Origin of the sequence: Actinoplanes sp. NPDC026670 (assembly GCF_040638175.1) — a bacterium.
Lineage (GTDB): Bacteria > Actinomycetota > Actinomycetes > Mycobacteriales > Micromonosporaceae > Actinoplanes.
On the sequence record NZ_JBEZXU010000001.1, the window covers coordinates 142,931 to 200,601 of the forward strand.

46 protein-coding genes are annotated in these 57,671 nt (G+C 70.6%); 17 read left to right on the forward strand and 29 right to left on the reverse strand.

Features of this window, described 5'->3' with window-relative positions; all coding sequences use genetic code 11:
- Positions 1 to 187: 187 nt before the first annotated feature.
- On the reverse strand, positions 188 to 1,156 hold the full coding sequence (gene rfbD, locus AB0E94_RS00615) for a dTDP-4-dehydrorhamnose reductase (RefSeq protein ID WP_360320223.1): 969 nt from the start codon (positions 1,154 to 1,156) through the stop codon (positions 188 to 190).
- The gene (gene rfbB / locus AB0E94_RS00620) at positions 1,156 to 2,133 is read right to left on the reverse strand and encodes a dTDP-glucose 4,6-dehydratase (RefSeq protein WP_360320226.1); all 978 of its coding nucleotides are present in this window, start codon (positions 2,131 to 2,133) and stop codon (positions 1,156 to 1,158) included. The genes rfbD and rfbB overlap by 1 nt, the downstream gene beginning before the upstream one ends.
- 45 nt (positions 2,134 to 2,178) lie before the next feature.
- Here rfbB and rfbA point away from each other — a divergent pair, with 45 nt between their 5' ends.
- From rfbA to AB0E94_RS00635, 3 genes are all read left to right on the forward strand, one after another.
- Positions 2,179 to 3,051: a glucose-1-phosphate thymidylyltransferase RfbA gene (gene rfbA / locus AB0E94_RS00625; RefSeq protein ID WP_360320229.1), complete on the forward strand. Its 873-nt coding sequence runs from the start codon at positions 2,179 to 2,181 to the stop codon at positions 3,049 to 3,051.
- Entirely contained in the window at positions 3,048 to 3,659 is a 612-nt protein-coding gene (rfbC, locus tag AB0E94_RS00630) for a dTDP-4-dehydrorhamnose 3,5-epimerase (protein ID WP_360320232.1), read from the forward strand. Before rfbA ends, rfbC begins: the two co-directional genes overlap by 4 nt.
- 252 nt (positions 3,660 to 3,911) lie before the next feature.
- Positions 3,912 to 5,390, forward strand: coding sequence for a sugar transferase (locus AB0E94_RS00635; protein ID WP_360320235.1), 1,479 nt, complete (start codon positions 3,912 to 3,914; stop codon positions 5,388 to 5,390).
- 333 nt (positions 5,391 to 5,723) lie between these two features.
- On the opposite strand, the gene AB0E94_RS00640 is transcribed toward AB0E94_RS00635, so the two are convergent.
- Both AB0E94_RS00640 and AB0E94_RS00645 read right to left on the reverse strand, forming a co-directional pair.
- Positions 5,724 to 10,160 carry a DUF4082 domain-containing protein gene (locus AB0E94_RS00640; RefSeq protein ID WP_360320238.1) on the reverse strand — a complete coding sequence of 1,479 codons (4,437 nt, stop codon included), beginning with the start codon at positions 10,158 to 10,160 and terminating at the stop codon, positions 5,724 to 5,726.
- A gap of 9 nt (positions 10,161 to 10,169) precedes the next feature.
- Positions 10,170 to 13,352 carry a DUF4082 domain-containing protein gene (locus AB0E94_RS00645; protein WP_360320241.1) on the reverse strand — a complete coding sequence of 1,061 codons (3,183 nt, stop codon included), beginning with the start codon at positions 13,350 to 13,352 and terminating at the stop codon, positions 10,170 to 10,172.
- Positions 13,353 to 13,705: 353 nt separating this feature from the next.
- Here AB0E94_RS00645 and AB0E94_RS00650 point away from each other — a divergent pair, with 353 nt between their 5' ends.
- Entirely contained in the window at positions 13,706 to 14,647 is a 942-nt protein-coding gene (locus tag AB0E94_RS00650) for a glycosyltransferase family 2 protein (protein ID WP_360320244.1), read from the forward strand.
- A gap of 70 nt (positions 14,648 to 14,717) precedes the next feature.
- Here the strand turns inward: AB0E94_RS00650 and AB0E94_RS00655 are convergent, their stop codons facing one another.
- The 3 genes from AB0E94_RS00655 to AB0E94_RS00665 are packed head-to-tail and all read right to left on the reverse strand — an operon-like array spanning position 14,718 to position 17,530.
- Positions 14,718 to 15,380 carry a polysaccharide deacetylase family protein gene (locus tag AB0E94_RS00655; RefSeq protein WP_360320247.1) on the reverse strand — a complete coding sequence of 221 codons (663 nt, stop codon included), beginning with the start codon at positions 15,378 to 15,380 and terminating at the stop codon, positions 14,718 to 14,720.
- Between the two features lie 6 nt (positions 15,381 to 15,386).
- Positions 15,387 to 16,253, reverse strand: coding sequence for a glycosyltransferase (locus tag AB0E94_RS00660; RefSeq protein WP_360320250.1), 867 nt, complete (start codon positions 16,251 to 16,253; stop codon positions 15,387 to 15,389).
- Positions 16,250 to 17,530, reverse strand: coding sequence for a glycosyltransferase family 4 protein (locus tag AB0E94_RS00665; protein WP_360320253.1), 1,281 nt, complete (start codon positions 17,528 to 17,530; stop codon positions 16,250 to 16,252). The genes AB0E94_RS00660 and AB0E94_RS00665 overlap by 4 nt, the downstream gene beginning before the upstream one ends.
- 395 nt (positions 17,531 to 17,925) lie before the next feature.
- Here AB0E94_RS00665 and AB0E94_RS00670 point away from each other — a divergent pair, with 395 nt between their 5' ends.
- From AB0E94_RS00670 to AB0E94_RS00715, 10 genes are all read left to right on the forward strand, one after another.
- Positions 17,926 to 18,840 (forward strand): hypothetical protein, encoded by a 915-nt coding sequence (locus AB0E94_RS00670; RefSeq protein ID WP_360320256.1) that lies wholly within the window; start codon positions 17,926 to 17,928, stop codon positions 18,838 to 18,840.
- Positions 18,837 to 20,228: an O-antigen ligase family protein gene (locus tag AB0E94_RS00675; protein ID WP_360320259.1), complete on the forward strand. Its 1,392-nt coding sequence runs from the start codon at positions 18,837 to 18,839 to the stop codon at positions 20,226 to 20,228. Before AB0E94_RS00670 ends, AB0E94_RS00675 begins: the two co-directional genes overlap by 4 nt.
- A 141-nt stretch (positions 20,229 to 20,369) precedes the next feature.
- Complete coding sequence (locus AB0E94_RS00680; protein WP_360320262.1) at positions 20,370 to 21,212, forward strand: hypothetical protein; 843 nt, start codon at positions 20,370 to 20,372, stop codon at positions 21,210 to 21,212.
- Positions 21,213 to 21,245: 33 nt separating this feature from the next.
- Entirely contained in the window at positions 21,246 to 22,796 is a 1,551-nt protein-coding gene (locus AB0E94_RS00685; RefSeq protein WP_360320265.1) for an acyl-CoA ligase (AMP-forming), exosortase A system-associated, read from the forward strand.
- Complete coding sequence (locus AB0E94_RS00690) at positions 22,793 to 24,004, forward strand: pyridoxal-dependent decarboxylase, exosortase A system-associated (RefSeq protein WP_360320268.1); 1,212 nt, start codon at positions 22,793 to 22,795, stop codon at positions 24,002 to 24,004. Before AB0E94_RS00685 ends, AB0E94_RS00690 begins: the two co-directional genes overlap by 4 nt.
- A 25-nt stretch (positions 24,005 to 24,029) precedes the next feature.
- Positions 24,030 to 24,290, forward strand: coding sequence for an acyl carrier protein (locus AB0E94_RS00695; RefSeq protein WP_360320271.1), 261 nt, complete (start codon positions 24,030 to 24,032; stop codon positions 24,288 to 24,290).
- A 12-nt stretch (positions 24,291 to 24,302) separates the two neighbouring features.
- Positions 24,303 to 26,075 carry a hypothetical protein gene (locus tag AB0E94_RS00700; RefSeq protein ID WP_360320274.1) on the forward strand — a complete coding sequence of 591 codons (1,773 nt, stop codon included), beginning with the start codon at positions 24,303 to 24,305 and terminating at the stop codon, positions 26,073 to 26,075.
- The gene (locus AB0E94_RS00705; RefSeq protein WP_360320277.1) at positions 26,072 to 27,145 is read left to right on the forward strand and encodes a glycosyltransferase; all 1,074 of its coding nucleotides are present in this window, start codon (positions 26,072 to 26,074) and stop codon (positions 27,143 to 27,145) included. Before AB0E94_RS00700 ends, AB0E94_RS00705 begins: the two co-directional genes overlap by 4 nt.
- The gene (locus AB0E94_RS00710) at positions 27,142 to 28,644 is read left to right on the forward strand and encodes an oligosaccharide flippase family protein (protein WP_360320280.1); all 1,503 of its coding nucleotides are present in this window, start codon (positions 27,142 to 27,144) and stop codon (positions 28,642 to 28,644) included. The genes AB0E94_RS00705 and AB0E94_RS00710 overlap by 4 nt, the downstream gene beginning before the upstream one ends.
- Positions 28,641 to 29,753: a glycosyltransferase family 2 protein gene (locus AB0E94_RS00715; RefSeq protein WP_360320283.1), complete on the forward strand. Its 1,113-nt coding sequence runs from the start codon at positions 28,641 to 28,643 to the stop codon at positions 29,751 to 29,753. Before AB0E94_RS00710 ends, AB0E94_RS00715 begins: the two co-directional genes overlap by 4 nt.
- 58 nt (positions 29,754 to 29,811) lie before the next feature.
- Here the strand turns inward: AB0E94_RS00715 and AB0E94_RS00720 are convergent, their stop codons facing one another.
- The 10 genes from AB0E94_RS00720 to AB0E94_RS00765 all read right to left on the reverse strand — a co-directional run bounded on the left by AB0E94_RS00720 (position 29,812) and on the right by AB0E94_RS00765 (position 43,306).
- Complete coding sequence (locus AB0E94_RS00720) at positions 29,812 to 31,014, reverse strand: hypothetical protein (RefSeq protein ID WP_360320286.1); 1,203 nt, start codon at positions 31,012 to 31,014, stop codon at positions 29,812 to 29,814.
- 19 nt (positions 31,015 to 31,033) lie between these two features.
- Positions 31,034 to 32,089 carry a hypothetical protein gene (locus tag AB0E94_RS00725; protein ID WP_360320289.1) on the reverse strand — a complete coding sequence of 352 codons (1,056 nt, stop codon included), beginning with the start codon at positions 32,087 to 32,089 and terminating at the stop codon, positions 31,034 to 31,036.
- A 99-nt stretch (positions 32,090 to 32,188) separates the two neighbouring features.
- Positions 32,189 to 33,205, reverse strand: coding sequence for a hypothetical protein (locus tag AB0E94_RS00730; protein ID WP_360320292.1), 1,017 nt, complete (start codon positions 33,203 to 33,205; stop codon positions 32,189 to 32,191).
- Positions 33,202 to 34,440: an MFS transporter gene (locus AB0E94_RS00735; RefSeq protein WP_360320295.1), complete on the reverse strand. Its 1,239-nt coding sequence runs from the start codon at positions 34,438 to 34,440 to the stop codon at positions 33,202 to 33,204. Before AB0E94_RS00735 ends, AB0E94_RS00730 begins: the two co-directional genes overlap by 4 nt.
- Positions 34,441 to 34,456: 16 nt before the next feature.
- Positions 34,457 to 38,149 carry a DUF4082 domain-containing protein gene (locus AB0E94_RS00740; RefSeq protein WP_360320298.1) on the reverse strand — a complete coding sequence of 1,231 codons (3,693 nt, stop codon included), beginning with the start codon at positions 38,147 to 38,149 and terminating at the stop codon, positions 34,457 to 34,459.
- A gap of 262 nt (positions 38,150 to 38,411) precedes the next feature.
- Positions 38,412 to 39,506, reverse strand: coding sequence for a DegT/DnrJ/EryC1/StrS family aminotransferase (locus AB0E94_RS00745; protein ID WP_360320301.1), 1,095 nt, complete (start codon positions 39,504 to 39,506; stop codon positions 38,412 to 38,414).
- Positions 39,503 to 40,159 (reverse strand): acetyltransferase, encoded by a 657-nt coding sequence (locus tag AB0E94_RS00750; RefSeq protein WP_360320304.1) that lies wholly within the window; start codon positions 40,157 to 40,159, stop codon positions 39,503 to 39,505. The genes AB0E94_RS00745 and AB0E94_RS00750 overlap by 4 nt, the downstream gene beginning before the upstream one ends.
- Positions 40,156 to 41,295 carry a DegT/DnrJ/EryC1/StrS family aminotransferase gene (locus AB0E94_RS00755; protein WP_360320307.1) on the reverse strand — a complete coding sequence of 380 codons (1,140 nt, stop codon included), beginning with the start codon at positions 41,293 to 41,295 and terminating at the stop codon, positions 40,156 to 40,158. Before AB0E94_RS00755 ends, AB0E94_RS00750 begins: the two co-directional genes overlap by 4 nt.
- On the reverse strand, positions 41,277 to 42,245 hold the full coding sequence (locus tag AB0E94_RS00760; RefSeq protein ID WP_360320310.1) for an NAD-dependent epimerase/dehydratase family protein: 969 nt from the start codon (positions 42,243 to 42,245) through the stop codon (positions 41,277 to 41,279). Before AB0E94_RS00760 ends, AB0E94_RS00755 begins: the two co-directional genes overlap by 19 nt.
- Positions 42,242 to 43,306 (reverse strand): Gfo/Idh/MocA family oxidoreductase, encoded by a 1,065-nt coding sequence (locus AB0E94_RS00765; RefSeq protein ID WP_360320313.1) that lies wholly within the window; start codon positions 43,304 to 43,306, stop codon positions 42,242 to 42,244. Before AB0E94_RS00765 ends, AB0E94_RS00760 begins: the two co-directional genes overlap by 4 nt.
- 299 nt (positions 43,307 to 43,605) lie before the next feature.
- Here AB0E94_RS00765 and AB0E94_RS00770 point away from each other — a divergent pair, with 299 nt between their 5' ends.
- Positions 43,606 to 44,196, forward strand: coding sequence for an acyltransferase (locus tag AB0E94_RS00770; RefSeq protein WP_360320316.1), 591 nt, complete (start codon positions 43,606 to 43,608; stop codon positions 44,194 to 44,196).
- Positions 44,197 to 44,306: 110 nt separating this feature from the next.
- Here the strand turns inward: AB0E94_RS00770 and AB0E94_RS00775 are convergent, their stop codons facing one another.
- From AB0E94_RS00775 to AB0E94_RS00795, 5 genes are all read right to left on the reverse strand, one after another.
- A complete protein-coding gene (locus tag AB0E94_RS00775) occupies positions 44,307 to 44,870 on the reverse strand; it encodes an ATP/GTP-binding protein (RefSeq protein WP_360320818.1) in 564 nt (187 codons plus the stop codon).
- 4 nt (positions 44,871 to 44,874) lie between these two features.
- Positions 44,875 to 45,213, reverse strand: coding sequence for a DUF742 domain-containing protein (locus AB0E94_RS00780; RefSeq protein WP_360320821.1), 339 nt, complete (start codon positions 45,211 to 45,213; stop codon positions 44,875 to 44,877).
- On the reverse strand, positions 45,213 to 45,638 hold the full coding sequence (locus AB0E94_RS00785; RefSeq protein WP_109592918.1) for a roadblock/LC7 domain-containing protein: 426 nt from the start codon (positions 45,636 to 45,638) through the stop codon (positions 45,213 to 45,215). Before AB0E94_RS00785 ends, AB0E94_RS00780 begins: the two co-directional genes overlap by 1 nt.
- The gene (locus AB0E94_RS00790) at positions 45,635 to 48,022 is read right to left on the reverse strand and encodes a nitrate- and nitrite sensing domain-containing protein (protein WP_360320320.1); all 2,388 of its coding nucleotides are present in this window, start codon (positions 48,020 to 48,022) and stop codon (positions 45,635 to 45,637) included. The genes AB0E94_RS00785 and AB0E94_RS00790 overlap by 4 nt, the downstream gene beginning before the upstream one ends.
- Positions 48,023 to 48,191: 169 nt before the next feature.
- Positions 48,192 to 48,635: a MarR family transcriptional regulator gene (locus tag AB0E94_RS00795; protein WP_360320323.1), complete on the reverse strand. Its 444-nt coding sequence runs from the start codon at positions 48,633 to 48,635 to the stop codon at positions 48,192 to 48,194.
- Positions 48,636 to 48,698: 63 nt separating this feature from the next.
- Between AB0E94_RS00795 and AB0E94_RS00800 the strand changes: the two genes are divergently transcribed.
- Positions 48,699 to 49,088 (forward strand): PPOX class F420-dependent oxidoreductase, encoded by a 390-nt coding sequence (locus tag AB0E94_RS00800; RefSeq protein WP_360320326.1) that lies wholly within the window; start codon positions 48,699 to 48,701, stop codon positions 49,086 to 49,088.
- A gap of 196 nt (positions 49,089 to 49,284) precedes the next feature.
- Positions 49,285 to 50,649: a M28 family peptidase gene (locus AB0E94_RS00805; protein ID WP_360320329.1), complete on the forward strand. Its 1,365-nt coding sequence runs from the start codon at positions 49,285 to 49,287 to the stop codon at positions 50,647 to 50,649.
- An 18-nt stretch (positions 50,650 to 50,667) separates the two neighbouring features.
- Here AB0E94_RS00805 and AB0E94_RS00810 read toward each other — a convergent pair whose 3' ends face one another.
- The 7 genes from AB0E94_RS00810 to AB0E94_RS00840 all read right to left on the reverse strand — a co-directional run bounded on the left by AB0E94_RS00810 (position 50,668) and on the right by AB0E94_RS00840 (position 57,501).
- Entirely contained in the window at positions 50,668 to 51,531 is an 864-nt protein-coding gene (locus AB0E94_RS00810; RefSeq protein ID WP_360320332.1) for an anchored repeat-type ABC transporter permease subunit, read from the reverse strand.
- Between the two features lies 1 nt (position 51,532).
- Positions 51,533 to 52,228 (reverse strand): anchored repeat-type ABC transporter ATP-binding subunit, encoded by a 696-nt coding sequence (locus AB0E94_RS00815; RefSeq protein WP_360320824.1) that lies wholly within the window; start codon positions 52,226 to 52,228, stop codon positions 51,533 to 51,535.
- Positions 52,229 to 52,245: 17 nt separating this feature from the next.
- Entirely contained in the window at positions 52,246 to 53,079 is an 834-nt protein-coding gene (locus tag AB0E94_RS00820) for a choice-of-anchor M domain-containing protein (RefSeq protein ID WP_360320335.1), read from the reverse strand.
- A gap of 14 nt (positions 53,080 to 53,093) precedes the next feature.
- The gene (locus AB0E94_RS00825; RefSeq protein ID WP_360320338.1) at positions 53,094 to 54,569 is read right to left on the reverse strand and encodes an anchored repeat ABC transporter, substrate-binding protein; all 1,476 of its coding nucleotides are present in this window, start codon (positions 54,567 to 54,569) and stop codon (positions 53,094 to 53,096) included.
- 72 nt (positions 54,570 to 54,641) lie between these two features.
- The gene (locus AB0E94_RS00830; protein WP_360320341.1) at positions 54,642 to 55,241 is read right to left on the reverse strand and encodes a choice-of-anchor M domain-containing protein; all 600 of its coding nucleotides are present in this window, start codon (positions 55,239 to 55,241) and stop codon (positions 54,642 to 54,644) included.
- The gene (locus tag AB0E94_RS00835; RefSeq protein WP_360320344.1) at positions 55,238 to 55,879 is read right to left on the reverse strand and encodes a choice-of-anchor M domain-containing protein; all 642 of its coding nucleotides are present in this window, start codon (positions 55,877 to 55,879) and stop codon (positions 55,238 to 55,240) included. The genes AB0E94_RS00830 and AB0E94_RS00835 overlap by 4 nt, the downstream gene beginning before the upstream one ends.
- A gap of 74 nt (positions 55,880 to 55,953) precedes the next feature.
- Positions 55,954 to 57,501, reverse strand: a complete 1,548-nt coding sequence (locus AB0E94_RS00840; RefSeq protein ID WP_360320347.1) for a TIGR03773 family transporter-associated surface protein — start codon at positions 57,499 to 57,501, stop codon at positions 55,954 to 55,956.
- Positions 57,502 to 57,671: the final 170 nt, after the last annotated feature.

Here is a 57,671-nt window from a genome sequence, read left to right on the forward strand (position 1 = left end):
CGGGCGGTTCCACCGCGTGGCGGGAGCCGGGTGTGGGGGCGGGCGGTTCCACCGCGTGGCGGGAGCCGGGTGTGGGGGCGGGCGGTTCCACCGCGTGGCGGGAGCCGGGTGTGGGGGCGGGCGGTTCCACCGCGTGGCGGGAGCCGGGTGTGGGGGCGGGCGGTTCCACCGCGCGGCGGGAGCCGGGTTACGGCAGGAAGAGGGGCATCGCCTTGGTGAGCATGCCGCGCCACTCCGGCAGCGGTGCTACTCCGGTGCCGGCCCAGCGGTCATGGCCCAGGACGCTGTAGGCGGGTCGCCGGGCCGGCCGCGGGAAACGGTCGCTGGTGGTGGGGCGGACCCGGTCCGGGTCGAGACCGGCCTCCAGGAAGACGGCCCGGGCCAGGCCGAACCAGCTGGTCGAACCGGCCGCGGTGCCGTGATAGGCGCCCGGCTCGGCCCGGCCGGCCACCGCGGCGTGCGACAGGTCGACCAGGAGCTGGGCCAGGGCGTACGACCAGGTGGGCGGCCCGACCTGGTCGTCGACCACGTCCAGCGTGTCCCGATCCTCGGCCAGCCGCAGCATGGTCCGGACGAAGTTGGGGCCGTGCTCGCCGTACAGCCAAGCGGTCCTGACGATGTAACCGCCAGTGGCCAGAACCGCGGCCTCGCCGACCGCCTTGCCCCGGCCGTAGGCGTTGAGCGGCGCGTGCGGGGTGTCCTCCGGATACGGCGTGGTGGCGTTCCCGTCGAAGACGTAGTCGGTCGAGACGTGCACCAGGCGGCGGCCGGCTTCGGCGGCGAGGACGCTGACGCCGTGCCCGTTGATCGCGGTGGCCGCCTCCTCGTCGGTCTCCGCGCCGTCGACGTTCGTCCAGGCGGCCGCGTTGAGCACGATGTCGGCGCCGGCGACCGCGTCCCGGACCTGCGACGGTGAGGTGATGTCGAGATCACTGCGGGTGGCGGCGATCACGTTCGTCTCGCCGTGCTCGGCGAGGACCTTCCGCAGGTCCCGGCCGAGCATGCCGCCGGCCCCGGTGACGAGCCAGCGAAGATTCCCGGAGCCCGGCGCGACGCCGACCGGCGAAGCGGAGCCCCGCGAAACGGTGGCTGGTGAGAAAGCCGCCGCCGAAGCGGAGCCCCGCGAGGCGGCGGCCGGCGACGTGGGTTCGGCCATCAGAGGCCCGCCCGGGACTTCAGCGGCTCCCACCAGGCGCGGTTGTCGCGGTACCAGGCGACGGTCGAGGCGAGTCCCTCGTCGATGGTGACCTGCGGGGCGTACCCGAGCTCCTCGCTGATCTTGGTGATGTCGAGCGAGTAGCGGCGATCGTGGCCCTTGCGGTCAGCGACCGGCCGCACCATGTCCCAGCCGGCTCCGCACGCTTCGAGGAGGCGCTCGGTCAGGGTCCGGTTGGTGAGCTCGGTCCCGCCGCCGATGTTGTAGACCTCGCCGGCCCGGCCCTTCTCCAGGACCGCCTGGATGCCGCGGCAGTGATCGGACACGTGCAGCCAGTCGCGGATGTTGCCGCCGTCGCCGTAGAGCGGGATCTGCTTGCCGTCCATCAGGTTGGTCACGAAGAGTGGGATGACCTTCTCCGGGAACTGGTACTCACCGTAGTTGTTGGAGCACCGTGTGACGACGACGTCCATGCCGTGGGTGCGGTGCGCGGCGAGCGCCATCAGGTCGGAGCCGGCCTTGGACGCGGCGTACGGCGAGTTGGGCGAGAGCGGCCACGTCTCGGTCCACGAGCCCTCGTCGATGGAGCCGTACACCTCGTCGGTGGAGACGTGCACGAACCGCCCGACACCGGCGGCCCGGGATGCGTCGAGGAGCGTCTGGGTGCCCAGCACATTCGTTGTGACGAACGGCATAGCGCCCGAAATCGACCGGTCCACGTGTGATTCGGCCGCGAAATGCACTACCACATCGTGTCCGGGAAGTAGTTCCCGCAACAGGTCGGAATCGGAAATGTCGCCCTGCACGAATCGGAGTCGGGGATCGGACACCGGCAGGTTGTCACGATTTCCCGAATAGGACAACAGATCCAGAACGGTCACCGAGGCACCCGCCGCACCTGCGTACTCGTCCTGCAAGAGGGCCCTGACGTAGGCCGATCCGATGAAGCCGGCACCACCGGTTACGAAAATCTGCACGGGTGGCGAGTGTAGACGTAGGCGGCGACTGTTTAGGGTCAGCCGGTGCGCGGAATTCTTCTCGCCGGTGGTACCGGTTCCCGGCTCTGGCCGATCACCATGGCCATGTCCAAACAGCTCATGCCTATCTTCGACAAGCCGATGGTCTACTACCCGTTGACCACGCTGGTGTCGGCCGGGATCAGGGAGATCCTGGTGATCACCACCCCGGAGGACCAGCCTCACTTCGAGCGACTGCTCGGTGACGGAAGCCGGTTCGGGCTCGACCTCCAGTACGCGGTGCAGCCGAAGCCGGACGGGATCGCCCAGGCGTTCCGGATCGGCGCCGACTTCATCGGGGACGAGCCGGTCGCCCTGATCCTGGGGGACAACATCTTCCACGGGGTGGGCCTGGGCCGGCAGCTCGCGCGGTTCGGTGACGTGGACGGCGGGCGGGTGTTCGCGTACCCGGTGGCCGATCCCGAGCGGTACGGCGTCGTCGAGTTCGACGAATCGGGCAAAGTGCTCTCGATCGAGGAGAAGCCGGAGCGCCCGAAGTCGACCTACGTGGTCCCCGGCCTGTACTTCTATGACGCCGACGTGGTGAAGATCGCGGAGAATCTGGAGCCCAGCGCCCGCGGCGAACTGGAGATCACCGCCGTGAACGAGGAGTATCGGCGGCAGGGGCGGCTCGAGGTCACGGTCCTCGACAGGGGAACCGTCTGGCTGGACACCGGCACGTTCCAGTCCATGGTGCAGGCCTCGGAGTACGTCCGGGTGATCGAGGAGCGGCAGGGTTTGAAGATCGGTTGTGTGGAGGAAGCGGCCTGGCGGCTCGGCTTCATCTCCGACGACGAGCTGCGTGCGGTCGCGCAGCCGTTGCTGAAGAGTGGTTACGGTCAGTATCTGCTGCGGCTACTGGACGGTGGTCTGCGGTGAAGATCCGTCCGCTCGGCATCGAGGGCGCCTTCGAGGTGACCCCGGTGCAGCACGGTGACAGCCGGGGCCGGTTCCTGGAGTGGTACCGGTTCGACGCGCTGGCGGAGGCGGTCGGGCACCGGCTCGACCTGGCGCAGGCGAACCTCTCGACGTCGGCCAAGGGCGTGGTGCGCGGCATTCATTTCGCCGATGTTCCGCCCGGGCAGGCCAAGTACGTGACATGTGTGTCGGGCGCGGTGCTCGACGTGATCGTGGACATCCGGGTCGGCTCGCCCACGTTCGGCACGTGGGAGGCGGTGCGCCTGGACGACGAGGACCGTAAGGCCGTCTACCTGGGCGAGGGTCTGGGGCACGGATTCTGTGCTCTGACCGAGGGTGCGACCGTCGCCTACCTGTGTTCCTCGACCTACCGCCCCGGTCATGAACACGGAGTGCATCCGCTTGACCCCGAACTCGGGATTGCATGGCCGGTATCAGACCCCGTACTGTCCGGCAAGGATGCCGAGGCTCCGAGCCTCGCCGACGCCGGCGTGAAAGGTTTGCTGCCGCGTTACGACGCTGTTCACAGCTTTGTCGAATCGTTGCGTCAGATTGACGACAGTCGATAGGGCGGATGCTCCGGCGGTCCTACTTGGACACTCTTGCAATCCTGGTTCCGACATCATCCGAATCGCCATGGCTGTCGAACGGAAAGATGTAGCGCGATCGGGGTCGTATTGACAGTCTGTCTTCTGTGTCTCGGTGGTTTCCGGCATGGGGCGTTCGTGGTCGGGTGTGTCCGAGCACACCATAGATCTGGATCATCATGAGTCGGTCGCAGCCGATGTTGTTGGGGGCGTGGCGTGCAGACAATTGAATCCGTGGAGACCGTTGACCTGGCGGCGACGGCCGCGCAGCTCAAGGCGCGCTCCCGGGCGACGAAGGCGCGAGCGGGCTGGCAGAGCCGCTATGCGCTGACGCTCTATCTCCTAGACTTCCTGGTCGCCCTCAGTGCCGCTTCGTGGGCGCTGCTGATCCGCTTCGGCAGCGAGGGCATCGCGCCGTATCAGCGTGACTACCTTCTGCTCACTCTGCTTTTGCCGGTGGCCTGGATCGCGTGCCTCGCGTTCAACCGAGCGTATGAGCCTCGTCACCTCTTCGTAGGCACCGAGGAGTATGCGCGGGTCTTTCGGGCGGGATTGGCGCTGACCGCTGCCATCGCCATTGTTTCGTTCGCATTCGACCTGCGTTTGGCTCGCGGTTATGTGAGCATCGCGATGCCGCTGGCGATCGCCGTCGACCTGGGCGCCCGCTTCTTCTACCGGCAGCGCCTGCACCGGGCCTGGGCCCGCGGTCAGCGCCTGCACCGGGTGGTCCTGGTCGGTCACGAGCGGGCCGTCCTCGACATGACCCGCCGGCTCAGCCGTGAGCGCTATCACGGCCTCGGCGTCATCGGCGCGTGCCTGCCGCCGGGCATGGTCCGCAGCCACGCGGTCACCGGCATGCCACCGATCTACGGCACCTTCGACGACGTGGCCACCGCGGTCGCCAGGTCCGATGCCGACACCGTGATCGTGCTGTCCTGCCCGGAGATCGACGGCCCGGCCGTCCGCCGCCTGGCCTGGCAGCTGGAACGCGACGACATCGACCTGATCGTGGCCAGCACCCTGGTCGACGTGGCAGGCGACCGCACCACCATCCGCCCGGTCGACGGCCTGCCGATGCTGCACGTCGAGCACCCACGCCTCAAGGGCAGCGCCCGGGTGGTCAAGGAGATCTTCGACCGGGTCGGCGCGATCCTGCTGATCATGCTGGCCTCGCCGGCGCTGGCGGTGGTCGCGTTGCTGGTCAAGTTCGGCAAGGGCGGCCGCGGTCCGGCGATCTTCACGCAGGAGCGGGTGGGCCGCGACGGCAAGCCGTTCACGCTCTACAAGTTCCGGACGATGACCGTCGACGCCGAGGCCCGCCTGTTCGAGCTCGGCAACCTCAACGAGACCGACGGCGCGCTGTTCAAGATGCGCTCCGACCCGCGGATCACCCCGGTCGGCAAGTGGCTGCGCCGGCTGAGCATCGACGAGCTGCCCCAGTTGATCAACGTGGTCAAGGGGGACATGTCGCTGGTCGGCCCGCGTCCGCCGCTGGCCAAGGAGGTCGCCGACTACCCGGCCGACATGCTGCGCCGCCTGGTCGTCAAGCCCGGCCTGACCGGCCTGTGGCAGGTCTCCGGCCGTTCCGACCTGTCCTGGGAGGAGTCGATCCGCCTCGACCTCACCTACGTCGAGAACTGGTCGCTCGCCATGGACCTGGCCATCCTCTTCCGCACGGTCAGCGCCGTCGTCCGCAGCTCGGGCGCCTACTGATCGGTCCGTTTCACCGGTGACCCAGGGACGTCTCCCTGGGTCACCGTTCGTTGTCCACTTCCTCTCCGGACCATTCTTCGGTACGGCCACTCCTTCCCTGTTCGACCGGAAGCGGGCCGGCAGCCCCAGTACTCGCCAAAGCCCCACAGCTCGCCCGTTCGACCGCCACCATCGGCGCCCAGCCGGCGTCCTGAAGGTTTTGCCGTCGAGAAAATTCCGCGTGGTGACGTGCGGCGCGGATCGGACCGCCGGTGGCCACGCGGGGTGGGGGAACGAGAACCGCCCCGGCACCCGCGGGGAGCGGGGGCCGGGGCGGCGAGGGGGACGGTGCGTCTACTTCTCGGTCGGGTGGTGCAGGGAACGGCCGTCCGACGTGATGCCCACGCCCTGCAGGACCGGGCCGGCGCCGCCCGCCGCACGGGTCAGTTCGGCCCGGTACTGGACGTAGCGGGAACCGCCGGTGACCTTGCCGTTCTGGGTGACCGCGGTCCAGCCGGTCCACGTGCCGTCCGGGGTGGCGGTGCTGCCGGTCCGGACGTAGACCTTGAGGGTCGCGCCCGACGGCACACTGCCCTGGTAGGTGAGCCGGTCCCAGCGGACCATCTGCTGGGCGTCCATCACCCGGGAGACCAGGCTGCCGCTACGGGCGGAACCGGCGAGCCGGACCCCGTCGTCGGCGACCGTGACCCCGGACTCCACACCGGTCCGCTGCTGCGGGGCGGTGTAGTCGGCGACACCGACCGCGGACGACACGAACGTCGCCGCCGGCTTGTTCAGCGCCGGCCACGTCGAGACGTTCCCTGCCGCGTCGACACTGCGCACCCGGTAGTGGTAGGTGGTCCGCGGCTCCAGGCCCGTCACGACGGCGCTGAGCCGGGTTCCGTCCTGGGTTCCGGGCCACTTCGCCAGCGAGTTCGCCGAGGTTCCGACGAGCAGGGTGGCGTCCGCGGTCTCGCCGGCCTGCCACGTCACCTGGGCGGTGCCGTCGGGCCGGGCGGTGACCTTGACCCCCGAGGTGGCGGGTCCGGTGCGGTCCAGCGCGCGGGTGGTGACCTTCTGCAGCGGGCCGGTGGTGGTCCGGCCGTTCGGGCTGGTCACCTTCGCGCGGTACCAGTACGTGGTGCCGGGAGTGAGTCCGGCGAGCTGGACGGTCCGCTTGCTGGACTGGGTGCCGTCCACCGCCTTCCGGGTCAACTCGGCCGGCTGTGTCCCGTACTCGATGACGGTTTTTGCGGCGCTGCTCGTCGCGACCGTGACCGATGCGCTGGTCCCGCCGGCCTCGGCCGCGGCCGAAGCGGTGAGCGTCGCGGTGGCCGCGGCCGCGTAACCGGCCGTGTACGCGCCGGACGCGGCGGTGAAGAACGCGTACTCGACGCCCTTGATCGTGGTCCTGGTGAACGGGACCGCGACCCCGGCCCGGGTCAGGGTGGACAGCGTCCGCCCGCCCGGCCCGGCGGTCGGCACCATGCCGGTGAGGCCGTTGGCGCCGGTGCCGACGTTGACCGAGAACGTCAGGTCGTTTCCGGTCCAGGCGATGTTCGAGTACGACGAGGCGTTGCGCCCGTCCAGCCAGGTGAGCAGCTGGTGCCCGCTGATGACCGGCACGTTGTGCCGCTGCGCGGACGCCAGCACCTGGTCGCTGTCGTAGGTGGTGGCCTGGTCGGTGTGCATGTTGGCGGTGAACGCCCCGTAGTAACCGAGCGTGCCGAGAGCCGCGTTGAGCAGCGTGTCCGGCGTGTACGGGTAGCTCTGCCCGGACTCGTCGGTCATCTGGGTGGCGGCCTGGTAGATGTCGATGAGCCCGCCGTTGGTGTCGGTGAACCGCATCGGCATGCCGGAGCCGGTCATGAAGCCCGGCCGGTCGGCGACCCAGACGTCGGGCCAGTAGTAGTAGTTGGTGTCGAGCCGGATCCCGTTGGCGGTCTGCAGGCTGGCCTGCGTCGACCAGTCGGACCAGACGATGCAGTGGGTCCGGTTGGTGTCCGGGGCCCGCACCGAGGAGTACTTGGCCCGGAACGCCGCGAGCTGGTCGGTCAGGTTGGCCCCGAGCGACGTCGGCGTCCAGTCGGCACACCCGGTGTTCAGGTGCAGCCCGACCTCGAACCCACGGCCCTGGTAGGTGCTGGCCTGGCTGTTGGTGAGCGGCGTGTTCGGGAAGATGTACGAGGTGAACCGCGGGCACTGCCAGTCGTCGACCACACAGCCGGTCGGGCTGTTGGCCAGGTACTGGTCGAACCGCCCGGCGGTGCCGCCGGTGGCGTGGTCGTCACCTGTCGCGACGACGACCGCCTTGAGGCTGCGCGGGAAGTACCAGAACCGCGGCAGCGGCTTGCGGTCCGCGTTCATCGTCCCGATCAGGTTGGCGAGCAGGCGCTGCTGCTCGTCGGCCTGCGGCACGGCGACCTTGGTGAGGTCGACCCAGTCGGTGGCGCTGCCGCCGAAGTACAGGTCGTCGGACCGGATCGGCGCGCGGCCGTCACGGTCCTGCTTCTCCCAGGCCGGGTTGCCCTGGCGGGTGTAGACCAGCGACCGCGGCAGGTCGAAGGTGAACGCCGCGGCTTGCCCGCCGGAGGTTCCGACGTCGGTCAGCGACACCGCCGGGTTGACCGTGGCGGTGGTGCCGTTGGAGTACAGCGTCGCCACCGAACGGGCCCCGGACAGGGTGTAGCGGTCGGCGGTGCTGTGGTACTGGATGGTCTGCCCGGTGATGCCGGCGCCCGGCGACGTCGACGTGTCGACCCGCAGGTAGCCCTCGGACAGCGTGCCGGTGGTGGAGGTCAGGCCGAGCAGGCTCGCGAGCTGCTTGTCCGGCCGGAACGCGATCAGGTTGCCGCCGCCGGTGACCCAGGTGGTGAACGTGCTGACCTGGGCCGCGGTGAGCGGGGTGGAGCCGAGCAGGACCACGTCGTACTGGGCGAGCAGCGCCGGGGTGACCGCGGACAGGTCGACCGTGGCGAACTCGTTGAGGCCTTCGGCGCGCAGCACCTCGGCGGCGAACGACGTGAACCCGCTGGCGCCGGAGACCGCCGACTTGACTACCAGGACCGGGCCGCCGGGGCCCTGGTCCGGCGGCGGCGGAGGCGGCGCCGACGTGGTGAACGACCAGGTGACCGTGGCCATCACGTTGCCCGCGGCGTCCCGGGCCCCGCTGACCGTCGCGGTGTACGAGGTCGAGTAGGCCAGTTGCGTGGACGGGGTGAGGATCGCCGTGGCGGTGGTCGCGTCGTAGGTGGTGGAGCCGGGCACCGTACCGGACGGGCCGGTCAGGACGATCGACGCCGCGGTGACCGGTTCGGTGAACGCCGCGGTGACCGCGGTGGTGGCGGCCACGCCGGAGGCCCCGGCGGACGGGGCGCGACTGGCCAGAGCGGGCGCCTGGGTGTCCGCCGCGGTGGTGTCGAAGACGACGTCCACCCAGTAGTTGGTGGCCTGGTAGGTGCTGTTGGGGAAGCCGCTGGCGCCGTACCGGTAGACGCCGTTGCCGCCCTCGGTGCCGTTGGCCAGAGCGGTCAGCGGGCCGCGGGTGGTCGCCGAGGAGAACCCGTTGCTGGTGACCGAGTAGTAGCCGATGTCGGTGTGGTACGACGCCACGTACGTGGTGTTCGCGGTGACCGCGACCGGCGCCGGGAGCGTGACGGTCTGCCAGCCGAAGGCGGATTCGCTGGTGAACGTCACGTTCGCCAGCCGGGTGCCGGTGCTCGACCAGAGCGAGCCGGAGTGCGTGCCGGTGTTCTGGCTGCCCTTGTAGAACTTCAGCCCGGTGATGTAGCCGGCCGTCGTGCTCCGGAACTTCACGCCCAGCTCGACCGCCGAGTTGTCGTTGACCGTGCCGGTGGCCGGCGCGGCCGTGGACGGCCAGATCGAGCAGGGACAGCCGGACCCGCCGGCCGCCGCCGTGGTGAACGACCACGAGACCGGGCTCATCAGGTTGCCGGCGGTGTCCCGGGCGCCGGAGACGGTGGCGGTGTAGCTCGTCGAGGCGGCCAGCGACCCGGGCGTGAACGTCACCGTCCGGGTGGACGCGTTGTAGCTGGTCGTGCCGGTGACCCCGGCGACCGTGAGGGCCGGGGTGCCGGTCTGCACCGCCTCGCTGAAGACCGCGCTGACCGTGCTGGTGGTGGCCACCCCGGTCGCTCCGGCGGCCGGGCTGGTGCTGGTCACCGTGGGCGGCGTGGTGTCGGTGACGTTCGTGGTGAACACGACGTCGACCCAGTAGTTGGCGCCCTGCCAGGTGCTGTTCGGGAAGCCGCCGCCGGTGCCGTACCGGTAGACGCCGTTGCCGCCGTCCTCGCCGTCACGCAGCGCGTGCAGCGGCGCGTTGTCCACGCCGGCCGACGACAGCGCGCCGCTGTCCCCGGCGTACCTGCCGTTGGGGGCGTAGTACGAGGCGATGTACGTGGTGTTCGCGGCGATCGTGATCGGGCTGGCGAACGTGGCGGTCTGCCAGCCGGACGACGTCTCGTTGGTGAACGTGACGGTGCCCAGGTTGCCGCCGGCCGCGTTCCACAGGTTGCCGACGTGGGTGCCGGTGTTCGCGGTGCCCTTGTAGAAGCGGACGCCGGTGATCTGCCCGGCGACGTCGGACCGGAACTTCACGCCGACCTCGACCGCGTTGGGGTCGGAGTCGGAAGGGCTGCCGGGGGTCGCCGTCGCGGCGAAGATGGAGCACGGACAGGTCGCGGCCGCGGCCGGAGCCGCGGGCGCGACGATGAGCACGGTCGCCGCCAGTGCCAGGCACAGGAGGAACGACCGCAGTTTCGGTAAGGTCAAAACGCGCTCCTAGCTTGCCGGGGTGAACACGACGTCCACCCAGTAGTTGCTCGACTGCCAGCTGTCGGTGGGGAAGACTCCGCCGGTCCCGTACCGGTAGACGCCGTTGAGCCCGTCCACGCCGTCACGCAGCGCGTGCAGCGGGCCGTTGTCGACGCCGGCCGACGCGAAGAACCCGCCGTCGAAGGCGTACCGGCCGTTCGGCGCGTGGTACGACACGACGTACGTGGTGCCCGCGCTGACCGTGACCGGGGTGGCCAGCGTGGCCTGCTGCCAGCCGGTCGCGGTCTCGCCGCTGAAGGTCACGCTGCCCAGCAGGGTTCCGGCCGACGACCAGAGCCGTCCGACGTGCGTGCCGCTGTTGCCGCTGCCCTTGTAGAACCGGATCGCGGTGATCTGGCCGGCGACGTCGGAGCGGAACTTCATGCCGAGCTCGACCGCGGCCGTCTCGGTGTCGGCGGGGGTGCCGGGGGTCGCCGAGGCGGCCCACACCGAGCAGGGACAGTTCGGCCCGGTCGGTACGGCGGCCGTGGTGAACGTCCACGACGTGCTGGTCATCGTGTTGCCGGCGGCGTCGCGCGCCCCGCTGACGGTGGCCGTGTACGTGGTGGACGCGGCCAGCGCGGCCGATGGCGTGAACGTGACGGTGTTGGTGCCGGCCGTGGTGCTGCCGGCCACCGCGCCGGACGGGCCGGTCAGGGTGATCGCGGCCGCCGAGACGGCCTCGCTGAACGTCGCCGACACGGTGCTCGCGGCGGCCACCCCGGTCGCCCCGGCGGCGGGGGAGCGGGTGGTGACCGTCGGCGCGGTGGTGTCCGGGCCGGTGGCGTCCGGGGTGAACACCACGTCCACCCAGTAGTTCGCGGACTCCCAGGACAGCGTCGGGAAGCCGGCCCCGAAGCGGTACACGCCGTTGGCGCCCTCGACGCCGTCGCGCAGCGCGTGCAGCGGCCCGCTGTCCACGCCGGTCTCCGCGAAGTAGCCGACGTCCCCGGCGTAGCGGCCGTTCGGGGCGTAGTAGGAGGCGATGTAGGTGGCGCCGGCGGTCAGCGACACCGGGGTGGCGAAGGTCGCGGTCTGCCAGCCGGTGCTGCTCTCGCCGGTGAACGTGACCGAGGCGAGCTGGGTGCCGGCGGAGTTCCAGAGTTTGCCGACGTGCGTGCCGGTGTTGCCGGCGCCCTTGTAGAAGCGGATGGCGCTGACCTTGCCGGCCACGTCGGCGCGGAACTTGACGCCGATCTCGGTGGCGCTGCCGTCCGGGTCGCTGGGCGTGGCCGGCACGTCGTCGAGGGTCCACAGGCTGCACGGGCAGACCCGCTGGCCGACGGTGATCGACCGGCTCACCGCGGCGCCGATCCGGCCGCTGTCGTCGATCGCGCGGGCCCGGATGTCGACGGTGCCCGAGCCGGTGGTGGTGAACGCGTACGTCCAGGTGCCCCGCCCGGTCGCCGGCTTCCAGCTGGCGCCGCCGTCGGTGGAGACCTCGACGCCGCCGACCACGCCGCCGGTGTCGGTGGCGGTGCCGGAGACGGTGACCCGGGTGCCGGCCGAGACCGTGGTGCCCGCGGCGGGCGCGGTGATGACCGCGGCCGGCGCGACGGTGTCGGTGGAGGCGGTGGCCGCGGTCAGGCCGGACTGGATGGTGGCCGGCTGCGCGCCCATGTCGGCGAACAGGTTGACGGTGGCCTGCTTCATCGGGGTGCTGGCCGCGCCGGAGCCCCGGTCGTGGTTGCTGTCCAGGCCCCACGACCACTGCACGGTGCCGGCGCCGAAGACCAGCGCGCCACTGGCCGCCCGGTACATCGTCAGGTTGTGGGTGGCGGTCCCGGAAGTGTAGGAGGAGCCCTGGTCGGTGAGGATCTCGACGCCACTCGCGGTGGTGCTGGAGAGCCGGATCAGGCCCTGCGGGCGGGCCGCGTTGACCAGGTCCTCGTCCCACTCGTACCCGACCGTGCCGGTGCCCAGGGTGGCGGTCGCGCCGGCGGCCTGGGTGGCCACGGTGGTGCCGCGCCACAGGCGCATCTTGCCGTCGGCCGCCGGGACCTGGAGGTTCACCGTGCCCGAGTTGACCTCGAAGGAGGTGCCGGTGAGGCCGTTCTCCGGCCGGCCGCCGTTCTTCGGCGGGCTGAACCGCGGGTCACGCCAGGTGCCGGTCCACTCGGTGGTCGGGTCGATGGCCGCGTTGGCGTGCGTCTCCTTGTAACAGACCAGGGTCCGGTACGGCGTGCCCGAGCCGTCCACGCTGGTCTCCCAGCGGGTCTTCCAGAACACCTCGTTGCCGCTGAAGAACGCCAGGTGCAGCCCGGCGTCGCGGGCCGACTCGATGTTGGCGCGCTGCTGCCCGGACCAGTACTCGTCGTGCCCGACCGACAGGAACGCCTTGTGGTTGCGCAGCAGCGAGCCGCGCCGGTCGGTGTCGATGCCGGAGATGTAGCTGACGTCGTACCCGTTGGCCTCCAGGAACCTGACCATCGGGTATTCGGCGTTGAAGACGAAGTCCTCGGCCCCGGTGCCGCGGGTGGTGATCGGCCGGTTGTAGGAGATCTTGTACGCGCGCCCGGCCGGCGACCCGACGTAGAAGCTGTTCCCGCCGTACGTGTTGTACGCCTGCCACGTCGTGTCGGAGGTCTGGAACACCATGTCGGAGCGGCTGGCGTCGTCACGGACCACGAACATCACATGGCTGGCGCCGCTGGTGCCGTCGGTGCGCACGAGGCGCGCGAAGTAGATGCCGGACACCGCGGTCGCCGGCACCGGCCAGGACGCGGAGACCGCCCAGTTGCCGCAGTCGACGAGCCCGGTGGCAGGCGCCGAGATGCAGGACGGCTGGGTCTGCCGGCCGACCGGGTTCACCGTGGTGATGAACCGGGCGCCGTTGCCCGCGTAGTAGCCCATCCGGTAGATGTCGAGCCGGTACGACGTGGCCGTGGAATTGATCTTGAAGTTGACCGTCTCACCGACGTTGACACTCATCTCGGTGGTGAAACCCTGCAACGCGGCGCTGCCCGACCCGCTGACGTCCCACGTGGCCTTCGGGGTGCCGGTCTTGGTGTTCTCGCAGGCGATCGGGTTGACCACCGGAGCACACGGGTCGGCCGCGCTGGCCGGCCCGGCGGACGGCAGGAAGAGCGCTGCCGCCACGAGGGTGAGGACCAGCAGTGATCGCTGCCGGAAGAGCCTGAGATCTCGCAAAGGGAATCGCCTCCCCGCCGCGCGCCCTGCGCCACGGCCGTCGACAGATAGAGCCGGCCCCGGCCGGCGGAGCTCACAGCGATCATCTAGATAGAGGGCTGAACATATCTATCGCTTTGCTGACACCGAGAGGCCTTGACGGCTGATCGATCCTGTCGGCGGATGAACTCCCGCACCTACCTGTTTCGACTGGTCACCGAACGGATTGAACCCCCCGCCCGTTCGGGCATCCGGGTGCGGCCGGGGCGTACCGGGATGACGGATTCCGACACCCGCGATGGCCGACCGGCGGTACCGGTGCTCCCGCGCGGACGGCAGGATGATCGGCGTCCGTGAGACCTGGGGAGGACAAGTTGGACAGCACGCCCGAAACTGTGGCGGTGGTCGTGGTCACGTACAACAGCGAACGATTGGTCCCAGACCTGATCGCATCGCTCGGGCCGGGCCTGGAGGGCGTCGACTGGCAGTTGATCGTCGCGGACAACGCGTCCGCGGACGACTCGGTGGGCACCGTGCGGCGGCTCGCGCCGGACGCCACGGTCGTCGAGATGGGACGCAACGCCGGCTATGCCGCCGGCATCAACGCGGCCGTGGCCAAGGCCGGGCCGTTCACCGCGGTCCTGGTGCTCAACCCGGACGTACGGCTCACCCCGGGCTGCGTGCGCACCCTGCTGGGTGTGCTGCGCACCGAGGGGACCGGCATCGCGGTGCCGTTGCTGGAGGACGGCGACGGGGAGCTCATCCACACGATGCGCCGTGAGCCGTCGGTCCGGCGGGTGATCGGGGACGCGCTGATGGGCGCGATCCGGGCCGGCCGCATCCCGGCGTTCGGCGAGATGGTGACCGACGAGCGGCTGTACGCCGACGAGCGGGTCGCCGACTGGGCCGAGGGTTCGACGGTGCTGATCAGCGCCGAGTGCTGGAACCGGATCGCGCCGTGGGACGAGTCGTTCTTCCTCTACTCGGAGGAGACCGACTTCGCGCTGCGGGCCGGTGACGCGGGCCTGGCGACCAGGTTCACACCGGCCGCGAAGGCGGTGCACCTGGAGGGCGACTCGAAGGTGTCGCCGGCGCTGTGGACCCTGCTGACCCTGAACAAGGTGCGGCTCTACCGGCGGCGCCACAACGCGCTGCTGGGCGCCGCGTTCTGGGGCGCGCTGGTGGCCCGCGAGGGCAGCCGGGCGGTGCTCGGCAAGGGCCCGAGCAAGCTCGCGGTCCGGGCGCTGCTCAGCCCGGCCCGGCTGCGGGAGACGCCCGGCCCGGAGACCGTCAAGCGCGACGCCGCCCGCGCGTAACAACCCCTCCGCGATCTTGTGGAGTCCGGCGGGTGTGCCGGAACTCCACAAGATCGCGGGAAACAGGGGGTCAGCGGAGGCGCTTCACCACTCCTACCGCCTCCAGCTTCAGGCGGGTCAGCGCGCCCGGGCCGACCAGGGCCTCGGCGCGCAGCCCGTCCACGGTGTCCTCGCGGCGCAGGCTGTAGCGGGGCTGCAGCCAGTCCTCCGAGCGGGCCCGCCGGCGGTCGCTGGTGAAGACCCGCCGGTAGCCCAGCTTGCGCATCCTGGTGAGCAGCTCCCGGTCGTACCGGCCGAGCGGGCAGGCCGCCTGGTCGACCGGCACCCCGACGGCCTCCTCGATCTGCCGGCGGGCCGTCTCCAGCTCGTCCCGGCTGGTCCCGGCGTCCATGCCACGCCACGGGCGGTGCCACATGCCGTGCGTGCCGATGGTCATGCCCGCGCCGTGCAGCTTGCGGACGTCGGACTCGCTGAGGCTCCCGCCCTTGCCGAACCGCGACGACAGCACGTAGAACTCGGCGGTCAGGCCGCGCTCCAGCAGGGCCGGCAGGCCGATCTCGAGGTCCGAGGCGTTGCCGTCGTCGAAGCTGATCCGGACCGACGGCCAGGTGCGGATCTCGTCGAGCACCGCGTGGAACAGCTCGACGCTGATCCAGTAGCGGTCCTCGCCGAGCTCCAGGTCACGCTGCGGCGTGCCGATGCCGTGGAAACAGATGTTGATGACGTCGCTCATGACTTCCTATCGCTCTGCCGCGGACGCGCCGTCGGCGATCCGGGACGACTCGTCGCGGCCCCACGCGGCGCCGCCGTCACCGGCCCGCTTGGCGGCCAGCGCCGCCCACACGGTGATGCCGACGTAGCAGACCGCGGCCGGCGCCAGCCAGGGCCGGGGGACGACCACGTCACGCAGCCACGAACTGCGGGCGGCCGGGCGTACCGGCACGGTGATCTCGCCGCGGGCGGCGGCGGCCCGCATGGCGGCATTGCCGCCGCGGACCCGGATCAGGCGGCGGATCAGGTCACCGGTCTTGCGTGGCGTGGCGACCTTCGCGGCGTACGCGTCGACGTGCGCCTTCTCCTCCGGCGCGAACTGCGAGTCCAGGAACAGGTCGTCGGCGACCAGCTCGGGGAACCGGCCGAACCGGGCCCGCCCCTGCTCGGACAGCGCCACCACGCCCCGGCCGAACAGCCCGTCCCGCATCACCGGCAGCCGGCCGTGCACCGCGAAGTAGGCGCGGACCAGCAGCGGACGGCCGGCCACGTCGAGCTCGCGCCCCACCGTGGCCGACGGCGAACCGGACACCAGCACCTCGGTGAGGGCCCGGACCGCCGCGGTGCTGAGCACGATGTCGGCGTCCAGGTAGATCCGCGGGAAACCGACGGCCGCCGCGTCACCGGCGTTGAGAGCGCCGGCCTTGCCCGGCTCGGGCAGATCCAGCACGCGTACGCCCGGACGCGCCCCGGCGATCTTGACGGTGTCGTCGGTGCACCCGTTGGCGACCACCGTCACGTCGAGCTCGCCCGGTCGCGCGTCGGCGAGCAGCGTGTCCAGGCAGCGCCCGATGACGGCGGCCTCGTTGTGCGCCGCGATGACGATGCTGGTCACGGCTGGTCCACCCGGGACGGCGCGTCGGAGCCGCTCCGCTGGCGCGGGATGTGCGGCGCCGCCGGGGTCTGGGCGGGCAGGCGCTTGGCCAGCAGCCGCTGGAACACCGACGCGTACGGCCCGGCCTGGTGCTCCCAGGAGAGCATGCTGAGGAACCGGTCGCGGCCGAGCTTGCGCATCTGCTGCCGCCGGTCCGGGTCGTCGAGCAACTGGTCGACGACCGCGGCGAACTCCTCGGGGGCGCCGGTCGGCACGTAGGCGCCGGCCTCGTCCAGGGTGCGGCGGGTCTCGATGCCGTCGGCGGCGACGACCGGGAGGCCCCGGCCCACGTACTCGACGGTCTTGGCCATCGTGGACAGCTGGTTCATCCGGGTCGGCAGGTCGGGCTGGATCGCGATGGTGGCCGAGCGCAGCACCTCGTCGACCTGGGCGCCGTTGAGCCAGCCGGTCAGCTCGACGACGTCCGACAGGTTCTTCTCGGCGACCAGGGCACGGACCGACGGCATGCTCTCGCCGTCACCGGCCAGCACGACCTTCCAGCCGTCGCGGCCACGCAGCTTGATCAGTTCGTCGGCGGCCAGGACGACACCCTCGACGTTGTCCTGCGGGCCGAAGACGCCCAGGTAGACGATCCGGTGCAGGCCGTCGGTGTTGACCGGCTCCTGCGGGTCGCCGTCGACCGCGATCTCCTTGAGCGACGGGCCGTTGCGGACCACCGTGACCTTGTCGGGGTGCACACCCTTGCGTACCGCGTTGTCCTTGAACGACTGGTTGGTGGCGACCACCTCGGTGGCGGTGCGCAGGGTCAGCCACTCCAGCGCGTTGAGCACGCGCAGCACCAGCTTGTTGGGCTCGCCGTCGCCGCGGGAGACGTAGACCTCCGGGCACAGGTCGTGGTGGTCGAACACCCACGGCCGGCCGATGGCGCGCAGCAGCAGGGCGAGCGGCCAGTACACGTCCGGCGGGTTGCAGACCTGCACGGCGTGGGCGCGGCCGGCCAGGATCTCGCCGATCAGGCGGATCGCGATGCAGAGGAAGGACCAGCCGAACTCGACCGCGAAGGTGAGCAGGCCACTGCCGTAGACCTTGACCGGGTACGGCTTGAGCCGGGTGTTCCGGCTGCCGGGGAGGATCTTCAGGGTCTTGTCGCCTCGCGGTGCGATGACCGTGACCTCGAAGCCCTTCTCCTCCAGCGTGAGGCATTCCCGGATGACGCGGCGATCACGCTCGGCCGGCAAGTTGGCGATGAGGATGGTGACATGGGTGTTACGGGCCATCGTTGCGGTCCGTCTCCTTCGGTTACTCCGGACCGTGAAGACACTGTCGGATGACATGACCTGACAGCAACCGGCCATTAGGGCACCGTAAGGGTCATCCGTTCAATCCAGTGCGATAAATGCGATGAATGCGTAATGCAGGTTCTTTGAGGCATTCATCCGTATCGAGAGGTATGTCCGTTCGGATTGATGCGATCTTGGACTTATAGTCCTTTTTGTTCTTCCGATAGAACGGACACACACCCGGGCGGAACTGCATGTCGGTTTTATGACAGGCTCTGCGAAGGCACGCGATTCTGTCCGGACGGCCGGATGCCTAAGATCGATGGCGGATGGACGGCTCGCGGCGAGTCGTGAAGGGTCGTGCACCGACCCGTTTCAACGAGAGGGAAACCGTGGATCTCTGGGACCTGACCAGGCTGCTGCTGCGCCGGTGGTACTTCGCCGTGCCGATGCTGGTGGCCACGGTTGCGGTCGTTTTCCTGGCGGCTCAGTCGGTGTCCCCCGACTACAAGGCCATGGGATACGTCCAGATCATCCCCGCGCAGAGCACCGGCAAGGAAGCGGAGCCGAACGCCAAGCCCCGCCCGCAGAACCCGTGGCTGGACCTTGGTTACGCCGCACTCGGCAACGCGGTCTCACTGACCGTGACCGACCCCACCGCTCTGGAGAAGCTGGCCGAACAGGGCTACTCCGACAGCGTCACCGTGCTGCTCAACGAGCGCACCCCGCTCTTCGAGATCGAGGTCGTCGGCGACAGCAAGCAGCAGGCCTCCAGCACCGTGCAGAAGGTGATCGAGCTCCTCCAGAAGGACGTGGCCGCCAAGCAGGAGCAGTACGGCGTGCAGAAGCAGGACACCATCACCACGTTCGTGATCAACGACGGCAGCAACCCGGTTCAGGACGGCGGCACCCGTAAGCGGGTCCTGATCGTCGCCGGCGGCCTGGGTGTGCTCCTCACCACCGCGTGCACGATCGCGCTCGACTACTGGCTGCGCCGCCGGGCCCGCCTCAAGGACGGCGGCGACGACAAGCCCGGCGGCAAGGCGGCCGGCTCCGCGGTGGCCGGGCTCGCCCCGTCGGCGATGCCCGACCCGGCCGAGCAGACGCAGGTCATCCGGCCGCAGCCGACGCCCAACGGCAAGTCCTACAACGGCGACAACAACCGCCGGATGGAGCAGCCGCAGGAGCGCAAGCAGCAGCGCCCGGTGAGCGGCGCCTCGCCGCGTAGTGACGCCCCGGTGGACGCCACGGTCGTGCTGCCGTCGCCCAACTTCCAGACGCGCCGGCATCAGGGTCGATCGCAATGACCTCACCGGCGTCCTCGCCGGTGCATCCGGTCGATCTCGAACCGTCGCTGATCGGGCCGCAAACGTACGCCACCCGACGGACCAATCTCCGGCTCGATGTCGCCCTCGTGGTCGGCATCATGATCTGCCTGCTCTACATGCTGCCGGCCCGGCTGATCGTGCCGAACATGACGTTCGCCGGGCGGCCCGCGCTGCTCGTCGCCTTCGGGCTGTTCGCCTGGTGGCTGGTGGCCCGGCTGAGCCCGCGCCTGCTGGTCGTCGGGCCGCAGCCGCTGCGCTGGGCGGCCCTGTTCTATCTGCTCTCGATCATGGGCTCCTACATCGCCGGGATGCTGCGCGGCCTGCCGTCGATGGAGGCCAATCAGCAGAACTTCACGGTCCTGATCACGTTCCAGTTCCTGGGCGTGATCCTGATGACCGCGGACGGCCTGGCCAACTGGGAGCGCCTGCGCTGGGTGCTGCGGGTCTTCGTGGTGGCGGCCGGCTTCATGGCGATCGTCGGCCTGATCCAGTCGACCTTCAAGTACGACATCGCGCGCCTGCTGGTGATCCCCGGCCTGGAGCTGAAGATCGACCTGGCCGACTTCCAGCCCCGCGGTGAGGGTGGCCTGTTCCGGGTGCCGTCCACCGCGGTGCACTACATCGAGTTCAGCACGGTCATGGCGATGGCGGTGCCGTTCGCGCTGCACCTGGCCCGCTACGCCTCCACCACGAACCGCCGGTTCTTCTTCGCGATCCTGACCGCATTGATCGCGGCCTCGGTCCCGGTGGCGATCTCGCGGACCGGCGTGCTCGCTCTGGGGATCGTTTTCATCACCATGTTTCTCCTCGGGTGGAACTGGCGGACCCGCTTCAACCTGGCCATTCTCGGTGTCGGGTTGACCGCCTTGCTGGTGGTGGCGCGTCCCGGTCTGATCGGCACGTTGAGCGCGATGTTCCTCAGTGTCAACGAGGACACCAGCATCTCCGGCCGGACCGACGACTACGAGATCGTCGGACACTGGTTCGCGCAGCGCCCCTGGCTCGGCCGTGGTCCGGGAACCCTGGTTCCCGATCTCTACATCATCCTCGACAACCAGTGGCTGCTGACCCTGGTGACCGGCGGCATCATCGGCGTGCTGGCGCTGGCGGCGCTGCACCTCACCGCCATCTCGCTGGGCTGGATGGCGATGAAGCGGGCCGCTACCGAGGAGGACAAGCACCTCTGCGCCGCGTTGTTGTCGGCACAGTTCGTGGCCATTGTGGTCGGCGGCACATTCGATTCCTTCAGCTTTACGACATTCTCCTTCACCTTGGCGTTGACCACCGGACTCGCCGGCGCCGCATGGCGTTTGACCCATCCATCCCGAGTCATTCGGACGTCCACCGTCAACCGGCTGTTCGAATGAACCCCGCCCGACATACGACCGTTCTTCGCCACCCGGCCGGGGCGGCATTATGGACGTCAATGGGGGTTGTTGGCGCGTTTCTTCCACAAGAGTGGCAGAGGTTGCCAGAGCCCTGTGAACCTTCGGAAGGAATCCACCCCAGTGACTCTCCACGTCGCGCCCATCACGACGGCCGACATCCCGGCGGTGGCCCGATTCCTGCACGAGCATCTGAACGACCGGGTCACGGCTGACGCCTGGGAACGGGCGATGCAGGTCCCGTGGAAGGTGTCCGCCCCCAACCACGGCTTCCTGCTGCGCGACAGCGACACGAACGAGGTCGCCGGGGCGTACCTGGCGTTCTACTCCGAGCGCGACGGCCGCCGGTTCTGCAACCTGGGCGCCTGGTGTGTGCTCCCGCAGCACCGGTTCCACAGCCTGAAGCTGCTCAAGGCGCTTCTCGCGCAAGAGGGACATATCTTCACCGACCTCTCGCCGAGTGGCAACGTGGTGCCGATGAACACCCGGCTCGGTTTCGAGTTCCTGGACACCTCCGCGGCCGCCGCGCCGAACCTGCCCTGGCTGCCCGTCCGCGGGCGGCTCAGCGCCGACCCGGCGGTGCTGGAGAGCACCCTGCGCGGCGACGACCTGCAGATCTACCGCGATCACGCGACCACCGCGGCGGCCCGGCACGTGCTGCTGCGCAGCGGCGACCGGTACTGCTACGTCATCTACCGCACCGACCGGCGCAAGGGCCTGCCGTTCTTCGCCTCGCTGCTGTACGTCAGCGACCCGGAACTGTTCCGCACCCTGCGCCGCCGCCTCCAGAGCCACCTGCTGCTGCGGCACGGCATCCTCGCGCTGCTGGCCGAGATACGGGTGGCCGGCCACCGGCCACGGCTGTCCCGGATGGTGCCGGACACCCGCCGCAAGATGTTCCGCGGCGACGTGGCCGCACAGGACGTCGACTACCTCTACAGCGAGCTGACCTGCCTGAGCTGGTGACCGTTGATCGATACCGGAAGAGGTTCCACCGAAATGCGCATCCGACTGCACGACCTGCTGGCCGGGGCGGCCGGCCGGGCAGGCGACTCACCGGCTCTCACCTACCGGGACGACACCGTCTCCTACGCGGAGCTGTGGCGTGACGTCCAGGCCAGAGGCGCCGGCCTGCGGAAACTGATCTCCCGTGGCGAGCGGGTCGCGGTCTACCTGGACAAACGGATCGAGACGGTCTCCGCCGTCTTCGCGACCTCGGCCGCCGGTGGCGCGTTCGTGCCGGTCAACCCGGTGCTGCGGGCCAAACAGGTGGCCTACATCCTGGCCGACTGCGACGTCCGGGTGCTGGTCACCACCGCCGAGCGCCTGGAGACGCTGCGGGAGGAACTGGAGCAGGTCAAGTCGCTGCGCCACGTCGTCCTGGTCGGCGGCGGCACCGCCGAGTCCTCGTCGTTCGAGGTCGGCTCCTGGGCGGATCTGGCCACCGGCGAGCCGCTGCCGGCGAGCCCGGGCATCGACGTCGACATGGCGGCGATCCTCTACACCTCGGGCAGCACCGGTAAGCCCAAGGGTGTGGTGCTGTCGCATCGCAACCTGCTCACCGGCGCCGAGAGCGTCAGCACCTACCTGGAGATGACCGGCGAGGACGTCGTCCTGGCCGCTCTGCCGCTCAGCTTCGACGCCGGGTTCAGCCAGCTCACCACGTCGTTCGCGGTCGGCGCGCACGTGGTGCTGGTCAACTACCTGCTGCCGCGCGACGTGGTCAAGCTCTGCACGAAGCACGGCGTCACCGGCCTGACCTGTGTGCCGCCGCTGTGGCTGCAGATCGCCGATCAGACCTGGCCCGAGGAGACCGGGCGAAAGCTGCGCTATTTCGCCAACACCGGCGGCCGCATGCCCAAGACCACCCTGGACCGGTTGCGGTCGATCTTCCCCGAGGCGAAACCCTTCCTGATGTACGGGTTGACCGAGGCGTTCCGCTCCACCTACCTCGACCCGTCCCAGGTCGACAAACGCCCCGACTCGATCGGCAAGGCCATCCCGAACGCGGAGATCCTGGTGGTCCGCCCGGACGGCAGTGTCTGCGACCCGGGCGAGGAGGGCGAGCTGGTGCACCGGGGCGCCCTGGTGGCCCTGGGCTACTGGAACGACCCGGCCCGTACCGCCGAGCGGTTCAAGCCGCTGCCCGGCGCCGAGGGCGCGCTCAACCCGGAGCTGGCCGTCTGGTCCGGTGACTCGGTGGTCCGTGACGAGGAGGGCTTCCTCTACTTCGTGGGCCGCACCGACGAGATGATCAAGACCTCGGGGTACCGGGTGAGCCCGACCGAGATCGAGGAGATCGTCTACGGCACCGGCCTGGTCCGCGACGCCGTGGCGCTCGGCCTGCCCGACCCCAAGCTGGGCCAGAAGATCGTGCTGGTCGTCAGCCCGGCCGGTGACGAGCTCGACGTCGACGCCCTGCGGGCCGCGCTCAAGAAGGACCTGCCGCTCTACATGCTGCCCAAGGACGTGCTGGTCCGGCCCGAGCTGCCACGCTCGCCGAACGGCAAGTTCGACCGCAACCTGATCCGCGAGGAGGTGTCCGCATGACCCGCGGTTTCGGTGAGGTCGACGGCGAACTCGCGGTCGGCGGGGTGCCGGTGTCCCGGCTCGCCGAGCGGGTCGGCAGCACCCCGTTCTTCGCCTACGACAGGCGACTGCTCACCGAGCGGGTCGCCCTGCTGCGCCGGCACCTGCCGGCCGACCTCCAGCTCAGCTACGCGATCAAGGCCAACCCGATGCCGGCGCTCGTGCAGCACATGAGCACCCTGGTCGACTCGTTCGACGTGGCGTCGGCGCTGGAGATGCGCAACGCGCTGGACACCACGATGCCGGCCGGCCGGATGAGCTTCGCCGGGCCCGGCAAGACCGACCCCGAGCTGCGCCAGGCGGTCGCCGCCGGCGTCACGATCGAGCTCGAGTCGGAGAACGAGGCGGCCCGGGTCGCCACGATCGGCTCGGCGCTGGGCATCCGGCCGCGGGTCGCGGTGCGGGTCAACCCGGACTTCGCGGTCAAGGGCTCCGGCATGCGGATGGGCGGTGGCCCGCAGCAGTTCGGGGTCGACGCCGAGAAGGTGCCGGCGCTGCTCAAGGAACTCGCGAGCACCGACCTCGACGTGCTCGGCTTCCACTGCTTCGCCGGATCACAGAACCTGCGGGCCGACATCATCGCCGAGGCGCAACGGCGCACCGTCGAGCTGCTGCTACGGCTCGCCGAGGACGCGGTCGCGCCGGTCCGTTACCTCAACCTCGGTGGTGGGTTCGGTATCCCGTACACGGAGAAGGATCTTGCCCTTGATCTGCCGGCCATCGGTGCGAATCTCGCCGAGCTGATGACCGGCGAGGTCCGCCCCCGCCTGCCGGAGGCGCGGGTGGTGATCGAGCTCGGCCGTTTCCTGGTCGGCGAGGCCGGGGTGTACGTGACCCGCGTCGTCGACCGCAAGGAGTCGCGCGGCAAGACCTACCTGGTCGTCGACGGTGGCATGCATCACCAGCTGGCCGCCTCCGGAAACCTCGGCCAGGTGATCCGCCGCAACTACCCGATCGCCGTCGGGAACCGCATCGCGATCGCGCCGTCCGAGCAGGTCACCGTGGTCGGCAGCCTGTGCACGCCGCTCGATCTGCTGGGTGACAACGTCACGCTGCCCGAGGCTGCTGTCGGGGATCTGATCGTGCTCTACCAGGCGGGCGCTTACGGTCTGACCGCCAGTCCCACCGCATTCCTCAGTCACCCGGCGCCCGCCGAGGTGCTGTTGTGAACCACCATGTCAGGAAGGTAAGTCCATGGCTCTGACCGGTACGACCATCGACGACGTCAAGGCGGTGCTGGTGTCCACTCTGGGCATCCAGGACCGGGCGGCGACGATCGACGCCGACACCCAGCTGCTCGGCAACCTGCCGGAGCTGGACTCGATGGCGGTGCTGGAGCTGATCGCCGCGCTCGAGTCGGAGTTCGGCATCAGCGTCGACGACGACGAGGTCACCGCGGAGGTCTTCGACACCCTCGGGACCCTCGCCGCTCTGGTCGACAGCAAGCGTTCCTGAGGTAAAGGGTCGATGAGGGGTTTTGTTGCGCTGTCCCGGGCGCCGGGTCGACAGACCGGCCGCCAGGAACCGGACCCGCGCGTTCTGGCCTGTCTGGACGCCCCCGGTGGGATCCGGACGGAGATCGACGAGAACGGGTGGGTGGCCGTCGCGGCGGACCGTGCCGACGAGGCCGTGCCGCCGCTGAGCGGAGCGTTCACCGTGCCCCTCGGCCGGATGGCGCGCACCCGCCAGGGTGACGTCAGCCCGGAGACGCTCGGCGGCATGATCGAGCGCCGCGAGGATCTCGCGGCGCTCCTGCCGCCGTTCGCGGCGCTGCACCGGGGCGGCCCCGGCGAGCCGCTGGCCGTGGCCGGCGACTGGCTGGGCTTCCACCAGATGTTCTGGTGGCAGGGCGACGGTGTCGCCGCCGTCTCGACCAGCGCCCGCGCCCTCGCCGAACTCGCCGGCGAGGGCCTCGACGCCCGCGGCCTGGGCGTGCTCGGCCTGGTCGGGTGGCAGATCGGCGACACCACGCCGTTCCGGTCGGTGCGGGCCATCCCGCCGGGCGCCGTCGCCGTCCTGCGCGGCGGTGAGGTGACCCTGGAGCGGTACCCGTCCGACGCCGCCGCGCCCGCGCCGGAACAGCCGCCGGCCCTCGACGACGCGGTCGCCGAGATGGCCGACATCCTGCGCGCCTGGCAGACCGGCTACATGGAGGACCACCCGGACACGGTCATCCAGCTCACCGGGGGCCACGACTCCCGGATCCTGCTGGCCGCCGTGCCGGACAAGCTGAAAGCGGGCATGCGCGCCCTGACACTCGGCGAGCCGTCCGCTCCCGACGTCGTCATCGCGGCCCGGCTCGCCGCCCGCTACGGCATGAAACACGAGGTCTACCGCACCGACCTGCAGACCGACCCGACGCCGGAACGGGCCTGGGAGCTGACCCTGCAGGCCGCCCGTGAGCTGGAGTGCCAGGCCAGCCCGCTCGCTCTCGCCCCGCTGCTGGTGGCCGAGGGCGCGCTGGAGCAAGGCCACCGGCTCGGCGGCCTGGGCGGCGAGGTGGCCCGCGGCTTCTACTACGCCGGGCAGGCGGGCGCCGCGAACACCTCGGCCGAACTGGTGCACCGGCTGGCCCGGTGGCGGCTGTTCAGCAACGAGGCGGTCGAGGCCGACGCGGTGGACCCGGAGTTCCTGGCGACCGCCCGCGGCGAGACACTGGCCATGCTGGAGGGCTTCTTCCCGGCCGGTGACTGGCTGCGCGCCACCGACGACTTCTACCTGTGGCACCGCATGCACCGGTGGGCCGGCTCGCACGGGACCGTCGCCGCGGTCAAACGCCACTACGTGAACCCGATGTTCGACCAGCGGTTCGTGCAGCTCGCGCTGGCCGTCGCGCCCGACGACAAACGTGACTCACTGCTGCTCGGGCGCCTGATGACCCGGCTCGACCCGGGCCTCGCGGCGATCCCGCTGGACTCCGGCCTCACCCCGGCCCGGCTGGCGCACCGCACGTTCGGCACCCGGCTGGCCGCCAAGAGCGTCACCGCCCGCAAAGCGGTCCGCAAGGTACGCCAGCGGGTCGCCGGCGGCCGCCGCCCACAGCTGGGCGCGGGCGGGATGAGCCAGCTCGTGCTCACCCACTGGCGGGCGCACCCGGAAGTGGTCGCGGGACTCCGTGACCTGCCCCAGGTCCGGCGGGACTGGCTGGACGGGGTGCTCGCCGGCACCCGTACGGCTGAGCCGACGACCGTCGCCTTCCTGGTCAACCTGCTCGTCGCCAGCGGAAAGGATCACCCGTGAGCGCCCGTGCGACCCCCCGGCCGCTGACCACGCGGCCGACGGTGTCGGTGTTCATCCCCTGCTACAACTACGGCCACTTCCTGCGCCAGTGCGTCGGCAGCGTCCTCGCCCAGACCGACGTCGACGTGGACGTGCTGATCATCGACGACGCCTCCCCGGACGGCAGCGTCGCGGTCGCCCGCGAGCTGGCCGCCGAGGATCCGCGGGTACGGGTGATCGAGAACGAGGTCAACAAGGGGCACATCGCCACGTACAACCTCGGTCTCGGCGCCGCCACCGGCGACTACCTGGTGCTGCTCTCGGCCGACGACATGCTCGCCCCGGGATCGCTCGGCCGGGCCTGCGCGCTGCTGGAGACGCACCCCGAGGTGTCGTTCGTCTACGGCTACGTCCCCGACTTCAACACCGAGCCGCCACCGGCCAAGACCGAGGTGCGCGACTGGTCGGTGTGGACCGGGCCGGAGTGGCTGGAACTGATCGGCCGGCGCGCCCACAACGTGGTGTCCTGCCCCGAGGTGGTGATGCGCACGTCGGTCTACCGCGACCTCGGCAGCTACGAGCCGCGGCTGCCGCACTCGGCCGACTTCTACCTCTGGATGGCCGCCGCCACCCGCGGCTCGGTCGGCCGGATCAACGGCGCCGACCAGGCGTTCTACCGGGTGCACGGCAACAACATGCATCTGGAGAAGTTCGCCGGGGTCTACACCGACCTGCGGGAGCGGCGTAAGGCGTACGAGCTGCTCTTCGAGGAGCACGGCAGCCGGATGCCGGACCCGGCCGGGCTGGAGGCGCTGGTGCGCCGGTCGATGGCCAGGGACGCGCTGCAACTGACCTGCCGGGCCTACGACCGGTCGGACGAGGCGCTGCTGTCCCGGGCCACCGATCTGATGGAGTTCGCCGCCGAGACCGATCCGACGGTACGGGACACGCCGCTCTGGCGGGCCTGCGCGGAGCGGGTCGACAGGTACAAGAACGGGCAGCGCCCCGGCTCCCGGCACCGTGCCGTGGCGGTCGCGGATGACCTGCGGGGCCGGGTGCGGTGGCGCCGGTGGAGGCGGACCGGCATATGAGCGACACCACGGCCACCAGCGGTCTCGGCCGGAAACTGGCTGGCGCCGCGTTCTGGAGCGCGGCCAACACCGCCCTGCTGCGCCTCGGCCAGCTCGGCATCAGCATCGTCATCGCACGGCTGGTCGCGCCTGACGAGTTCGGCACCTTCGTGGTGGCGCTCGTCGCGTACCAGATCGTGATCAGCGTCAGCGAGATCGGCGTGAGCAGCGCGCTGGTCCGGGAGGTGGACAACGCCGACCGGATCGCGCCGACCGTGGCCACCATCGCGATCGCCAGCAGCAGTCTGCTGGCGCTGCTGATGTTCCTGGCCGCGCCGGCGTTCGCGTCGGCGATGGGCGCGCCGGCGGCCACCGACGCGGTCCGGGTGCTGGCCATCCCGCTGCTGCTGGCCGGCCCGACCGCGGTGCCGGCCGCGCTGCTGACCCGGGACTTCCGCCAGGGCCGCAAGATGATCACCGACGTCAGCAGCTTCGTCGTCGCGAACGGCCTGCTGCTGGTGCTGGCCCTGCACGGGCACGGCGTGATGGCGCTGGCCTGGTCCCGGGTGGCCGGCCAGGTGGTCTCGGCGATCATGATCTTCATCGTCTCCACGCACCGCTACCGGCCCGGGTTCGACCGCCGCGAGGCCAAGCGCCTGCTCCGGTTCGGCATGCCGCTGGCCGGCGCCAACGTCGCCGGATTCACCCTCAACGACCTGGACTTCATGGTCGTCGGCAAACTGGCCGGGGCCACCCAGCTCGGCTACTACAACCTGGCCTTCACGGTCTCCAGCTGGCCGCCGAACATCTTCACGGTGATCCTCTACAGCGTCACCCTGCCCGCCCTGTCCCGGGTGACGGGCGGCGTGAAGGAGATGGTCAGGCACATCTCGGCGGCCCTGTCGGCGCTCTGCTCGGCCTCGTTCCCGATCACCACCGCCTGTGTCGTGCTGGCGAACCCGCTCGTCACGTTCGTCTACGGCGAGCGGTGGGCGCCGGCCGCGGCGATCCTGGCGATCCTGGCCGTCTTCGGGTCGGTCAAGGTGATCATCTCGCTCTTCTCCGACGTGCTGGTCGCCCTGGGCCTGACCAAACGCCTGTTCCACCTCCAGCTGCTCTGGCTGGGCCTGCTGATCCCGGCGATGATCGGCGGCGTGCACTGGAACAACGGCATCGGCGCGGGCGTCGCCCACGTCGCCGTGGCGCTGCTCGGAGTGGTGCCGATCTACCTGACCGTGCTGGTCCGCCAGGGCGGGTTCCCGCTCGCCCCGCTGGTCCGGCCGGCCGTCGCCCCGCTGCTGGCGGCGGTCCTCGCCGGCATCGCCGCGCACTACGCCGCCGCGGCCGTCGACGGGGCGCTGCCCCAGCTCGCCGTTGGCCTGGCCACCCTGCTGGTCGTCTATCTACTGGTTCTCGGTCGTTCGCTGCTGCGCCTCAAGGCAGAGCTGGTCGGCCTGTACGGACGCCGCCCGGAACCCGCCGGGGAGCCGGCCGCCGAGAAGGAGAAGGAGCTGCTGTGACCAACAACCGGCTGACCCCGATGTCGGTGGTGACGGCACCGGTGCCGGCGCCTCCCGCGGACCGCCGCCCGCTGGTGTCGGTGATCATCCCCTGCTACAACTACGCCCGGTTCCTGCCGGAGAGCGTCGGCAGCAGCCTGTCCCAGGAGGACGTCGACGTCGAGGTGATCGTCGTCGACGACGCGTCGAAGGACGACTCGGCCGCGGTCGCCTCCGCCTTCGCCGCCCAGGACCCCCGGGTGCGGCTGGTCCGGCACACCACCAACACCGGGCACGTGGTGGCCTTCAACGACGGGTACGCCGAAGCGACAGGCGAATTCATCGTCCGCCTCGACGCCGACGACCTGCTCACCCCGGGCTCGTTGTCGCGGGCCGTCGCCCTGTTCGACGCGTACCCGTCGGTCGGTCTCGTCTACGGCCACCCGAACCACTTCGAGACCGAGACACCACCGGCGCCGAACCTCGACCTGCGCGGCTGGACGATCTGGTCCGGCGCCGACTGGATCGCCGAACGCTGCCGCAAGGGCTTCAACTGCATCACCACACCCGAGGCGATCATCCGGGGCTCGGTGATGAAGAGCATCGGCGGCCTCGACACCCGTCTCCGGTTCGCCCAGGACATGGAGATGTGGCTGCGTACCGCCGCGGTCTCCGACGTCGGGCACGTCGACGGGCCGGACCAGGCCTTGCACCGTGACCACGCGACGAGCATGAGCGTCACCGACGGGGCCGGCGAACTGACCGACATGACCGAACGCCGTACCGTGTTCGAGGTGCTCTTCGAGGGCCCGGGCGGCAAGCTGCCCGGTGCGGCCGGCATGCTGGAGACGGTTCGGAAGCAGATCGCCAGCGAGGCCATCACCCGGGCCTACCACGCGTACGACCGGGGGCAGGCGCAGCAGCGTGAGAAGGACATCGAGATCTTCATCGCGTTCGCCCGGGAGACCTACGCCGACGTCGAGTCGCTGCCGGCATGGCGGGCGCTCCAGTGGCGCCAGCGGATCGGGCCCCGGTTGTCGCCGCTGACGCCGCCGTTCGTTGCCAGTGCGGTGTTGCGGCGCTTGAAGCGAGACGCCGACTACCGAGACTGGGTCCGCACGGGCGTCTGACCCGGAAACCACGAAGCCCCGGTCACCGTCAGGTGGCCGGGGCTTCTCGGTACCGGTGTCAGCCGTAGACCTCGTTCTCGATGGTCTCCAGGGTCACCCGCTGGGCGGTTCCCCACGGGGTCTGCCGGATGCTCGCGGCGATCGACGCCGGGGCCGGCCCACCGGTGACCGCCGCCGACAGGGCGTCGGCCAGGGCGATCGGGGTCGGGCGGGTCCACTGGATGTACGGGTTGTCGATGCTCGCCTTGGCGTGTTCCGACTCGCCGACGATCGGGATCACTCCGCAGGCGAGCATCTCGTCGGGCACCAGGGACAGGTTCGTGAAGGACATCGCCAGCCCGGCCGCGCATTCGTTGTACATCTCACTGAGCTGCGCGGGCCGTACCGTGCCGTGGTTGGTCGCCGGGAACGGCGCCCGGACCGTGGCGTCGCCGAACAGGTGGATCTCGTGGTCGGGGTGCCGGCGGTGGAATTCGCGCAGCGCCACCAGACCGAGCGCGAACCCGCGGCGCGCATAGTCCCGTTTGGTGTAGAAGACGACGCCGCGCCGTTTCTCCTGGTTGGTCAGCTGGTAGACGGCGGTGTCCACACCGAACTCGGCGACCGCGCACTCGGTGCCGTACTTCTCGCCGAGCAGGTCGGCGAGCATCGGGCCGACCGTGATGGTCCGGAAGCCGAACCGGTAGGTGTCCTCGGCGAGCACGTACTGCGAGCCGGCCGGGTAGAACCAGGGCTCGTAGTCCTGCACGAAGTACAGCCGCCGGGTCGGCACGTCCGGGTAGCTGGCCAGCACGTGCGCCGACTCCCAGCCGGACGCCACATACGCGTCGAGGGGCCCCAGACCGTCGGAGACCGACCGGATCTCGGCCTTCATGCCCGGCCAGCCCTCCCGGATGACCGCCTCGTGACGGGCCAGCTCACCGTGGAACACGTCGTGGATGTAGAGCACACACTTGTGCCCGGCCGCTTCGAGGCCCTCCACCATCCGGAACAGGGTGGTGTGGCCGCCCGAGCCGGGCCGCGGCGGGGTGCACAACCAGCCGACGGTGAGCGGGGTGCCGGGCGCCGGCCGTTGGGCGGGCGCGGTGAGCCGCAGTCCCTGCGAGTCGGCGATGTGGTCGAAGTCGAGCGGCGCTTCCAGGTCGGAGGCGCTCAGCCGGTGGTAGGCGACGCGCACCATCCGCTGGGCGAGACCGCGGGGGCCGGATTCGCGCAGCACCTTGAGGGCTTCGCGCTGCCGTGCCGATCCGAGCAGATTCATGACTTCCTCGCCGTCCTTCTCAGTTCGCCGACTCGACGAGCTTGCCGTCGTCCCACTTGTTGTTCGCCCAGCGGTTGCCCGGCTTGGCCGGGTCGAAGCTGGTCACCGGCCCGTACTGCCCGCACTTCTTGTTCTTGCCGCGCTGGATGATGTTGCCGGTGAAGACGATGTCGCGGACTCCGCTGACGTATTCCTTGTCCGAGGTGGACCCGCCGTAGACGCAGTACGAGATGTCCTCGTTCGCGCCGAGCAGGTTGTCGGTGACCGTGATGTCGGAGACCGGCCCGAAGTCGGGGAACAGGTTGACGTTGCCGGAGCAGCCGCCGCCGGCCGAGTTGGACGGGCTGTCGCAGACGATCGTGTTGTGGTCGAGGACGACCTTGGTGGTGCCGTCGCCGCCGGTGTCGTTGGCGAGGAAGCCGCCGAGGTGCCAGTCGGATCCGTCGGGCAGTTCCTGGCCGTGCAGCCAGGAGTCGCGGATCGTGCAGTTGTACGAGCAGACGACCGCGGTCTGACCGCCCTGGATGTCGGAGCGCAGGATCGTCATGTTGGTGCTGCCGACCGCCGCGCCCTGGTAGACCCCGGCGTTCACTTCGGAGTCGGTGAGCGAGTACGAGTAGTTCGACTTCTCGGTGGTGACGAGCCGCCCGTTGATCCGGCTGTTGGTGATCTTCACGCCGGTGGTGCGGATCTCCAGGGCGTCACAGTTGACGATCTTGCCGTCGATGACCGTCCCGCTCTTGGAGATCGTGCACGGCCCCTTGTAGGTGGCGAGCGTGACCCCGGACGGGACACCCGTGTTGGAGGCGTTGGGGTGTCCGCCGCTGCGTTTCGGGGTCTCCGGCTTCTTGGACGCCGACGCCGACGGCGAGGGCGCCGACACCGACGGGCTCACCGGCAGGCTGGCCGACGGCAGCGCCGAGCCGGACAGGGCGGGCGCCGGGAGCGTCGTGTTCTCCGGTGTCGCGGAGGCGGGGCCCGCGACGGCTTCGGTGTCAGGTGACGTCCGGTAGGAGTTGATCAGGTATCCGGCGGCGGCGAGCGTGGCCACACCCAGGACGGCAATCACCGCCACCCGGGAACGCCGGGGCGTCCGCCGGTGGTTGGTGATGGGACCCGTACTCGGATCGGTCAACGTTCTTGCCCTTCTACTAAGAGACGATGGCAGGTGACATTAAGAGACGACGGCGGGCGACCAGGCGTCGCGGATGAGGATCCGTGGTTGCCCGGTGCCGTCGGCGGGAACCTGCCACACGTCGCTGGAGGCCGATCCGGCGGTCTCCCGGGGCAGGCCGTAGACGATCGTGTCGTCGTCGAGCCATTCGACCTGGTCGTCGACACTGTTGGTCTCGGCGAGCAGCGTTTCGGCGCCGGTCTTCAGGTCGTAGACCGCGAGCCGCCACTTGCCGGAGGGCAGATCTCCGTGCTTCTTGAACGCGACGCGGGTGCCGTCCGGGGAGAGGGACGGACACTCGACGTCACCGCGCAGCGCGGTCACGGTACGCGCGGACAGACTACCGTGGACCAGCCACGTCTTACCGCCCGAGGCGGCGGTGGCATAGAACCCGTCGTCATCGACGAACGTGACCCCCCACATGTTCTTGTCGGAGGCCGTGATCACCTTGCCCTCGACGGTGAGGGTGAATTTCTCGATGTCGCCGATCACCTCGCCGGTGGTCCGCGACACCACGGTCCGGGTGGAGAACTGGCCGGGGTTGGCGTACGAGTCGCCGAAGACGAACGTGGTGGTGGCGACCAGCGTGCCGTCCCGGGACAGGCGGGTCCGGCTGGGCAGGCCGGTCAGCGGCAGCTCGTTGGTCTTGTTCCACGAGTCGTCCAGCAGCAGCGCCTGGTAGGTGGTGACCAGCCCCCGGTTCGCGGCCAGGCAGATGGCGTCGGCAGCGGTCGCGTAGACCCGGTCGCAGGAGGCCGGGGTGAACGCGCGGGGGCCGTCCGGCGCGGACAGCGGGACCACGGCGACCCGGCCGTACTCGGCGCCCAGGGCGGTGCTGCGGAAGACCACATGCGGCTGGTTGCGCAATCCGGCCAGGTCACCGGCGGTGGCCACCGGGGCGGCTTCGGCGACGGTACGGGCCTGACTGGCCCGGGTCTGCCAGACGTATCCACCGGCGCCGAGCACGGCGACGAGCAGGATCGCGACGAGCGTGATGACGCGTGACCGCAGGGTCACGGGGCGACCTCCGCCCGGTCGATGCCACGCAGCAGCAGCCCGGCGACGGGGATGGCGGCGGCCAGCAGCGCCGCGAAGACGACGAGCGACATGCCCGGCCCCTGGAGCGTCCAGAGCACGCCGAACATCAGCGACGAGGCGAACCGGGTCAGCGCCACCGCGGTCTGTGCGGCGGCGATCCCGCTGCCCCGGGCCTCGGCCGGGACCAGCCGGCTGATCAGCGCCGGCAGCACGCCGTCGGTCGCCGCGTAGAAGACGCCTAGCAGCAGCAGCGTGCCCAGGGTCAGTCCGAGGCCACCGGCCGGCAGGGCCGCCAGCAGGTAGCAGGTGAGCAGCGCGCCGTGCCCGGCGACCAGCACCCGGGCCCGGCCGATCCGGTCGGCGAGACGGCCCAGCGGCACGGCGAGCAGCAGGTACGCGACGTTGGTGCCGACGTACAGCAGGGGGAAGTAGGTGGCCGCGAAGTCGTCGCGTTCCTGGAGCGCCAGGTAGACGAACCCGTCGCCGACCGTGAGCAGGCCCAGGACCGACGCGGCGACCAGCGGTTTGCGCAGCCGTCTCCCGCTGATCTCCCGGAACATCCGGCGCAGCCCGATCCGGGCCTTCCCGGCGCTCGACTTGAGATTGGGGACGAACAGGACGAGCACCGCGACACCGACGATCGCGAACGCGAACGACACCACGAAGATCGAGTCGTAGCTGCCGGGCACCGCGGCGAGCAGGGCGAACGCGACGAGCGGGCCGATCGCGGCGCCGATCGTGTCGAGGGTGCGGTGTACGCCGTACGCCCGTCCGAGCTCTTTGGGGTCGGACGCCTCGGCGATCAGCGCGTCCCGGGGCGCGGTGCGCAGCCCCTTGCCCAGCCGGTCGGCCGTGACCACCGCGGTGATCGCGGCGAACCCCGCGGCCGGGAGCATCGCGAGCCGGCTCAGCGCGGACGCGCCGTAACCTGCCACGGCCACCCACTTGGGGTGCCCGCCGCGGTCGCCGGCGTACCCGCCGGCGATCCGCACGAACGCGCTGACGCCCTGATAGAGCCCGTCCATGAAGCCGTACGCCACCGGACTGAGCCCGACCACGGCGGTCAGGTAGAGCGGGAGGATCGACGACACGCTCTCCGACGAGATGTCGGTGAGCATGCTGACGATCCCGAGGAGCACCACCGTCGAGGAGATCCGGGTGGCGCGCCCCCGCCCCGGAGCCGAGCCGGCTCCGGGGCGGTCACGTAGTGACACGTACACGTGCTGCCTTTCAGCCAGCCGGGGTGAAGTAGACGTCGACCCAGTAGTTCGCCGTCGATGTCCCCGTCGGGAATCCGCCACCGTACTGGTAGCGGGCGCCGCCGGCGACGGTCCGCAGCGGCGAGTTCTCCGTCGCCGAGGCGAGACCACCGCCGGTCACCGCGTAGTGACCGTTCGGCGCGTAGTAGGAGACCACGTACTCGGTGCCGGCGACAATGCTGACCGGCTGGTCGAACACCAGTGTCTGCCAGCCGTCGGTGGTCTCGTTGACGAACGTCCCGGTCCGCAGCACCGAACCGTCAGCCGACCACAGCGTTCCGGTGTGTGTCCCGGTGTTGCCGTTGCCCTTGTAGAACCGGACACCGTGCACCTGGCCGGCCACATCCGAGCTGAACCGGGCGCCGACCTCGACGCCGTTGGAGTCGTCCCAGCTCGCGTGGGCCGGAACCGGGGCGCCCGGGAACAGGTTCACGGTGCCGGACGGCAGCTGCGGGGTGGTCGGCTCCTCGGGCGACTCGGCCGTGCTGGCGAAGAGCGGGTCGACCCAGTAGTTGCCACTGGACCAGGAGCTCGACGGGAAGCCCTCGGCGCCGTACACGTAGACGCCGTTGTTGCCGGCCGGTGCGGTCAGCAGGCCGCGGGTGCGCTCGTTGGCGAAGTAGCTGCCGGTCACCGCGTAGTCGCCCTGGGGCGCGTGGTACGAGACGGTGTAGGTGGTGCCCGCGGTCACGGTCAGCGCCTCCGAGAAGTAGACGTACTGCCAGCCGGTAGCAGTCTCGTTCACGAAGGTTGCGGTCCGCAGCCGGGAACCCGACGACGACCAGACCGATCCGATGTGCGTGCCTGTGTTGCCGGGGCCCTTGAAGAACCGCATGCCGACCACCTTGCCGTCGGCCTGCGGCACGAACTTGACACCCAGGTTGACCGCGGCCGGTTCGTCGACCGCGGCGACCGCCGGCAGATCGGTCTCACCGAACAGGGTGTGCACCTCGACGTTGCCCGGGTTGGTGGTGAACGTCCAGGTGTACGGCGTGGTCATGGCGTTGCCGTTGGGGTCGGCGGCGGTCACCGCGACGGTGATCTTCTTCCCGGCCGGCAGCGCCGACGACGGCGTGAAGGTCGCCTTGCGGGTGTCGGCGTCGTAGTCGGCCGTGCCGGCGACCGTGCCGCCGGTGTAGGTGACGTCGAAGTCGACCGAGTCCGGGTCGACCGCCTTGTTGAAGGTGGCGGTCGGCTTGGTCGAGGTCGGCAGGTAGGCGGCGTACGCCAGCGGCGTGGACCCGGTCACCGAGGGCGGGGTCACGTTGCCGACGTTGAAGAGCACGTCGACGTAGTAGTTCGTCGAGTTGTACGACTTGGTGGGGAAGTGCCCGGCGATCTCGTACACGCCGTTGCCGCCGGCCTCGTGGTCGCCCGGCGCGACGAGCGGTGACGCGTCGTGCGGGCCGTAGATGAACCCCCACTTGTCACCGGCGTAGTGGCCGTTGGGCGCGGTGTACGAGGCGATGTAGGTGACGTCCGCGCTGACCGCGACCGGCGAGGTGAAGACCAGCTCCTGCCAGCCCGTCTCGGTCTCGTCCTGGAAGGTGCCACGGGCCAGGACGTCGCCGTCGGCCGACCAGAGCGTGCCGGTGTGCGTGCCGGTGTTGCCCTCGCCCTTGTAGAAGCGGACACCCTTGATGAAACCGTTGGTCTGCGGGATGACCTTGACGCCCAGCTCCACGGCGTCCGAGTCGTTGATCGACGGGTTCTCCGGAACCGTCTTGCCGAACAGCGACGTCGAGCCGGTCAGGGTCAGCACCCGCGACTTCACGGCGCCGATGTTGGCGCTGTCGTCGGTCGAGCGCACCTTGATCGTCGCGGTGCCGTTGCCGGTGACCGCGCCCTTGTACGACCACTCGTCGGTGCCCTCGGCCGGGTGCCACGTCTTGCCGCCGTTGAGCGACACCTCGACGCCGGCCACCCGGCCGCCGTCGTTGTCCTCGGCGGTGCCGGAGACGGTGACCAGCTTGCCGTTGGCGACCGAGCTGTCGTCGGCGGGCGTGGTGATGGTCGTGGTCGGCCCGGCGGTGTCGGTCGACTTCGAGGCCGAGTGCAGGACACCCATCAGGGTGGCCGGCTGCACGCCCATGTCGGCGAGCAGGTTCACGGTCGCCTGCTGGAGCTGCTTGTCGGCGGGCTCGACCGGGAACTCGGTGTCGTGCTCGGCGTCCAGGCCCCAGCCGTACTGCACGGTGCCGGCGCCGAAGACCAGCGCGCCGCTCTCCGCCTTGTAGAGCGTCATGTTGTGCGTGGTGGTGCCGGGGGAGACGGTGTTGCCGAAGTCACGCAGGTACTCCGGGGTCTCACCGATCGTCGTCGACAGGCGGATCAGCCCGGCCGGGCGGAAGCCGTTGTCGAGGTCCTCGTCCGACTCGTAGCCGACGGTGTGCGGCGACAGCGTCATCTTCGTGCCGGCGGCCTGGTCGGCCACGTCGGAGTTGCGCCAGAACCGGTTCTTGCCCTGTGCCGCCGGGACCTGGATGGCCAGGTCGTCGTGGTTGGCCATGAAGATCGTGCCGGTCAGCGCGTTCTCCGGCTTGCCACCGTTGGACGGCGGCGAGAACCGCGGGTCACGCCAGGTGCCGGTCCACTCCTCGGACGGGTCGCTCTTGGCGTTGTCCCAGGTCTCCTTGTAGCAGACCAGCGTCCGGTGCGCGGTGTTCGAGCCGTCCTGGCTGGTCTCCCAGCGGGTCTTCCAGTAGACCTCGTTGCCGCTCAGGAAGGCGAGGTTGGTGCCGGCGTCCCGGGCCGCCTCGACGGCGGCGCGCTGCGGGCCGGACCAGTACTCGTCGTGACCGACGGAGAGGAACACGTCGTGGTTCTTCAGCAGCGCGCCGTTGCGGTCGGCGTCGACGTCGGTGGTGTACGAGACGTCGTACCCGTTGCGCTCCAGGAAGCGGATCGTCGGGTACTCGTTGCTGAACAGGAAGTCACGCCCGTTGTTCCAGCCGCGGGTGGCGAACGGCCGGTTGTAGCTCAGCTTGGTGGCGCGCCCGTTCGGGCCGTCGTTGTAGAAGTCGGCGCCGCCGTAGACGTTGTACGCCTGCCAGGTCGCGTCCGAGGTCTTGAAGATGACGTCGGAGTGGCTGGAGTCCTTGCGCACGACGAACGTGACGTGGCTCTTGCCACCGGTGTCGGTCCGCTTGAGCAGCGCGAAGTAGACGCCGGACACCGCGGTGGAGGGCACCTCCCACTCGGCCGACTGGGCCCAGGTGCCGCAGTCGTAGATCAGCGTGGTCGCGTCGGTGACGCAGGCGGTGTTCTGGTTCTGCGCGGGGAACGTGCCCTCGAGGGACTGCACCTTCCGGGCGCCGTCGCCGTCGTAGTAACCGAGGCGGTAGATGTCGATGGTGTACGCGGCCTCGGCCCGCACCTTGAACTTGACGGTGTCACCGACGTCGACGCTCATGTCGGTGGCGAAGCCCTGCACGGTCTCGTCGCCGGCCTTGTAGATGTCCCACTCGCTGGACGGCGTGCCGTCCAGCGCGTTCTCGCACACGACCGGGTTCGGCTGGCAGTCGGCGACGGCGGCGTCCGACTCGTAGAGCGTACCGACGAGAGCCGCGGCGGTGAGGATGGCGGCCGTGCCGGCCGAGGTCATGATCCGCGTCTTCCGGCTACGGAAGCGCGGCAGGAATGCGAGCGCCCGTCGTCTGTCCATCTGGTGCAGGTGCCTCTCCGCCAAGAGTGATGTGCCCCCCAGGGACGAGGGCATCCGAGATCATCTTTGACTTTGTGGCGGACGTTAACGAAACGGGGGCGTCCTGTCCATCCACTGTCGAAATCATCTCGTCGGCCGACCGAGGGATGCGAATCAGCCGTTCAGAGGAATGGTGATGGGCCTGTTACGCAGGGCGTTTGTGCCCGCCCACAGTTTGCGTGGACGGGCACATCCAACAATTCGAGGAATTCGATTTAATTGATCAGCCGAGCGCGTCGGTAAGCGCCTGGACGACCCTTTCCTGCTGGTCCGGCGTGATCTGCGGGTAGATCGGGAGAGAAAGGATCTCGGGCGCGGTGGACTCCGCGTTCGGGAACGATCCACCGAGGTCCGCGAACGCCCCGGTCCGGTGCACCGGAATCGGGTAGTGGATGGCCGCGCCGACGCCCGCCGCGTTCAGTTTCGCCAGCACCTCGTCCCGGTTCGGCACCCGGACGCAGTAGATGTGCCACACGTGCACGTTGCCGTCCAGCGTCACCGGGCGCACCACCTGCTCCAGGCCGGACAGCAGCTCGTGGTAGCGGGCGGCCGCGGCCCGGCGCTGCTCGTTCCAGCCGGCCAGCCGGGCCAGCTTGGCGCGCAGCACGACCGCCTGCAGGCCGTCCAGGCGGCTGTTCACGCCGATCAGGTCGTGGTGGTACTTGCGCAGGCCGCCGTGGCTGCCCAGGGTGCGGACCGTGGTCGCCCACTCCTCGACGGCGGTGGTCACCGCGCCGGCGTCGCCGTAGGCGCCCAGGTTCTTGCCCGGGTAGAAGCTGGTCGCGGCGATCCCGTCGACCCCGGAGCCGAGGCCGTGCCGGGTGGCGCCCTGCGACTGGGCGGCGTCCTCGACGATCACGATGTCCCGGCCGGCGAGACCGGCCTTGAGCTGGTCGACCGGGGCGAGCTGGCCGTACAGGTGGACCGGCGCGATGGCCCGGGTGCGCGGCGTGATCGCGGCGAGCGCGGCGTCCACGTCGATCAGGTAGGTGCTCGGGTCGCAGTCGACCAGCACGACCTGCGCGCCGGTCCGGGCGACCGCCTCGGCCGTGGCGATGAACGTGTTCGCCGGCAGGATCACCTCGGTGCCCGGGCCCACGCCGACGGCCTTGAACGCCAGTTCCAGCGCGTCGGTGCCGTTGGCCACGCCGATCGCGTGCGGCAGCCCGGAGAACGCCGCGTACTCGCTCTCGAACGCGGCCACCTCGGCTCCGCCGATGAAGGCCGTGTCGGCGATGATGCGCTTGAATCCGGCCTCGACCTCCTCGGCCACCTCCGCGTGGGCGGCGGCGAGGTCGACGAGCGGGATGCGGGTCATGGGGTCTGCCTTTCCAGGACGGACGGGGACTTCTTCAAGAAGCGGGCGGGACTGCCGGCCCAGATCTCGCCGGACGGGACGTCGTGCAGAACGACCGAGCCCATCCCGACCAGCGCCCAGGCGCCGACCGTGACGCCTTCACGGATCAGGGCGCCGGAGCCGACGTAGGCGCCGGTCTCGAGGACCGCCCCGCCGCCGAGCCGGACCCCGGAGGCGACGGTGGCGTAGGAGCCCACCAGGTCGTCGTGGGTGAGCACCACCTGCGGCATGACCGCCACGTGCGCGCCCACCGTCACGTCGGCAGTCAGCACGGTGCCGGCCAGCAGCACGGTGCCCTCACCGACGGAGCTGCCCGCGCCGATCGACACCGACGGGTGCAGGACCGTGGCGTACCGCTCGGGGGGCAGGCCGAGCCGTTCCACGATCCGCTGCCGCGCGGTGTAGTTGCGCGGGTTGCCGACGCACACCACGACGTCGGTGTCGAACCCGATCACACTGTCCACCGGGCCGAGGATGGGCAGGCCGGAGCGGACGGTCCCGTGCAGGTCCGGGTTGTCGTCGACGAACCCGAGGACCCGCCGGCCGCCCGCGAGAGCGGCCGCGGCCGTCTCCCGGGCGAACCCGCCCGCCCCGACGATGACCAGGTCTTTCACCGGATGGCCAGCTCGCGCAGCACGCCGATGATGTGGTCCTGGTCGGTTTCGGTGAGCTTGTGGTGCAACGGCAGGATCAGCGACTCGCGGGTGATCCGCTCGGTGACCGGCAGCGGGCCGGGCGTGACGTCGGCGTAGGCCGGCTCCAGGTGGGCCGCCATGATGCCGCGCCGCGCCGAGACTCCGCGCGCCGCCAGCTCGGTCAGGACCTCGTCCCGGCTCGCCCGGAAGCCGTCGAGCAGCACCCAGAACGACTGGTAGTTGGTCTGCCCGTAGGCCGGATCGCGCACAGGGACAAGTCCGTCAATATCCGACAATAAACCTTGATAGCGCTCGGCCAGCTGACGGCGCTGAGCGACCAGCCCGGCGAGTTTCCCCAGCTGAACCAGGCCGACCGCAGCCTGGATGTCGGTCATCCGGTAGTTGTAGGCGGTTTCGAGGTACGCCTCCAGCACCGGCTGCTTGGACGCGTGGCGGTCGGCGGCGGAGACGTTCATGCCGTGCTCCCGCAACCGCTTCAAGCGAGCCGCGTCCTCGCTTGAGGAAACCGTCACCATGCCGCCCTCACCCGTGGTGATGAGCTTGCGCGGGTGGAACGACCACGCGGCCACCCGGGCCCCGGTGCCGGCCGGCGCGCCGTACGCGGTCGAGCCGGCCGCGCACGCGGCGTCCTCGACCAGCCCGATGCCCCAGCCGTCGGTGGCCTTGCGCAGCGCCGCCGTGTCGAACGGCACACCACCCTGGTGCACCGCGATGACCGCGCGGGTCCGCTCGGTGCGCACCGCGTCCACCGTCTCCACGGTGACGTTGCCGGTGGCCAGCTCGACGTCGGCGAAGACCGGGGTGGCGCCCACGTAGCGGACCGCGTTCGCGGTGGCGATGAACGACAGCGACGGCACGATGACCTCGTCACCGGGCTTGATGTCGAGCAGCACCAGCGCCAGGTGCAGGCCGGTCGTGCAGGACGACACGGCGACACCGTGCCCGGCGCCGACCGCGGCCGCGAACTCCTGCTCGAACTTCGCGACCCGCGGGCCCTGGGCGACCCAGCCGGAGCGGATCGCCTCGGCCGCGGCCTGGGCCTCCTCTTCCCCGAGGTCGGGGATCATCACCGGGATCACTTGGACGACCGCCACCAGTCGACCAGGCCCTGGAGGCCCTCGTGCAGGGTGAGCTGCGGCTTCCAGCCCAGCTTCTGCTCGGCCTGGGTGATGTCGGCCAGGCGCCGGGTGACGCCGTTGACCGCGCGGGCCGGGCCGTGCTCCGGGACCAGGTCCGACTTCATCACGGCGCTGAGCGCGGCGGCCAGGTCCTTGAGGCTGGTCTCCTCGCTGGCGGCGATGTTGAAGACCTCGTCGGTGACGTCCGCCTGGGCGGCCAGGATGTTGGCGCGGGCGATGTCCGCCACGTGCACGAAGTCCATGGTGGCCAGGCCGTCGCCGAGGATCAGCGGGGGAGTGCCCGCCTCGATGCGCTCCATCCAGCGGATCAGCACCTCGGTGTACAGGCCGTGGATGTCCATCCGCGGGCCGTACACGTTGAAGTAGCGCAGGGCGACGTAGTCCAGGTCCTTCATCGCCTTGAAGCTGCGCAGCGTGGCCTCGTTGAACGCCTTCGCCGCGCCGTAGAACGTGTCGTTGTTGTACGGGTGGTGCCGCTCGGTGGTCGGGAACTCCTCGGCCAGGCCGTAGACCGACGCCGACGACGACGCGATCACCTTCTTGACCCCGGCCTCGGCGGCCGCCTCGATCACGTTGAAGGTGCCGTCGACCAGAACCTCGTTGGCCAGCCGGGGCTCCTCCGCGCACTGGGTGATCCGGATCGCCGCCAGGTGGAAGACGAGATCCTTACCCTCGGTGAGCGAGCGGACCAGCTCCCGGTCACGGATGTCGCCCTCGACCAGGGTGACCGTGTCGCCCTGGGCGAGCGCCCACGACAGGTTGTCACGCCGGCCGCGGACGAAGTTGTCGAGCACGACGATCTCCGCGGCCCCGCCACGGACGAGTTCGTCGACGACGTGCGAGCCGATCGTGCCCGCCCCGCCGGTGACCAGGGCCTTCGTGCCCTCGATCGATACGCCAGTCACGCCATGTGCCCTTCGTTCAGCTTGATCATGGTGCCGCCCTCGGCGAGGCTACGCGAGGCGGCCTGGAGGATCTCCAGGACCCGGAGGCCGGAACGCCCGTCGGTCAGGGCCGGGGTGCCGGTGGTGATGGCCCGCGCGTACTCGTCGACCATGGTCCGCAGCGCCTCACGCTCGGTGAGCGCCGGGGAGACCACATCGCCCGAGCGGTACGACACCAGGATGTCCCGCCGCTGCTCGTCGCCGAGCTCGTCCGGGGAGGCCACGTCCACCCCGCGGTCGTAAATCGACAGCCGCTGGCTGGGGTTCAGGTCGTCCCACACCAGGGTCCGCTTCGACCCGCCGAAGATCGCGGTGCGCACCTTGACCGGGGAGAGCCAGTTCACGTGGATGTGGGCGATCGCGCCGGTGTTCAGCTGAAGCGTGAGATACGCCACGCAGGCCCGGCCGGCGCCGATGCCGTCGGCCCCGTGCGCGGCGACCGCGACCGGGCGCACCGACGGCGGCAGCACGAAGTCGAGGATCGACAGGTCGTGCGGCGCCAGGTCCCAGATCACGTCGATGTCCCGCTGGACCAGGCCCAGGTTGATCCGTACCGAATCGAGGAAGTGCAGTTCGCCCAGCTCGCCGGCCGCGAGCAGATCGCGGATCCGGAGCACCGCCGGGGTGTAGCAGTAGGTGTGGTCGCACATCAGCGTCAGGCCGCGCTTGTCGGCCTCCTCGACCAGCTGGAGGCCCTCCTCGTGGGTGGCCGCGAGGGGCTTCTCGACCAGCACGTGCTTGCCGGCGCGCAGCGCCGCCATCGCGACCGGCAGGTGCGTGCCGGCCGGTGTGGCGATCGCCACGGCGTCGACCGACGGGTCGGCGAGGACCTCGTCGAGGTCGGCCGAGACCTGGACCGTCGAGTAGCCGCCGAGGACCCGCTGGGCCCGCTCGACGTCGAGGTCACAGAGCCAGCGCAGCCGGAAGTTCGGGCTGCTCTGGAAGTTGCGGACGAGGTTGGGGCCCCAGTAGCCGGCGCCGACGACGGCCACACCGATGGGAGCGGGGAGCGGAGAAGTCACGAGCATCCGTTTCGTCGGAGATTGGGCGGGAACGCGTCCGCGCAGAGTGGACGGACGGTGCCGACGCAGTCCGTCGGGAAAGCTATCGATTCGCCGCAACCGAGCGCCAGTCGACGACTGGATTTCCGGCGGAGCTGCGGGGTCATCGCGTCCCTTCGGCTGATCGGGGTACGCCTGTCGGTCAGCGATCACGCAACCGGATGGCCAGTTCGGCCGGGAACGTCGTTTTGCTGACATCGATTCGGAGTCTCAGCAGCTAGCCTGTGCCCGATTCCCGCCGATCTTCCGGAAGGCTACACATGACCGTCAATGTCGCCCCGACCGCCGACGTGGACGAGCGAGCCTCCATCGGCGCCGGCACGCGGATCTGGCACCTGGCCCAGATCCGGGAGGACGCCACCCTCGGCACCGACTGCAACGTCGGCCGCGGCGCGTATGTCGGCCCCGGCGTGGTCATCGGCGACAACGTCAAGCTCCAGAACCACGCGCTCGTCTACGAGCCGGCCCGCCTCGGCGACGGCGTCTTCATCGGCCCGGCCGCCGTGCTCACCAACGACGAGTACCCGCGCGCCGTCACCCCCGACGGCCGCCTCAAGACCGGTGACGACTGGACCGCGGTCGGCGTCACCATCGGTGACGGCGCCGCGATCGGCGCACGCGCCGTCTGCGTCGCGCCGGTCACCGTCGGCCGGTGGGCCCTGGTCGCCGCCGGCGCGGTCGTGACCAAGGACGTCCCCGACTTCGCCCTGGTCGTCGGCGTTCCGGCACGCCGCGTCGGCTGGGTCGGCCGGGCCGGCCGACCCTTGGTCGCCAAAGACGGAAACCTCTGGGTCTGCCCCGAGACGTCCGCCGAATACGTCGAGGAAGACGGCACCCTCACCGAGCGCTGATTCGGTACGGCTACGAAGAGCACTGTTCCCTACCCCGCGACGCCGGCGGTCGAAGCGGTCTCCACCGCGACCGCCGGGCGTGTCCGGTGGCCGGGCCGCTCAGCCGCGGGTCACTGGCGGGCCAGGCGGCGGGCCAGGACCCGTTCGGTGAGGGCCACCAGGACTGTCTTCACCGACTCGCGCCGGCGGGCGTCGCACTCCAGCAGCGGCATCCCCTCCGCGACCCCCAGCGCGTCGCGGATCTCGGCCGGGTCGAAACGGCGGGCGCCCTCGAAGGCGTTCACGCCGATGATGAACGGGATGTCGTGTTCCTCGAAGTAGTCGATCGCGGGGAAACAGTCCTCGATACGGCGGGTGTCGACCAGCACGATCGCGCCGAGCGCCCCGTGCACCAGGTCGTCCCAGAGGAACGCGAACCGGTCCTGCCCCGGCGTCCCGAACAGGTAGAGCAGCAGCGACTCGTCCAGGGTGATCCGGCCGAAGTCGAGGGCGACCGTGGTGGTGGTCTTCCCGGCGACCGCTGACGTGTCGTCGACGCCGATCGACCGTTCGGTCATCTCGGCCTCGGTCACCAGCGGCTCGATCTCCGAGATCGCGCCGACGAAGGTGGTCTTGCCCACCCCGAACCCGCCACTGATCACGATCTTGACGGCGACCGGTGACGGGGCCGCCACCGTGCTAGAGCGCCCGAACACGATCCCTGATCCTCTCGATCAACGCGGTGGTCAGCTCACCGGGCATCTCACCGGCCTGCAACAGTCCCTGCGTCATCAGGTCGGCGACGATCACCCGGACCACGCCGAGCGGGGCGTGCAGCGCCGACGACAGGTCGGCCACCGACTTCGGCCGCTGGCAGAGCTCGACGATCCGGCGGGCCTCGAAACGCAGGGGCGCGGACAGGGCGGCGGGTGCGGCGTACAACTGGGTCTCGATCCGAAGTCCGTCGTGCAGTGGCTGGGTGCGCCCGCCGGTCAGCATGAACGGGCGCACCACCGGTTCCTCGGCGTCGTGGTTCATCATCGGGGGAGCTGCTGCCGCGATTCGGCGATCAGGGCCGGCGTCAGCAGGTCGCCGAACCGTTCGGCGAGCATCGAGATCTCGTACCCGACCAGGCCGAGGTCGCTGTCGCCGGAGGCCACCACGCCGAGGCAGCTGCCACCCGGGATCACCGAGATCACCAGGAAGCCGCGGAGCATCTCGATCATGATGAGCTTGAGGCCGTCGAAGTCGTAGCGGCGCGACGCGCTGCGGGCCAGGCTGGCCATGCTGGAGACGATCGCCCCGAGCTGGTCGGCCTCGGCCCGGGCCAGCCCGTCGGACGCGGCGATCAGCAGGCCGTCGGAGGAGACGGCGACGGCATCACGTACGCCGTCGGTCTGATGGACGAAGTTGCCGAGCAGCCAGTTGAACTGGTGCCGATCGGCCTGGGCCTCGACGCTCACGGGATCTCCTCACTGATGAAGCTCGGTTCACGACGGCGAGGCAGGCTCGCGCCACCGGGTTCGACGCCGGGCGGGGACAGGTTGACCGCGTGCCGGCCCTGACCGCTGCCGCGCTGGATGCCCGCGCGCAGGGCGGTCAGCCGATCCCGGACCGCCTCGGGCGACGCGGTGACCGGGACGGTCGGCTCGTTCGTGATCGCCGGGAGCGGCAGCGTCGTCTCGGACCGGTTCCGCTGCGCCCGCGGGGTACGCCGGCGCAGGCCGTTGACGGTGTGCTCGGTGTGCGGGAGCCCGGACTCGGCGGGCCGGCGTGGCGCGGGCACGGCCGGTTGCTCGTCCAGCACCACGTAGTCGACCTGTAGCGGCGGGGACGGGATGACGGGTGGTTGCAGGGACGGCAGCTCGACCGGCTTCGGCCCGGCGACCTGCTTCGGCGCCGGCTGGGCACTGCGCAGCGGGGTGACGTTCCGCACCGGTGGCCGGCCGGGCGGGCCGTCCAGGGGCGCGCCCGGCGCCGCGAGCATCTCGGCCGGCAGGCAGACCCGGGCGGTCACCCCGGTCACCGGTGACCGGGCCAGCTGCACACTCACGCCCATCTCGGCGGCCAGCCGGCCGACCACGTAGTGGCCGAGGAACCGGGCCGGCGCGGTGAGGAAGTCGCCCTCGCCCCGCAGCCGCTGGTTGGCGGTCTCCAGCTCGTCCTCGCTCATCCCGACACCCTGGTCGCAGACCGCGATCAGGTAGCCGTCCTCGACGATCCGGCCGTGCAGCTCGACGTCGAGGTCCGGCGGGGAGAAGGCGAGACCGTTCTCGATCAGTTCGGCGAGCATGTGGGCCAGGCCGCTGGCGGTCGAACCGGAGACCATCGCCTCGTCGAGCCGGCGCAGCGACACCCGCCGGTACTCCTCGACCTCGGACACCGCGGCCCGGATCACGTCGGTCAGCGGCAGCGGCCGGGCCCACTGGCGGGGGCTGGCCGCGCCGACCAGCACCAGCAGGCTCTCCGCGTTGCGGCGCATGCGCGTCGCCAGGTGATCCAGCTCGAACAGGTTGGCCAGGCCGGTCGGGCTGGACTCCTCCTGTTCCAGCCGGGTGATGAAGCCGAGCTGGCGGCGCAGCAGGTTCTGGTTGCGGCGGCCCAGGTTGGCCAGTGACTCGGCGCCCGCCCGGCGCAGCTCGGCCTGCTCGGTGGCCAGCGCGTACGCGGTCGCCTGCACCCGGTCGAACGCGTCCGCGACCAGCTGGACCTCGGAGCTGGCCCGCTCGGCCACCTGCACCGCGCCCGGCGGCCCGGTGGCGTCGCCGGACACCGCCCGCCGGACGGCCTCCGGCAGCCGTTCGCCGGCCAGCCGGTTCGCCTCGGCGGCCAGAGCGGACAGCGGCCCGGCGATCGAACGGGCGGCGACCGTGCCCAGGTAGATCGCGATGCCGACGCAGACCAGGACCACCGCGGCGAGCGCGGCGAGCCGCAGGTTCGCCTCGTCGAGCAGCACCTGGGCGCGTTCCTCCAGGCTCGCCCCGATCTGCCGGGCCAGCGCGGCCATGTCGTCGAGCACCGGGCCGGTCGAGGTCCACCAGAGCTGCGCGTCGGCGCGGAGGGTCTTGCCGTCGCCCGAGCGCAGCGCCCGGTTCTCCAGCTGCTGGGCGCGTTTGGCCGGGGCGCTGGCCAGGAGCTGATCCCGGGCGGCGAGCGCCTGCGGGGTCGCGTACTCCTCGAACTCGGCGTAGGCGGCGTCCAGGTCGGCGCGCAGCTGGACGTACCGCAGGAACTCGCCGTCGGCGAATCCGCCGGCCGAGAAGACGCCGTTGAGGAAGGCCCGCTGCCGTGCGGTGGCCTCCTTGGCCAGGTTGAGCATGGCCAGCGACTCGGAGCCCAGGCGCATGGTCGCGTCGGCCGCGTTGTCCAGCGCGAAGTAGACCTCACCCAGCTCGGCGACGATCTCGTTGTAGTCCTCGAAGGTCTCGGTCCGGTCGGCTGCCCCGCCGTCCACCTCGCCGCGGATCGTGGCCAGCGCCTCCGCCTGTTCCAGCGCCTCCCCGACCTGCCCGTCCAGGTCGCCGCGCTGGTCGACGAGCTGTTCGACGGCGGCGCGCTGGGCGTCGACCCGTCGTCGGGCCGGCGAGATCTCGGCGCTGAAGTCCTGGTTACCGGCGAGCAGGCCGACGGTCACGCCACGCTCGGTCTGCACCTCCTGCGCGAGCGCCTGCACGGCCAGGTCGAGGGCGACGGCGTGCCCGGTCCGGGCGGCCAGCCGATAGGTGGCGAACTCCTCGACCACCACCACGGTCAGCAGCAGCATCATGGCCGCGACCGGCAGCGCCAGCATGCGGACGACGCGGCTGCGGATGGTCCGGCTGCGATCGGTGCGCCCGTCCCGCCCCATCAGGTCTCCTCTGCTCTCGCGACGCGGGACCTCAGCTCTCGCGACGCGGGACAGAATTGACGGACGCAAAGATGGCGGTCAACACCTCTATCGGGCGACAGGGCCACTGCGGGCTCGTCACCTCCGGTTCGACCGGGGCTCGTTCGGGACGGGTCCTACGAACGAGTGGTCAGGCGGTGAGGGTGATGATCGCCCGCTCGAGCAGCGCGGCCAGTTGCTCGCGCTCGGTGTCGGTGTAGGCGGCGGCGAGTGACCGCTCGATCCGGACGGCCGCGGCGTCGGCGCCGGCGAGGAGCGTGGCGCCGGCCGGGGTGACCCGGTTGACCACGACCTTCTGGTGCAGCGGGGACTGGTCGCGCTCGATCAGGCCCTTGGTTTCCAGATTGGTCAGCACGGTGGCCATCGTCTGCGGGGTGACCAGGGACTCCCGGGCCAGCTGGGCGGCGGACATGCCGTCGCCGCCGGAGAGCAGGAGCAACGCCGCGTACTGCGGGACGGTCAGGCCGAACTCGCGCAGGGCGGCGGTCTTGCGGGCGATCAGGGCCTGCTCGGCCCGCTTGATGACGAGGCCGAGCCGGTCTTCGAGGGCCAGCCGGTCGTCGATCGCGCTCATGGCGGCATTCTGCCACGGACCCGGGTTGTCTACGAACCCTGTTGTATGACAGAGTCCTGTCACATGAGCATCATCCCGGACAGTCACACCGACCTGCTGGAGCGGCCGCTCTTCGGTCACCTCGGCACCGTGCGCGACGACGGCGAGCCGCAGGTCAACCCGATGTGGTTCACCTTCGACGGCGAGTTCCTGCGGTTCACCAACACGACCACGCGCCGTAAGTACCGCAACGTGGTGGGCGAGCCGCGGATCAGCCTCTCGATCAATGATCCGGAGCAGCCGTACCGCTATCTCGAGGTCCGCGGCACGGTCGAGCGGATCGATCCGGACAGTGAGGGTGTGTTCTTCGCGGAGCTCGCCAAGCGGTACCGGCTCGACATCGCCCTCCCGCCCGGCGACGTCGAGCACCGTGTCGTCTACGTGGTCCGCCCGACGGCGGTCAGTTACCAGTAGATCGGCACGCCCCGGCGGACGGCGGGCGGCAGGGGGTGCCTGCCCGCCGTCCGCTTCCGATTCATTGTCCACCGTGGATATTGACCATAGTCTTTCTCTCGCGAGGATCGTCATCCCGACCGGGCTGGGCGATCCCATTCAGCGAGGGGGAGTCTTGGAAACACCAGGCCAGAAGTCTTCACTGAGCAGGCGCCGGATGCTGACGATCGCTCTGGGCGGCGCGGCCGGCGTCACCCTGCCGGCGCCCGCGTGGGCCGTCGGCGACCAGCGGCCGGGCGCCGTGCACCCACCCACCCTGACCGCCGGCGACGAGCGGGTCGCGGCCCGGGTGTCGGCCGAGCGGGCGCTGCGGCACCTCCAGGTGCTCTCGCAGGGCATCGGACCGCGGATCGGCGGCACCCGCTCCGAGCACAAGGCGGCCGATTACATCTCCGGCGTGCTGGACGGTCTCGGGTATGACGTGACCCGGCAGCCGTTCCCGGTGGCCGACAAGTTCCTGGCCCAGCTCGACGCCCGCCACGGCCTGCCCCGCGACCTGTGCTGGCAGGCCGGCGCCTCACCGCACGCGGCCCTGGACGTCAAGGTCCGCGGCGACGTGGTGGACGTGCACGCCGGCGCGGTCGCCGACTACCCGGCCGACGTGACCGGCAAGATCGTGCTGATCGACTACGTGGCCGCCGAGCGGGAGGCCCTGGTCGCCACCGCCGTCGCCCGGGGCGCCGCTGCCGTCGTCCTGCTGCCGGTCGACCTGGTCGAGCCGCGCCGGGCCGCCGCGTTCAGCCCCACCCTGCCCGGGTCGGCGACCACTCCCGTGCCGATCCCGGTGGTGGGCGTGGCCCAGGCGCAGAAACACCGGCTGCGTGACCTGCTGGCCGCCGGCCGCCGGCTCCGGCTGACCGTGTCGACGGCCGCCCACCGGAGCCTGACCTCGCAGAACGTCCTGGCCGAACGGCGCCGGAGCAGCACCAGCGGCCCGGTGGTGATGGTGAGCGCCCACTACGACACGGTGATCGGCGCGCCCGGGGCCAACGACGACGGCTCCGGCACTGTCCTCTGCCTCGAACTGGCCCGGGTGCTGCGCAGGCTGCCCACCCAGGCGAGCCTCCGGTTCGCGCTGTGGGGTTCCGAGGAGCAGGGGCTGCTCGGCTCCCGCTACCACGTGGCGCAACTGCCGCAGGCCGAACGGGACCGGATCGTGGCCGTCTACCAGAACGACATGGTCGCCACCAGCTGGGACCCGGCCACCAGGTACTGGCTGCTCTCCTTCACCGGCCTGGCGAACCGGGCCACCGACGAGGTGACGGCCGCCGCGACCCGGCTCGGTTACGAACCGCGGATCTCGCCGGTCACCCTGCGCGGATCCAGCGACCACCAGTCGTTCCAGGAGGTGGGGATCGCCGCCGCCAACTTCTCCTGGCGTGGTGAGGCCGGCCCGGCCCTGCTGGAGCCGCCGTACCACAGCCCGGAGGACACCATCGCGAAGAACATCAGCCTGGAACGCCTCCAGGTGTCGATGGAACTGATCGGCTCGGCCGCGTACGCCACCGCCGGCCCCGTGTGACGCCGCTGCGGGAGGGGGTCACGCCCCTCCCGCAGCCGTGACCAGCCGGGGCAGCAGCCCGTGGCGCGGCGCGAGCAGCTGGGCCAGCAGGAACGCCGCGGTCAGGGTAAGCACAATCGTCCCGCCGGTCGGCAGGTCCCACGACCAGGACAGGTAGAGACCGGCCGTGGCGCAGCCGGCGCCGATCACCGGGGCCAGCCACATCATCGTCGGCAGCCGGTCGGTGAGCAGCCGGGCGGTGGCCGCCGGGGTGACCAGCAGCGCCAGCACCAGAATGTTGCCGATCGTCTGCACGGCCATCACCACGGCCACCGTGACCAGCACGTACAGGGCGACGTCGAGCCAGAACACGCGCAGGCCGAGAGCCCGGGCCATCTCCCGGTCCAGGGTCACCGCCACGAACTCCTTGTGCAGCAGCAGCGTGGCCAGCAGCACCACGGCCGTGGCGCCGCCGACGACGTACAGATCCCGGTCCGGAATGCCGGTGATCGAGCCGAAGAGGAACTGCTGGAGCGAGCCGGCGTAACCGGGCGCCCGCGAGATGATCACGATGCCCAGGGCGAACGCGGCGACGAAGAAGATCCCGATCACCGAGTCCTCGCGAAGCCGGCGGTTCTGCGCGAACACGCTCACCAGCAGGGCGGTCACGATCCCGGCGACGGTGCCACCGAGGACCAGGCTGCCGGAGAACAGGAACGCGATCGCCAGGCCGGGGAAGACCGCGTGCGCGACGGCGTCACCGATGAACGCCATCCCGCGCAGCACCACGTAACAGCCGACGACACCGCACATCACCGCGGCCAGCACCGCGATCAGCAGCGCCTTCGGCAGGAACGCCAGGTCCGGGTTGAGCAGGTCGGCAAGGAACTGAAGCGGGGACACGTCACACTCCGAGAGCTTTGAGCAGGTGGCTGCCGGGACCGACGGAGAACGTGCGCATCCAGATCTCCGGATCGCGGATCTCGGCCGGCTGCCCGGAGGCGATCACCGTGCGGTTGAGCAGGACGAGCCGGTCACAGGTGTGCGCCGCGGCGGCCAGGTCGTGGGTCGCCATCAGCACCGCACGGTCCGCGGCCAGTTCGGCGAAGAGCTCCGTGAGCGTCTCCTGGGCGGGCATGTCGAGGCCGGTGAACGGCTCGTCGAGCAGCAGCACCGGCGGGGACAGGACCAGGGCGCGGGCCACCAGCACCCGCTGCCGCTGGCCGCCGGACAACTCGCCGACCGGCCGCTTGCGCAGGTCGGCCAGGTGCACCTGATCGAGGGCCCGCCAGGCCGCCTGCCAGTGCTCGACCCGGGGGCGGCGGAGCAGGCCGATCCGGCGGACCAGGCCGCTGAGCACCGCCTCCTCCACCGACGCCGGGAAGTCCCAGGTGAACTCGTGGCGCTGGGGGACGTAACCGGCGCCGGTGGTCGTGACGGTTCCGGCGCGGAGCGGGATCAGGCCGAGGGCGGCGCGGATCAGGGTGGTCTTGCCGGCGCCGTTCGGGCCGAGCAGGGCGGTGAACTCGCCCGCGTCCAGGCGGAGCGTGACGTCACGCAGGACGGGCCGGCCGCCGAGGTCGGCGTCGACACCCGTCATCTCCAGGGCGGGGGAGGTCACCGCGACTCCTCCGCGCGACGGCGGACACGACGCTGACCCAGGAGCACGAAACCGATGGTCAGGGTCGCGGCCAGGACGCCTGTTGCGCCAAGAGGGAACGCGTAGCTCGTACCGGAGGAGGGTTTCGAACCCGAAGCGGACGGTGACGGGACGGAGTATGCGGCGCCGAAGGCGGCCGCCGGGTCGGTGGCATCGCCGACCGCGAGTCGCAGCACGGTGTCGGTGGCGGCGGTGACGCCGTCCGGGAGTTCGGCGGTGACGCCCACCGCCAGCAGATAGACGCCCGGGGCGCCGAACACCCAGTTGGCGTGGGTGTGCGTGTTCGTCTCCACCCAGAGGGGTTGCGGGAAGGGCCGCGCCGAGCTCCACAGCACCTGCGGCGCGCCGAGGTTGCCGGACTGGAGGAAGACGGTGACCGGGCCGGGACCCTGTACGCCACGGAGGGTCATGGTGACACCCCGGCCGGCCGTGGCCAGCACCCCGGGATCCTGCGTGTTCCAGCCGACCCAGACCACGCCGGGCCGCTCGGTCTGCGGGACGACGTGGACCTTCGCGCCGGCCGGAGCGCCGAGGAACGCGTAGTCCTCGTCGTCGGGAACGACCAGCTCGGCGGTGTCGAGGACACGCAGCACGGTGTCGGCCGGATCCCGCCACACCGGCGGCGTCGCATGGTCGTCGTGGATCTGGATCGTCCACTGTCCGTCGCGGACGCGGGGCCCGATGTCGACGTGCCCGGTCTCCAGCACGGCCCGGCCGGTCGCCTGCGGCTGGTCCGGGTCGAGCGACGGACCGGGCGACACCACCAGCAGTAGCGCGAGAAGCGTTCTCATGAAAGGGGGTTTCCTCAGGTCAGGCAGGTACGGAGGGAGTCGGCGTTGAAGCGCATCATCGACATGTAGGAGGTCACCCGGTCGTCGAACGCGTCGCCGTAGATGTCGCAGACCCGTACCCCCGACCGGCGGGCCACTTCGACGAGCGTGGACGAGCGGGCGCGCAGGTTGGGCTCCAGGAAGACCGCCCGGATCCGCAGGTTGCGCAGCGTCTCGGTGAGCCGCCGGCGATCGGCCAGGCTCGCTTCGACGGCCGGGTTGGGGGTGACGAAACCGGCGACCGGGATGCCGTAGGCCTTCGCCAGGTAACCGAACGCGTCGTGAGTGGTCACCAGATAGCGGTCCGGCCGCGGGATGGCGTCGATCGCGGCCTGCACATGGTCGTCGAGTTCGGTGAGTTCCCGCAGGTAGCGGTCGGCGTTGGCGGAGTAGGCGGCGGCGCCGGCCGGGTCGGCGGCGATCAGCGTGTCACGGATCAGCTCGGCGTACGCCTGCGCGTTGCCGACGTCCTGCCACAGGTGCGGGTCGATCTCGCCGTGCACGTGCCGGCCGAGCACGGCCTGCGGCAGCTGATGGATCCGCGTGCCGGGCCGGCCCAGGAAGCGGAACCCCGGGCCGGCCGGCACCTCCCGCAATCCCTTGGCCGGGACCTCGATGACGGTACGGCCGACCGCGTCCCGCCGCCCGTCGTCGGAGTGGAGGTACAACTCCGAACCGTCGACGTCCACAGTGATGTCGGTGTGCCCGTCCCGCAGCACCGCCGCGCCGGGAATCACGCCGTACGGGTCGACCCCGACCGCGAACGTCACCGTCCCCGCGCCGAGCCGGATCGCCCCGCTGTCCGCCCGCAGACTCAGCCGGTAGACCCCCGGCTCGGTGAACGCCCAGCTCATGTGGGTGTGCGCGTCGGGCGGCAGATCCATCGCACCGGCCCCACCGGACACGAACACGGCCGGCTCACCGAACGAGCCGGTCAGATAGGCGATCAGCTCACCCGGCCCGGTGACCCCGGTGACCGACAGTCGGACGTCGGTCGACCGGGTCATCCCGTGTCGCTCACCCTTGCCGGCGACCCGCAGCCCCAGCCAGATGGTGTCCAGGGAGACGTCCTCGACCAGCGGGATGATCTCGGCGGCGTACTTCGTGGCGCCCTCGGCGAGCGAGATCTGCTCCACCCCGCCGGGCAGGTTCGCGTCCAGCGCCTTGATCACGCTCTGCGCCTCGAGCATCAGGTAGTTGCTGAACGCCACGTCCGCGTACACGATGTTGCGCACGTCGCGCAGCGTCGGCTCGTAGGCGTGCGCGTCGGCGTTGTCCGGCACGATCGCGTCGACCACCACCCGGTCGCCGCCGACGTTGCGGACCAGGTCGGCCAGGATTCCGGTGGTGGTCACCACCTGCACCCGGCGGTCGCCGGCCGACAGCGCCGGCGGCGGCGAGCATGCGGTGGTCACGGTGAGCAGGGCCGCGGCGGCCAGCAGGCGTTTCATCAAGCTCCGGGGGCAGGCTTCGGGGGTACGGTGGAACGGGCCCGCTCCAATTCCGGTGGAGCGGGCCCGACTTCACGGGAGGACGTCGAAGGTGAAGGCCTTCGCGCCGGTGGTGACGGTCGCGCCGGTCGACGCGAGCTTGCCGGTCACCTCGAACGTGACCGTGTACGTGCCGGCCGCGGTGAACCCCCAGTTGGCGTGCGCGTGCACGTTGCGGGCCACGGCACGGGTGTCGGGCAGGCCGTCGCTGGAGTCGTACGGCCTGGCCGGGGTGCCCGCCGACACCGTGTAGACGCTGACGTTCCCCGGCCCGGTGACGCTGTTCAGCTTGAACGTCACACTGTTGCCCTGGAGCACCCCGCTCGGGATCTCGGTGGTGTTCCACCCGGCCCAGAGCAGCCCCGACGTGCTGGACTGCGGCAGCACCCAGGCCGTCGCGCCGGGCGCTCCGAGGAACGACCAGCCGCTGCCACTCGGCACGGTCACCTTCGCCGCGGCCGGAACCTGCAGGACCACGTCGGCGGGGTCGCGTTCGGCCACGTCGTCGTTGACGCTCAGGACCAGGGCGCCGGCGTTGTAGTCGACGTCGAGGACGTCGACGTGCCCGGCGCTCAGGGTGATCGGCGCGGCCAGGGTGGTGGTGGCGGCCAGCGCCAGGATCAGCGGGATCACGGCTGCACCACGATCTTGTAGGTCGCCGGGCCGGAGGTGACCGTGGTGCCGTCGGCCAGCGTGCCGGTCGCCCGCACCTTGACCAGGTAGACGCCGGCCTTCGAGAACGCCCAGCTGCTGTGCAGGTGGGTGCCGGTCGCCAGGCCGACCGCGTCGGGCAGCCCGTCCGCGCTGTTCACCAGCACGTCCGGGGCGCCGAGAGCGCCCTCGGTGAAGATCGCGAGCCGGCCGGCGCCGGTCACCTTCTCCACGTTCAGCGTCACCGTGTCACCGGCGAAGACGCCGGCTTCGATCTCCTCGGTGGCGATGCCCGGCCAGAGCAGCTCCTCGTTCTGGATCTCCGGCAGGATCCAGGTCGGTTTGCCGGCCGTGCCGAGGAACCGGTAGGCCGGGTCGGCCGGAACCGTGGTCTTCGCGGCGTTCTTGACCAGCAGGACGACGTCGTCGGCGTCCCGCTCCACATCGGGCTCGACGGTTTCGTCGTGCAGCCCGATCTCCAGCGCGCCGTCCTCGTAGGCCACATCGACGACGTCGACGTGGCCGGAGCTCAGCACGACGATCGGCGAGGCCTGGGCGGGCACGCCGCCGCCCAGGAGGGCGGCGACGAGGACGCCGCCACCGATGAGCAGTCTTCGCAAGGTTTCAACCCTTTCCATTCGGTACGCCGGACGAGCGCCCGGCAACGTCCTAATGCTAATGGTTTTCATTTTCATTAGGAAGAGTGGGTGGGGGCACTCCGGCGACGGCGGGTACCGAGCACCGCGGCCGTGCCCACGGCCAGCAGCAGGACGCCGCCCGCGCCGATCGTCATCACGTCCACACCGGTCCGGGCCAGGTCGCCGCTCGTGCCGGTCCCGCCATCACCGGTCTCGCCGTCGCCGGTCCCGCCATCACCGGTCTCGCCGTCGCCGGTCCCGCCATCACCGGTCTCGCCGTCGCCGGTCTCGCCGTCGCCGGTCTCGCCGTCGTCACCGGTCTCTCCGCTTTCGCCGGCCGGGGTCTCGGTGCTGTCGCCGACCGCGAACGTCAGCGTCCGGGTGTCCGAGACGCTCTTGCCCCCGGTGGTGGTCGCGGTCATCCGCACCGTCAGCCGGTAGACGCCCGCCTTCGTGAACGCCCAGTTCCCGTGCGCGTGCGTGTTCGGCGCGACGGCCAGCTGCTGCGGCAGGCCCTTCGCCGAGTCGAACACCACCTCGGGCGCGCCGAACGAGCCACTCAGGAACAACTTGACCGCCCCCGGCCCGGCCACCCCGGTCAACTGCCAGGCGACGTCGCCACGGGTGCCGGCGACCATCGACTCGTGCTGGGTGTTCCAGCCGGGCCAGACGATCCCGGCCTGCTGCGACTGCGGAAGCAGATAGACCCGGTCACCGGCCCCGCCGAGAAACGCATACCCGTCCCCGTCGGGCACATCGATCAGCGCCTTGTCACCCACCTTGAGCACCACATCGGACAGCTCCCGCCAGACCGGCGGAGTCACCGTGTCGTCCTTCAGCCGGATGACCAGCGAACCTCCGTCAAGCTGCGGCCCCATGTCGACATGCCCGTCCGCGATGACCTTCCGCCCATTGCCCACTTCACCCGCAGCCCCGCCGTTTGTCGCTGTCCCGGCGATGGCGGCCGTCGGCCGGTTCGGTGCCGAAGAAGCCGCCGGCGGCGCGGTGACGCTGCGGCCCGGCACCGTGACCCGGTAGGTGACCTCGTCCCGCGACGCCCCCACGGCGGCCCGCAGCGTGACGCGATAGTCGCCCGGCGCCCCGAACATCCAGACCAGCCCACCGAGCCGCCCCCGGGGAAGCACCACACTGCGCGGCCCATCGCTGTCGAGCAGAAGCTCCGGCCGCCCCCAGGCCGACAGCCGGTAGGCGGCGAACGACCCGGGCCCGTCCACTCCGGCGAGTTCAAGAGTGACGCGTCCGGACAGCCCAGTGGTGTCGATCGCCGGAAGCCCGGCACTCACGCGGCCGAGCGACCACACCGGAGTCCCGGGCGCCCCGAGAAACCCGAACGCGGCATCACCCGGCACCACCCCACCCGGCTCAGGCGTCGCGATGAACCGCAGCGCCCCCGGCTCGACCCCGTCGCCACGGCCATCCTCCCGAAACCGGAACCGCAGCTCACCACCCCGATCCGACAGCGACACGAGATCCGCCCCGGCCACGTCAGGAGGCCCGCCGTCGGCTCCCGCGGGCACTCCGGGCAACACCGAGAACGACAGCGCGGCGATCCCACCGACGACTTTCCAGGTCCTACGAGTCATCACGTTCCTCTCAAGAAGGCAGCCAGCGGCCCCAGCCCGGAGACCGCCAGCCGTCGCTGACGGCGGTTTCGGGGGTGCTTTTCCCGCGCTGAGCGACGGCTGGCGGGTTCTGGGTGCTGCCTGGTGGGTGGGTGTCCGGTTCGGAGACCGTCGGCCGTCGCTGGCGGCGG

What these genes read in the sequence shown, in the direction of transcription:
- AB0E94_RS00745 (WP_360320301.1), bottom strand. Translation starts at nt 39,506, where the DNA reads ATGACCCGCATCCCGCTCGTCGACCTCGCCGCCGCCCACGCGGAGGTG.
- AB0E94_RS00770 (WP_360320316.1), top strand. Translation starts at nt 43,606, where the DNA reads ATGACCGTCAATGTCGCCCCGACCGCCGACGTGGACGAGCGAGCCTCC.
- AB0E94_RS00665 (WP_360320253.1), bottom strand. Translation starts at nt 17,530, where the DNA reads ATGGCCCGTAACACCCATGTCACCATCCTCATCGCCAACTTGCCGGCC.
- AB0E94_RS00795 (WP_360320323.1), bottom strand. Translation starts at nt 48,635, where the DNA reads ATGAGCGCGATCGACGACCGGCTGGCCCTCGAAGACCGGCTCGGCCTC.
- AB0E94_RS00695 (WP_360320271.1), top strand. Translation starts at nt 24,030, where the DNA reads ATGGCTCTGACCGGTACGACCATCGACGACGTCAAGGCGGTGCTGGTG.
- AB0E94_RS00690 (WP_360320268.1), top strand. Translation starts at nt 22,793, where the DNA reads ATGACCCGCGGTTTCGGTGAGGTCGACGGCGAACTCGCGGTCGGCGGG.
- AB0E94_RS00780 (WP_360320821.1), bottom strand. Translation starts at nt 45,213, where the DNA reads ATGAACCACGACGCCGAGGAACCGGTGGTGCGCCCGTTCATGCTGACC.
- AB0E94_RS00840 (WP_360320347.1), bottom strand. Translation starts at nt 57,501, where the DNA reads ATGACTCGTAGGACCTGGAAAGTCGTCGGTGGGATCGCCGCGCTGTCG.
- AB0E94_RS00685 (WP_360320265.1), top strand. Translation starts at nt 21,246, where the DNA reads ATGCGCATCCGACTGCACGACCTGCTGGCCGGGGCGGCCGGCCGGGCA.
- AB0E94_RS00710 (WP_360320280.1), top strand. Translation starts at nt 27,142, where the DNA reads ATGAGCGACACCACGGCCACCAGCGGTCTCGGCCGGAAACTGGCTGGC.
- AB0E94_RS00790 (WP_360320320.1), bottom strand. Translation starts at nt 48,022, where the DNA reads ATGGGGCGGGACGGGCGCACCGATCGCAGCCGGACCATCCGCAGCCGC.
- rfbD (WP_360320223.1), bottom strand. Translation starts at nt 1,156, where the DNA reads ATGGCCGAACCCACGTCGCCGGCCGCCGCCTCGCGGGGCTCCGCTTCG.
- AB0E94_RS00805 (WP_360320329.1), top strand. Translation starts at nt 49,285, where the DNA reads ATGCTGACGATCGCTCTGGGCGGCGCGGCCGGCGTCACCCTGCCGGCG.
- AB0E94_RS00825 (WP_360320338.1), bottom strand. Translation starts at nt 54,569, where the DNA reads ATGAAACGCCTGCTGGCCGCCGCGGCCCTGCTCACCGTGACCACCGCA.
- AB0E94_RS00820 (WP_360320335.1), bottom strand. Translation starts at nt 53,079, where the DNA reads ATGAGAACGCTTCTCGCGCTACTGCTGGTGGTGTCGCCCGGTCCGTCG.
- AB0E94_RS00720 (WP_360320286.1), bottom strand. Translation starts at nt 31,014, where the DNA reads ATGAATCTGCTCGGATCGGCACGGCAGCGCGAAGCCCTCAAGGTGCTG.
- AB0E94_RS00800 (WP_360320326.1), top strand. Translation starts at nt 48,699, where the DNA reads ATGAGCATCATCCCGGACAGTCACACCGACCTGCTGGAGCGGCCGCTC.
- AB0E94_RS00675 (WP_360320259.1), top strand. Translation starts at nt 18,837, where the DNA reads ATGACCTCACCGGCGTCCTCGCCGGTGCATCCGGTCGATCTCGAACCG.
- AB0E94_RS00815 (WP_360320824.1), bottom strand. Translation starts at nt 52,228, where the DNA reads ATGACGGGTGTCGACGCCGACCTCGGCGGCCGGCCCGTCCTGCGTGAC.
- AB0E94_RS00740 (WP_360320298.1), bottom strand. Translation starts at nt 38,149, where the DNA reads ATGGACAGACGACGGGCGCTCGCATTCCTGCCGCGCTTCCGTAGCCGG.
- AB0E94_RS00655 (WP_360320247.1), bottom strand. Translation starts at nt 15,380, where the DNA reads ATGAGCGACGTCATCAACATCTGTTTCCACGGCATCGGCACGCCGCAG.
- AB0E94_RS00700 (WP_360320274.1), top strand. Translation starts at nt 24,303, where the DNA reads ATGAGGGGTTTTGTTGCGCTGTCCCGGGCGCCGGGTCGACAGACCGGC.